At 75.4% G+C, this 56461-nt stretch carries 53 protein-coding genes and 1 tRNA gene (2 of these 54 running past the window's edge); 26 read left to right on the plus strand and 28 right to left on the minus strand.

From position 1 onward, the window contains the following. Positions 1-516, plus strand: the end of a protein-coding gene (locus tag CCE01nite_RS09115; RefSeq protein ID WP_141372219.1) for a serine hydrolase domain-containing protein. Its footprint begins 819 nt before the window's first position; 516 of the gene's 1335 nt are visible here — the last part of the coding sequence; its start codon lies off the left edge, out of view; it ends in the stop codon at positions 514-516. A 115-nt stretch (positions 517-631) separates the two neighbouring features. On the opposite strand, the gene CCE01nite_RS09120 is transcribed toward CCE01nite_RS09115, so the two are convergent. Beyond that, a tRNA-Lys gene (locus tag CCE01nite_RS09120) sits at positions 632-704 on the minus strand. Positions 705-1105: 401 nt separating this feature from the next. Here CCE01nite_RS09120 and CCE01nite_RS09125 point away from each other — a divergent pair. Next, complete coding sequence (locus CCE01nite_RS09125) at positions 1106-2221, plus strand: hypothetical protein (protein WP_141372220.1); 1116 nt, start codon at positions 1106-1108, stop codon at positions 2219-2221. Positions 2222-2396: 175 nt separating this feature from the next. Beyond that, the gene (locus tag CCE01nite_RS09130; RefSeq protein WP_141372221.1) at positions 2397-3215 is read left to right on the plus strand and encodes an SCO4651 family lipoprotein; all 819 of its coding nucleotides are present in this window, start codon (positions 2397-2399) and stop codon (positions 3213-3215) included. Between the two features lie 167 nt (positions 3216-3382). On the opposite strand, the gene CCE01nite_RS21805 is transcribed toward CCE01nite_RS09130, so the two are convergent. From CCE01nite_RS21805 to CCE01nite_RS09145, 3 genes are all read right to left on the minus strand, one after another. Beyond that, positions 3383-3943, minus strand: coding sequence for a DUF2510 domain-containing protein (locus tag CCE01nite_RS21805; protein ID WP_218026461.1), 561 nt, complete (start codon positions 3941-3943; stop codon positions 3383-3385). Between the two features lie 131 nt (positions 3944-4074). Continuing rightward, on the minus strand, positions 4075-5871 hold the full coding sequence (locus tag CCE01nite_RS09140) for an alpha/beta hydrolase (RefSeq protein ID WP_246056382.1): 1797 nt from the start codon (positions 5869-5871) through the stop codon (positions 4075-4077). A gap of 322 nt (positions 5872-6193) precedes the next feature. Further along, positions 6194-8011 carry an alpha/beta hydrolase gene (locus tag CCE01nite_RS09145; RefSeq protein ID WP_141372223.1) on the minus strand — a complete coding sequence of 606 codons (1818 nt, stop codon included), beginning with the start codon at positions 8009-8011 and terminating at the stop codon, positions 6194-6196. A gap of 236 nt (positions 8012-8247) precedes the next feature. Here CCE01nite_RS09145 and CCE01nite_RS09150 point away from each other — a divergent pair, with 236 nt between their 5' ends. The 4 genes from CCE01nite_RS09150 (at position 8248) to CCE01nite_RS21310 (ending at position 11857) form a co-directional block, all read left to right on the plus strand. Beyond that, positions 8248-8715, plus strand: coding sequence for a PPOX class F420-dependent oxidoreductase (locus tag CCE01nite_RS09150; RefSeq protein ID WP_141372224.1), 468 nt, complete (start codon positions 8248-8250; stop codon positions 8713-8715). 118 nt (positions 8716-8833) lie between these two features. Next, entirely contained in the window at positions 8834-10090 is a 1257-nt protein-coding gene (locus CCE01nite_RS09155; protein ID WP_141372225.1) for a ribonuclease E domain-containing protein, read from the plus strand. A gap of 79 nt (positions 10091-10169) precedes the next feature. Continuing rightward, the gene (locus CCE01nite_RS09160) at positions 10170-11597 is read left to right on the plus strand and encodes a hypothetical protein (protein WP_141372226.1); all 1428 of its coding nucleotides are present in this window, start codon (positions 10170-10172) and stop codon (positions 11595-11597) included. Positions 11598-11710: 113 nt separating this feature from the next. Continuing rightward, a complete protein-coding gene (locus CCE01nite_RS21310; RefSeq protein WP_157464200.1) occupies positions 11711-11857 on the plus strand; it encodes a hypothetical protein in 147 nt (48 codons plus the stop codon). A gap of 60 nt (positions 11858-11917) precedes the next feature. Here the strand turns inward: CCE01nite_RS21310 and CCE01nite_RS09165 are convergent, their stop codons facing one another. After that, a complete protein-coding gene (locus tag CCE01nite_RS09165) occupies positions 11918-12988 on the minus strand; it encodes an Rv2578c family radical SAM protein (RefSeq protein ID WP_034631806.1) in 1071 nt (356 codons plus the stop codon). Between the two features lie 238 nt (positions 12989-13226). Between CCE01nite_RS09165 and CCE01nite_RS09170 the strand changes: the two genes are divergently transcribed. Together CCE01nite_RS09170 and CCE01nite_RS09175 are read left to right on the plus strand one after the other, a co-directional pair. After that, a complete protein-coding gene (locus CCE01nite_RS09170; protein ID WP_034631820.1) occupies positions 13227-14615 on the plus strand; it encodes a hemolysin family protein in 1389 nt (462 codons plus the stop codon). After that, positions 14612-15634 (plus strand): hemolysin family protein, encoded by a 1023-nt coding sequence (locus CCE01nite_RS09175; protein ID WP_034631804.1) that lies wholly within the window; start codon positions 14612-14614, stop codon positions 15632-15634. Before CCE01nite_RS09170 ends, CCE01nite_RS09175 begins: the two co-directional genes overlap by 4 nt. A gap of 36 nt (positions 15635-15670) precedes the next feature. Here CCE01nite_RS09175 and CCE01nite_RS21640 read toward each other — a convergent pair whose 3' ends face one another. The 6 genes from CCE01nite_RS21640 to CCE01nite_RS09205 form a co-directional block, all read right to left on the minus strand. Next, complete coding sequence (locus tag CCE01nite_RS21640) at positions 15671-17065, minus strand: hypothetical protein (RefSeq protein ID WP_034631802.1); 1395 nt, start codon at positions 17063-17065, stop codon at positions 15671-15673. Next, positions 17062-17610, minus strand: a complete 549-nt coding sequence (locus tag CCE01nite_RS09185; RefSeq protein WP_034631800.1) for an RNA polymerase sigma factor — start codon at positions 17608-17610, stop codon at positions 17062-17064. The genes CCE01nite_RS21640 and CCE01nite_RS09185 overlap by 4 nt, the downstream gene beginning before the upstream one ends. A 219-nt stretch (positions 17611-17829) precedes the next feature. Further along, a complete protein-coding gene (locus CCE01nite_RS09190; RefSeq protein WP_034631798.1) occupies positions 17830-19389 on the minus strand; it encodes a M20/M25/M40 family metallo-hydrolase in 1560 nt (519 codons plus the stop codon). 154 nt (positions 19390-19543) lie between these two features. Then, complete coding sequence (locus CCE01nite_RS09195) at positions 19544-20266, minus strand: phosphatase PAP2 family protein (protein ID WP_034631796.1); 723 nt, start codon at positions 20264-20266, stop codon at positions 19544-19546. Continuing rightward, positions 20263-21012, minus strand: coding sequence for a phosphatase PAP2 family protein (locus tag CCE01nite_RS09200; RefSeq protein ID WP_084142790.1), 750 nt, complete (start codon positions 21010-21012; stop codon positions 20263-20265). The genes CCE01nite_RS09195 and CCE01nite_RS09200 overlap by 4 nt, the downstream gene beginning before the upstream one ends. A 60-nt stretch (positions 21013-21072) precedes the next feature. Next, entirely contained in the window at positions 21073-21522 is a 450-nt protein-coding gene (locus CCE01nite_RS09205; RefSeq protein ID WP_034631794.1) for a hypothetical protein, read from the minus strand. Between the two features lie 270 nt (positions 21523-21792). Here CCE01nite_RS09205 and CCE01nite_RS09210 point away from each other — a divergent pair, with 270 nt between their 5' ends. Beyond that, positions 21793-23484: a glycosyl hydrolase family 18 protein gene (locus CCE01nite_RS09210; RefSeq protein WP_169744037.1), complete on the plus strand. Its 1692-nt coding sequence runs from the start codon at positions 21793-21795 to the stop codon at positions 23482-23484. Positions 23485-23609: 125 nt separating this feature from the next. On the opposite strand, the gene CCE01nite_RS09215 is transcribed toward CCE01nite_RS09210, so the two are convergent. The 4 genes from CCE01nite_RS09215 to CCE01nite_RS09230 form a co-directional block, all read right to left on the minus strand. Then, complete coding sequence (locus CCE01nite_RS09215) at positions 23610-24077, minus strand: hypothetical protein (protein WP_052104255.1); 468 nt, start codon at positions 24075-24077, stop codon at positions 23610-23612. Between the two features lie 153 nt (positions 24078-24230). Beyond that, a complete protein-coding gene (locus CCE01nite_RS09220) occupies positions 24231-24797 on the minus strand; it encodes a PadR family transcriptional regulator (RefSeq protein WP_034631792.1) in 567 nt (188 codons plus the stop codon). Positions 24798-25079: 282 nt separating this feature from the next. Then, the gene (locus CCE01nite_RS09225; RefSeq protein ID WP_034631790.1) at positions 25080-25886 is read right to left on the minus strand and encodes a hypothetical protein; all 807 of its coding nucleotides are present in this window, start codon (positions 25884-25886) and stop codon (positions 25080-25082) included. A 245-nt stretch (positions 25887-26131) separates the two neighbouring features. Beyond that, on the minus strand, positions 26132-26614 hold the full coding sequence (locus CCE01nite_RS09230; RefSeq protein ID WP_034631788.1) for a hypothetical protein: 483 nt from the start codon (positions 26612-26614) through the stop codon (positions 26132-26134). A 226-nt stretch (positions 26615-26840) separates the two neighbouring features. Between CCE01nite_RS09230 and CCE01nite_RS09235 the strand changes: the two genes are divergently transcribed. Continuing rightward, the gene (locus tag CCE01nite_RS09235; RefSeq protein WP_052104254.1) at positions 26841-28130 is read left to right on the plus strand and encodes a sensor domain-containing phosphodiesterase; all 1290 of its coding nucleotides are present in this window, start codon (positions 26841-26843) and stop codon (positions 28128-28130) included. On the opposite strand, the gene CCE01nite_RS09240 is transcribed toward CCE01nite_RS09235, so the two are convergent. Together CCE01nite_RS09240 and CCE01nite_RS09245 are read right to left on the minus strand one after the other, a co-directional pair. Further along, complete coding sequence (locus tag CCE01nite_RS09240; RefSeq protein ID WP_034631787.1) at positions 28105-28878, minus strand: SDR family NAD(P)-dependent oxidoreductase; 774 nt, start codon at positions 28876-28878, stop codon at positions 28105-28107. The two genes, CCE01nite_RS09235 and CCE01nite_RS09240, sit on opposite strands and share 26 nt — an antisense overlap. A gap of 82 nt (positions 28879-28960) precedes the next feature. Then, the gene (locus CCE01nite_RS09245; RefSeq protein ID WP_052104253.1) at positions 28961-29755 is read right to left on the minus strand and encodes a CPBP family intramembrane glutamic endopeptidase; all 795 of its coding nucleotides are present in this window, start codon (positions 29753-29755) and stop codon (positions 28961-28963) included. 248 nt (positions 29756-30003) lie between these two features. Between CCE01nite_RS09245 and CCE01nite_RS09250 the strand changes: the two genes are divergently transcribed. Next, on the plus strand, positions 30004-32004 hold the full coding sequence (locus tag CCE01nite_RS09250) for an ATP-dependent metallopeptidase FtsH/Yme1/Tma family protein (protein WP_141372227.1): 2001 nt from the start codon (positions 30004-30006) through the stop codon (positions 32002-32004). A gap of 1 nt (position 32005) precedes the next feature. Here CCE01nite_RS09250 and CCE01nite_RS09255 read toward each other — a convergent pair whose 3' ends face one another. From CCE01nite_RS09255 to CCE01nite_RS09280, 6 genes are all read right to left on the minus strand, one after another. Further along, positions 32006-32944 carry a hypothetical protein gene (locus CCE01nite_RS09255; RefSeq protein ID WP_052104438.1) on the minus strand — a complete coding sequence of 313 codons (939 nt, stop codon included), beginning with the start codon at positions 32942-32944 and terminating at the stop codon, positions 32006-32008. Between the two features lie 58 nt (positions 32945-33002). Further along, complete coding sequence (locus CCE01nite_RS09260) at positions 33003-33422, minus strand: ATP-binding protein (protein ID WP_052104437.1); 420 nt, start codon at positions 33420-33422, stop codon at positions 33003-33005. Then, a complete protein-coding gene (locus tag CCE01nite_RS09265) occupies positions 33412-33747 on the minus strand; it encodes an STAS domain-containing protein (protein ID WP_034634475.1) in 336 nt (111 codons plus the stop codon). Before CCE01nite_RS09265 ends, CCE01nite_RS09260 begins: the two co-directional genes overlap by 11 nt. Positions 33748-33752: 5 nt before the next feature. Further along, positions 33753-35756: a glycosyltransferase family 2 protein gene (locus CCE01nite_RS09270; protein ID WP_034634471.1), complete on the minus strand. Its 2004-nt coding sequence runs from the start codon at positions 35754-35756 to the stop codon at positions 33753-33755. Next, positions 35753-37000: a PP2C family protein-serine/threonine phosphatase gene (locus CCE01nite_RS09275; protein WP_052104436.1), complete on the minus strand. Its 1248-nt coding sequence runs from the start codon at positions 36998-37000 to the stop codon at positions 35753-35755. Before CCE01nite_RS09275 ends, CCE01nite_RS09270 begins: the two co-directional genes overlap by 4 nt. Before the next feature lie 330 nt (positions 37001-37330). Continuing rightward, entirely contained in the window at positions 37331-38779 is a 1449-nt protein-coding gene (locus CCE01nite_RS09280) for a family 43 glycosylhydrolase (RefSeq protein ID WP_211254600.1), read from the minus strand. A 490-nt stretch (positions 38780-39269) separates the two neighbouring features. On the opposite strand from CCE01nite_RS09280, the gene CCE01nite_RS09285 reads away from it, so the two are divergent. From CCE01nite_RS09285 to CCE01nite_RS09320, 8 genes are all read left to right on the plus strand, one after another. Further along, complete coding sequence (locus CCE01nite_RS09285; RefSeq protein ID WP_034634470.1) at positions 39270-39551, plus strand: iron-sulfur cluster assembly accessory protein; 282 nt, start codon at positions 39270-39272, stop codon at positions 39549-39551. 326 nt (positions 39552-39877) lie between these two features. Further along, entirely contained in the window at positions 39878-40864 is a 987-nt protein-coding gene (locus CCE01nite_RS09290) for an ABC transporter ATP-binding protein (protein WP_052104435.1), read from the plus strand. Beyond that, positions 40861-41712, plus strand: coding sequence for an ABC transporter permease (locus CCE01nite_RS09295; protein ID WP_034634469.1), 852 nt, complete (start codon positions 40861-40863; stop codon positions 41710-41712). The genes CCE01nite_RS09290 and CCE01nite_RS09295 overlap by 4 nt, the downstream gene beginning before the upstream one ends. Positions 41713-41867: 155 nt before the next feature. Then, on the plus strand, positions 41868-43376 hold the full coding sequence (locus CCE01nite_RS09300; protein ID WP_141372228.1) for a sensor histidine kinase: 1509 nt from the start codon (positions 41868-41870) through the stop codon (positions 43374-43376). Further along, positions 43373-44044 carry a response regulator transcription factor gene (locus CCE01nite_RS09305; protein WP_141372229.1) on the plus strand — a complete coding sequence of 224 codons (672 nt, stop codon included), beginning with the start codon at positions 43373-43375 and terminating at the stop codon, positions 44042-44044. Before CCE01nite_RS09300 ends, CCE01nite_RS09305 begins: the two co-directional genes overlap by 4 nt. 135 nt (positions 44045-44179) lie before the next feature. Beyond that, positions 44180-44548, plus strand: coding sequence for a hypothetical protein (locus tag CCE01nite_RS09310; RefSeq protein WP_141372230.1), 369 nt, complete (start codon positions 44180-44182; stop codon positions 44546-44548). A 175-nt stretch (positions 44549-44723) separates the two neighbouring features. Next, entirely contained in the window at positions 44724-45572 is an 849-nt protein-coding gene (locus CCE01nite_RS09315) for an SAM-dependent methyltransferase (protein ID WP_246056383.1), read from the plus strand. Positions 45573-45678: 106 nt separating this feature from the next. Further along, positions 45679-46482, plus strand: a complete 804-nt coding sequence (locus CCE01nite_RS09320; RefSeq protein WP_170223960.1) for a class I SAM-dependent methyltransferase — start codon at positions 45679-45681, stop codon at positions 46480-46482. Between the two features lie 67 nt (positions 46483-46549). Here CCE01nite_RS09320 and CCE01nite_RS09325 read toward each other — a convergent pair whose 3' ends face one another. After that, entirely contained in the window at positions 46550-47371 is an 822-nt protein-coding gene (locus tag CCE01nite_RS09325) for an endonuclease/exonuclease/phosphatase family protein (RefSeq protein WP_141372233.1), read from the minus strand. Between the two features lie 57 nt (positions 47372-47428). Here CCE01nite_RS09325 and CCE01nite_RS09330 point away from each other — a divergent pair, with 57 nt between their 5' ends. The 3 genes from CCE01nite_RS09330 (at position 47429) to CCE01nite_RS09340 (ending at position 49858) form a co-directional block, all read left to right on the plus strand. After that, positions 47429-47995 carry a nucleotidyltransferase family protein gene (locus CCE01nite_RS09330; RefSeq protein WP_141372234.1) on the plus strand — a complete coding sequence of 189 codons (567 nt, stop codon included), beginning with the start codon at positions 47429-47431 and terminating at the stop codon, positions 47993-47995. 32 nt (positions 47996-48027) lie between these two features. Then, complete coding sequence (locus tag CCE01nite_RS09335; RefSeq protein ID WP_307722736.1) at positions 48028-48570, plus strand: GNAT family N-acetyltransferase; 543 nt, start codon at positions 48028-48030, stop codon at positions 48568-48570. A gap of 124 nt (positions 48571-48694) precedes the next feature. Then, positions 48695-49858, plus strand: a complete 1164-nt coding sequence (locus tag CCE01nite_RS09340) for a PP2C family protein-serine/threonine phosphatase (RefSeq protein WP_246056385.1) — start codon at positions 48695-48697, stop codon at positions 49856-49858. 41 nt (positions 49859-49899) lie between these two features. Here the strand turns inward: CCE01nite_RS09340 and CCE01nite_RS09345 are convergent, their stop codons facing one another. From CCE01nite_RS09345 to CCE01nite_RS09360, 4 genes are all read right to left on the minus strand, one after another. Next, the gene (locus CCE01nite_RS09345; RefSeq protein WP_141372236.1) at positions 49900-50238 is read right to left on the minus strand and encodes a hypothetical protein; all 339 of its coding nucleotides are present in this window, start codon (positions 50236-50238) and stop codon (positions 49900-49902) included. Next, positions 50219-51448, minus strand: coding sequence for a signal peptidase I (locus CCE01nite_RS22090; protein WP_246056387.1), 1230 nt, complete (start codon positions 51446-51448; stop codon positions 50219-50221). Before CCE01nite_RS22090 ends, CCE01nite_RS09345 begins: the two co-directional genes overlap by 20 nt. Next, positions 51445-52143 (minus strand): TasA family protein, encoded by a 699-nt coding sequence (locus CCE01nite_RS09355; RefSeq protein ID WP_034634838.1) that lies wholly within the window; start codon positions 52141-52143, stop codon positions 51445-51447. The genes CCE01nite_RS22090 and CCE01nite_RS09355 overlap by 4 nt, the downstream gene beginning before the upstream one ends. A 189-nt stretch (positions 52144-52332) precedes the next feature. Then, entirely contained in the window at positions 52333-54372 is a 2040-nt protein-coding gene (locus CCE01nite_RS09360; RefSeq protein ID WP_246056389.1) for a putative bifunctional diguanylate cyclase/phosphodiesterase, read from the minus strand. A 316-nt stretch (positions 54373-54688) separates the two neighbouring features. Between CCE01nite_RS09360 and CCE01nite_RS09365 the strand changes: the two genes are divergently transcribed. The 3 genes from CCE01nite_RS09365 to CCE01nite_RS22635 all read left to right on the plus strand — a co-directional run. Beyond that, positions 54689-55336, plus strand: a complete 648-nt coding sequence (locus tag CCE01nite_RS09365; protein ID WP_034634836.1) for a PilZ domain-containing protein — start codon at positions 54689-54691, stop codon at positions 55334-55336. Positions 55337-55409: 73 nt separating this feature from the next. Then, the gene (locus tag CCE01nite_RS09370) at positions 55410-55865 is read left to right on the plus strand and encodes an SRPBCC family protein (protein WP_141372237.1); all 456 of its coding nucleotides are present in this window, start codon (positions 55410-55412) and stop codon (positions 55863-55865) included. A 102-nt stretch (positions 55866-55967) separates the two neighbouring features. Then, positions 55968-56461, plus strand: partial view of a DUF2238 domain-containing protein gene (locus CCE01nite_RS22635; protein WP_487042763.1) — the 5' portion only. Its footprint extends 160 nt past the window's final position; 494 of the gene's 654 nt are visible here — the first part of the coding sequence; its start codon is at positions 55968-55970; the stop codon falls past the right edge of the window.

Here is a 56461-nt window from a genome sequence, read left to right on the forward strand (position 1 = left end):
GACGGCGTCTTCCGTCCCGCGCGGATGCGGCACAGCGACTTCCCCGACGAGCCGCAGACCCGCGGCCCGTTCCTGGTCGGGGCCGCGTACACGGGCGCTGAGGGTGCCGGGTGGTACTCGCTCGACCACTTCGACCCCGACGTCTTCGGTGCGGCCGGCGCGGCGACCAGCACGACGGCGGACCTCCTGTCCTTCACGGACGCGCTGCTCCTCGGCCGCCTGGTCCAGCCCGGGACGGTCGCCGACATGACGACGCCGCGCAGCACCGACGACCTGGAGTACGGCCTCGGGGTGTACCGCGTGCCGGACCCGTGCGCGCCCCCCGAGGAGCCCGCGTACCTGTACGGGCACGACGGCGCGAGCTACGGGACCCTCAGCGTCGCGCTGAGCTCGCCGGACGGGTCGCGCTCGCTCGCGCTCGGCGTGACCGGGCGCAACCTCACCACCGACCCGGCGGCGCTGTACGACCTGAGCGGGCTGCTGGTGCCGATGCTGCTCGCGACCTGCTCGGGCTGAGGGCGGACGGACGGACGGGCGCGGGGCGTGGGTGACGCGCACCGTGCCCGTCCGGCCTCGCCGCGCGGTGACGGCGGAGCGCGCGGCCGACGGTGCGACGGGGTCGCGACGGAGGTGGGCCCCGTGGGGCTCGAACCCACGACCTACGGATTAAAAGTCCGCTGCTCTACCGACTGAGCTAGAGGCCCGGGACGGGCGCGGCTCCCGCTGTCGCTCTCCGGGCTGAGAGGAGGGCGAGAGGGGTCCCGCGGTTCGATCAGGCGAACAGCCCCGCCCGCGAGCCTACCCGGCGGGCCGGGTCGCCGGACGGCCCGCACCGAGGGGCGGTCGACCGAGGTTCTCGCTCCGTCGCTGCGCGCCACGTGGTCGTGGGGCGCAGCCCGCACCGACCCACCGAGCGCTCGGCCGGTCGGGTGAAGCGAGGTCCGGAGACCGCGCCCGGTCGTCCGCGCCCTGGTTCAGTTCCTCTGCGGGGCGCCGGGCGGCGAGCCGGGACGGGGGCAGTCATGCGCAGGTTCAGCACCCTCGTCAGGGGAGTCGCGGCTGAGGTCCCCGGCTCCGGGACGTCCCGTCCGACGGGCCTGGTGCCGTGACCGCCGGTGGCGTGGTCGTCGGGCGTGGGGTGCGCTCGCGCGTGCTCGTCGGCGGCAGCCTGACGTTGCTGATCGCCTCGCCGGAGCCCGCCGCGGCGGAGCGGGGGATCGCGCTCGCGCACGAGCAGCTCGTCGGGCTGAACGCGAGCGACGTCGGGACCGGCGAGGGGCGTGGGCCCTCGTTCGTGGGCCGCCCGGTGCCCGTGCCGGGTGGGCTGCTGTGGTCGCTCGACACGTCGGGCATGCCGCGGCGCGAGCTCGCGAGCCTGCTCGACGTCGTGGTGGGCTCGCTCGTCGAGGCCGGTGCCGGCTCCGCGCTGGTCGGGCTGCCGCGGAAGGCCGACCACGCGCCGTTCCGCGGGCTCGCCCTCACCCCCGGGCTCGCGATGAGCGTCGTGGCGTTCGGCGTGCGGGACTGGTCCGACCCCCGCGGCGCGGCGCGGGCGGAGGCGTGGGCGCCGTTGCTCGACGTGGGGCTCGCGTGGCTCACGGACGGGGGTGGCGCGCCCCCGCTGGCCGCGGTCACCGGAGCCGGCGGTCCGTACGCCCTCGACGTGCCCCCCGGCCGGCTGCACGGTGCGGTCGCGGGTCTTCTCGCCGCCGGCGGTGGGCTCGAGCTGCTGCGCCGAGGGAACGACGGCGCGCGCTACGTGCGGCTCGCGGCGGTGCTGCGTCCCGAGCTCGCGGCGACGTGGCTCCCCGACGTCCAGGCCGTGCCCGGCCTGGCGGCGGTGTCGGCGCTGACCGACGCGCTCGAGGCCGTGGCCGACCGCCTCACGTGGGCTGCCGCGGACGTCCGACCCGGGCGCGGCACGTCGTCCGAGGGGCTCATCGGGTACAACGACGCCCCCACGATCCCCTCGGAGCTCCCGCGCCACGGCCCCCTCGCACCTCTGCGCGAGGACCAGGTCCCGGGCGCCTTCCCGTGGCAGGTGCTGAACGGCGAGCGCCGCGCGCGGCTCGCCGCCGTGGTGCCCGGTGCCGACGAGGGACGGCTCGCGGCCGGCCGCTCGGTGCTGCGGTTCGGTGCGCTCGACGACTGGCTGCCCGGGTCCGGGCGCGCTGCAGTGCGGGACGCGGCGCGTCAGGCGCTGGGGCCGGCGTTCGACTGACCTGACCCGGCCCGACCCCGAGGAGCGATGGCGGAGAAGATCGCGCGCGTGGTGGAGTTCACCCCACGAAGCAGGCACGCAGGGCCGCCCGACCTGAGAGGCTCTTGTCCGGTCGTGCGTGTGCCGCTCGCCGGCCCGACCGTTGTTGTCGCGGCCATCCCCAGGGGGTTCTCCCATGCGCTCGTCCCGTCGTCTGCTCGCCGTGCCCGCGGCCGTCGCCCTGCTGTGGAGCCTCACGGCCTGCAGCGGCTCCACCACCGAGGCGAGCACCGAGCCCACCACGAAGCCGTCGGCCACGGCCGAGGCGACGGAGGAGGCCGTCGAGATCACGCAGGCGAACTTCCTCCAGACGATCGCCGACGCGCAGGCCGAGGCCAGCAGCTACGACTTCACGATGTCGACGACCGCCGAGGGGCAGGCGATGGCGGCCACCGGGTCGGTGCAGGTCGAGGACGGCGGCGCGCAGGCGCTCTCGATGGTCATGGAGCTCCCCGAGATGGGGCAGATGGAGGTCCGCATGGCGGGCGGCCTGACCTACATGAACCTCGGCGAGATGACCGGCGGCAAGTTCCTGCAGATCGACCCCGAGGACGCCTCGAACCCGCTCGCCGCGGGCCTCGGCGACATGACGGGCGAGATCGACCCGACGAAGGCGCTCGCCGGTGCCGAGGCGGCCGTCACGAGCGTGACGAAGAAGGGTGACGCGGAGGACGTCGACGGCGTCCAGGCGACGCCCTACGAGGTCGTCCTCGACCCGTCCAAGCTCCCCGAGGAGCAGCGTGCCGGTCTCGACCAGGCCGCCGCGGCGGGTGTCGCGATCCCGACGACCTTCGTCTACACGTACTGGCTCGACGCCGAGAACCTCGTGCGCAAGATGGCGTTCGACCTCATGGGCTCGAAGACCGAGATGACCTTCTCCAACTGGGGCAGCGCCGCGCCGGTGACCGCGCCGTCGGCGGACCAGATCACGACCGAGAACCCGTTCGCGGGCTGATCGCACGCCGGCCCCGGGCCGGCCGCACGCACCGGAGCCCGGCGTCGTCCCCGTGACGACGCCGGGCTCTCGTGCGTCCGGGGCTCGTGCGTGCGGGCGCGTGCGGGTCGACGGGCGGCCCGGGTGCGACGGGTGGGCGGGCGCCCTCGTGGTCCGCCGCGGGACCGCTACGGCGCCGTCTCCTCCAGCACGCGGTCGACGTCCTCCTGGATCGAGACGTAGGTCGCGACCGGTACGGACAGGAAGATCACGAGCGCCAGCACCACGCCGGCACCCACGACGACCCAGGCGGGGGTGGACAGCGCGGGGGCGCCGCGGAAGACGGCCCGCCGGTAGTCGCGCAGCGCCCGCCCGGCGAGGACGACCGCGACGAGAGCCGTCAGGTACCAGACGTTGTCGGGGCCGCCCATCGCGTGGCCGACGGCGGCGCCGACCAGGAGCACGGCCAGTGCCGCGCCGTAGGCCCAGCCGGCGTTGCGGCGGACGGCGCGCGCCTCGTCGAGCCGGTTGCGCAGGTACTCGGGGCTCTCCGAGACTCGGTCGGCGAGGTTGAGCGACTCGCCGAGCCGGGTGGGCACGCTCGGGCGGAAGCCGCCGGCAGACGGGACCGCGGGGGTCGGGTCCGGGGTCGTGTGCTCGGTCCATGCCGTGCCGTCGAACCAGCGCAGGACGCCCGCGGTCGCACCGTCGGCGTACCAGCCGGCGGGCGGGAGTCGGTCGTCGGTCACGGCGTCGATGGTGGCAGACGGGAGCGGGACGGCCGGGGAGGACGGGGACGGTTCACCCGGGTGCGCGAGCGACCGGCCCCCGCCCGGCGGGGTGCTGGGCGGGGGCCGGTCGGTGCTTCTGGGCTAGCGGGTCAGCTCCGCGGGAGCGCCCCCGGGACCGGCGGGACGACCGGCGGCAGACCGCGCTGCGGGGCGGACCGGGCGCCGGCGTCCGGTGCGTCGAGCGGGGTCGTGAACGGCTGCGCGTCGCCCACGCAGAGCGTGCCCTCGGCGGGCAGCGTGCCGTCGAGCAGGTAGGCGTCGATCGCGTCCGTCGCGCAGGCCGAGGTGCCGTACGCCGTGTGGCCCCAGCTGTCGCTCGACAGCAGGCGGCTCTTCGGCAGGGCCCGGTCGACCTTCACGGCGTTGTCGTAGTTCGTCGCGGGGTCCCAGTAGTTGCCGACGACGAGCACGGGGTTGGCCGTCACCTTGGTGAACGGACCGGTGTAGGCGTCCTCGTCGCGCACGGTCCACGTCCCGTTCGCGCACGGCGAGGAGTTCCAGGTCCACGCCCGGCCGAAGTCGGGCGCGCGCTGGTCGGCGCGGTCGGCGTGCCCGGGCCACGAGCGCGCGTAGACCGGGTTGCGGCCGTCGGTGCACTGGATCGAGAAGAACGCCTCGAGCGAGTTGTCGTACGGGAACGCGAGCCCCAGGGCCTCGTGCTGCTGCGCGGTCGCCGCCTCGGCGGCCTCCACCTGCTCCTGGATCGCACGGGCCTTCTCGACGAGGGCGCGCCGCGCGTCGTCCTGCGCCGCCGCCTCGTCGGTCCCCGGCTCGGCGGGCGCCTGCAGGAGCTGCCAGAAGAGCACCAGGTCCTGGTCGATGATGTCGGCCGCGTCGGCGGCGTACATGTCGACGAGCAGCCACGAGACCATGGTCGCGTAGGTCAGCGAGTAGACGACCTCGCCGGTCTCGGGGTCGGTCAGGTCGACCGGCTGCTCGAGCAGCGACGCCCGGATGTGCGCGTAGTTGTCCTGCGGGTCCCCGTACGCCGCGAACCGGCAGAACTCGGGGCCGGCCTTCTCGCAGCGGAGCAGGATCTCCTCGAACGCCTTCGCGGCGCCCTCCCCCGAGCGGATGCGGGTGAACGTCGGGACGTCGCGGTTGGCGCGGGTGCCGACCCAGTCGGCCGCGTCGACGACGCCGTCGATCACGAGCGCCCGCACGCGGTCGGGGAACATGTTGGCGTAGTAGCTGCCCAGGATGCTGCCGTACGAGAAGCCGAGGTAGGACAGCTTCTCGTCGCCGACCATGCGGCGCAGGACGTCCATGTCGCGGGCGACCTCGGCCGTCGACATCGAGCCGGACAGCGGCCTGCCCGTCGTCGAGCACGCCTGCCCGATGTTCTCGGAGGCGACGACGTAGGCGGCCTCCTCCTCGTCGGTGACGGGGAACGGGATGTTCGCGCCCTCGATCGCGGCGGCCTGCTCGCCCATGTTCTCCCAGCAGCGCACGTTGTCGCTGTAGTTGGTGCCACGGGGGTCCATGCCGATGATGTCGAACCGCTCGAGGACCTCCGGGCCCAGGAACGACACCGCGGCCGCGGCGATCTCGACGCCCGAGCCGCCCGGGCCGCCGGGGTTGAGGAAGAGCGAGCCGATCTTGTTCGCCTGGTCGCTCGCCGGGTGCCGCAGGACGGCGACCGAGGTCGTCGCGCCCCGGGGCTCGTCGTAGTCGAGCGGCAGCTCGACGGTGGTGCACTCGTTGCCCTCGCCGAACGCCGGGCTGCAGTCGAACCAGCTCGGCGTGGGCGTCGGGACGCGGTCGACGCGCTGCGCCTCGATGTCGCCGATCGAGCCTCGGGCCGCGGGTGCTGCGGCGTTCGCGGCGGCAGCCGCTCCCGCGACGGCGGTACACGCGAGGGCGGTGGTCGCCAGGACGCGAGCCACCTCGTGGACGTGCGTGGTCGAGTCATCAGACCCCCTGTGACGTGCCGGGCGGTCGACGCCCCCCTGGCGCCGGCTCACGAGCGGCATGCGCGTCACACTCCCGGCGCGCTCCGCGCAGCGTCAAGGGAACGCACAGGTTCTCCACAAAGCGCGCAAAGTCGACGCCGGGCCGGTGCAGCACCGACGCCGTGCGGCGGGCGCACGGCCGGCCCCCGCCCAGCGGGTGCTGGGCGGGGGCCGGTCGGTGGTGCGGTGGTGCGGTGCCGATCTCGAGCCGGTCAGGCCCGTCGGCGGCGGCCGCCCCGGTGAGGCGCCGGTGCGGTCAGTCCCGCGGCAGCGCCCCGGCGAACGGCGGCACCACGGGCGGCAGCCGGTCGGGCTGGGCCGAGCGGGCGTCGGCCTGCGGGCCCTCGAGCTCCTCGAGCGGGACGGTGAACGGCTGGTCGTCCCCGACGCACAGCGTCCCCGCGGGCGGCGTCGCACGCGTCAGCAGGTACGTGTCGATCGCGTCCGTCGCGCACGCCGACGTGCCGTACGCCGTGTGGCCCCAGCTGTCGCTCGACAGCAGCCGGCTGTTCGGCAGCAGCCGTGCCGCGTTCACTGCGCCGTCGTAGTTCGTCGCCGGGTCCCAGTAGTTGCCGACGACGAGCACGGGGTTGGCCGTCGCCTTCGTGAAGGTCCCGGTGTAGGCGTCCTCGTCGCGCACCGTCCACGTCTGCTGGGCGCAGGGCGCCGAGCCCCACGTCCACAGACGCCCGAAGTCCGGTGCCCGCTGGTCCGCGCGGTCGGCGTGCTCGGGCCACGACCGGGCGTAGACCGGGTTGCGGCTGTCCGTGCAGAGCACCGAGAGGAACGCCTCCGGCGAGTTGTCGTACGGGAACGCGAAGCCCAGAGCCGCCCGCTGCTCGGCCTCCGTCGTCCCCGCCGCCGCCGCCCGCTCCTGCTGCGTGCGGTACTTCTCGAGCAGCCCGTGGCGTGCGGCGTCCTGCTTCTCGGCCGCCTCGGTGCCTGGCTCCGCGGGCTCCTGCAGCAGCTCCCACACGAACGTCAGGTCCATGTCGACCCACTCCGCTCCGATCGGCGCGTACAGGTCGCCGAGCAGGAACGAGACGAGGATCGGGTACGTGAGCGTCAGGTAGACCTCGCCCGTCTCCGGGTCGACGAGGTCGAGCGGCTCCTCGCGCAGCGTGGCCTTGATCTCCGCGTACAGGTCCTGCGGGTCGCCGTACCCGGCCAGCCGGCAGAACTCCGGCCCCGCCTTCTCGCAGCGCAGCAGGATCTCGTCGAGCGCCGCCGCGGCACCCTCGCCCGAGCGGATCCGGGTCGTCACCGGGGTGTTCTGCGTCGCGCGGCTGCCCTGCCAGCCCGTCGGGTCGAGGACGCCGTCGATCGCGACGGCGCGGACCCGGCTCGGGAACATGTTGGCGTACACGTTGCCGAGGTAGCTGCCGTAGGAGAAGCCCAGGTAGGTGAGCTGGGTGTCGCCGACCATGCGGCGCAGCACGTCCATGTCGCGGGCCACCTCGGCCGTCGACATCGAGCCGGACAGCGGCCGGCCCGCCGTCGAGCACGCCTGGCCGGTCCGCTCCGCCGCCGCGACGTACGCCGCCTCCTCGTCGTCCGTGACGGGGAACGGGACGTCGGAGCCCTCGAGGTCGGCGGCCTGCTCGCCCATGTTCTCCCAGCAGCGGACGTTGTCGCTGAAGTTGGTCCCCCGCGGGTCCATGCCGATGATGTCGAACTTCTCGAGCACCTCGGGGCCGAGGAACAGGGCCGCCTGCGCGGCGATGCCCACCCCCGAGCCGCCCGGGCCGCCGGGGTTGAGGAAGAGCGAGCCGAGCTTGTTCGCCTGGTCGGTCGCCGGGTGCCGCAGGACCGCGACGGCCGTCGTCGCGCCCTTCGGCTGGTCGTAGTCGAGCGGGAGGTCCACGGTCGTGCACTCGTTGCCCTCACCGAACGCCGGGCTGCAGTCGAACCAGCGCGGGGTGGGCGTGGGGACGCGGTCGACGCGCTGCGCCTCGACGTCCCCGATCGGTGCGCGTGCGGAGGCCTGGGCCGCGGAGGCGCCGGTGGCGGCGGTGCCGACCAGCGCGAGAGCGGTCAGGACGGAGACGAGACTGGACGTGCGTGGTCGGTTCATCGAGCCCCCTGGGACGTGCCACGCGGTCGGCGCCCCCCTGGCGCCGGCTCGCGGCTGGCATGCGCGCCACCTTCCCGGTGTCCGGTCTGCACCGTCAAGGCCGGGCACAGGTTCTCCACACGCCGTGCAAAGCACCGCCGCGCCGGGGGTGGGTGACGCGCCGCCTGCACGGTGCGAGAGTGGCTGCGACGACCGCCCGCGTGCCCGACGACGGGGCACCGACCGGAGGAGAGCCCGTGGCCCGACGCATCGCCACCGCCGACCGAGTGAGCCGCGACGAGCTGCTCGCGTTCCTGCGCCCGCGCCACCACGCCGTGCTGCTCACCCGCCGCAGGTCCGGCGCGCCGCAGCTCTCGCCCGTGACGTGCGGGGTCGACGACTCCGGGTGCCTCGTCGTCTCGACGTACCCGGACCGCGCCAAGGCGGTCAACGTCCGGCGGGACGCCCAGGTCAGCGCGTGCGTGATGTCGGACGACTTCGACGGGCCGTGGGTCCAGGTCGACGGGACCGCCGAGGTGATCGACCCGCCCGCCTCGGTCGAGCCGCTCGTCGAGTACTACCGCAACATCGCCGGCGAGCACCCCGACTGGGCCGAGTACCGGCAGGCGATGCTCGACCAGGGCAAGTCGCTGATCCGGCTGCACATCGAGAGCTGGGGTCCCGTCGCGACCGGCGGGTTCCCGGCGCGGCTCGCGGACGGCTGAGCACCGTTCACCCGGACGGCGCAGTGCCCGGTCGCTGCGATTGCGCCCGCGTGGGGGCCGCTCCTACGTTCGAGGGGCGCGTCGTCGGAGACGTGCGGACCGTAGGGGGGTCGTGGCGATGAGCGCGGACCGCTGGGCAGCGAGAGCGGGGACGTGGCTCGCCCGCGGCCTGCTCGCGGGTGCCGGCGCCGTGCTGGTCGGTGCGGTCCTCGCGGGACCGGCGCACGCGGCGGGGTCACCGGCCGCGCCGCACGCCACGGGGGCCGACGAGGCGCTGGGTGCCGTCGTGGGCGGGCTGGCCGGCTCCGTGGGGGCCGTGCTGGAGCCCGTCACCGCGGCCGTGCTCGCGCCGGTCACCAAGGCGGTGCTCGTCCCGGTCGTCGAGGTCGTGGCCGCGCCCGTCGCGCCCGTCGCTCCTGTCGTGGAGGCGGTGACCGAGCCGGTCGCGCCTGTCGTGGAGGCGGCGCTCGAGCCGGTCACTCCCGTCGTGCGGGCGGTCACCGAGCCGGTCGCTCCCGTCGTGGAGGCGCTCGCCGAGCCCGTCGCCCACGTGGCTGCGCCCGTCGCGCAGGCCGTGGCGCCGGTCGTGGGCGGCGTCGCGCAGCCGGTCGTCCCCGTCGTCGAGCGCGTCGTGGCCGTCGCCGCGCCGCTCGTTCAGCCGGTGTCCGGCGCGGTCGACGGGCTCCTGCCCGCGCTCGCGCCGGTGATCGCGCCGGTCGACGAGCTGCTCGGTGGGGTCGTCGGTGGGGTCGCGGCGCCGCTGCGGCCCGTGCTCGACGGCGTCGTCGCGCCGGTCGTCGCGCCGCTGACGCCCGTCGTCCGCGCGGTCGAGCCGCTCGTGCCCGGCCTCCCGCTCGTGCCGGCGGTGCTCGAGCCGCTGGTGCCGGGTGTCGACCTGCCGGGTGTCGACCTGCCGGACGTCGACCCGCCGGATCTCGTGCCGCCGCTCGCGGTGCTGCCCGGAGCGTCCGTGCCGGGTGCGGACGGCCCGGCCGTCGCCGCGTCCACCCTCCCGGCGACCGGCGCTCCGGGGCCGGACAGGGCCCGGGACTCCGCCCGTGCACTCCCGCGCGTCGCGGGCCTCGGCTCGGCCGGCGACCGCACGGACGACTCGGCCGGTGCCCTCGCGCCCGCGACCCCGCTCCCGGCGACGGGCGTCCCGCACGCCCCCGGCGTCCCCGGCGCGCCCCCGGCCCCCGCGCTGCCGACCCACGGCGGCGGAACGTCCGGCGGCGCCACCCCGCGCGCGGGCACCGACGCCGCGCTCCCGTCCTTCGCCGTGCCCGGCGGGCTGCGGCTCCTCGTGACCCTCGCCGGAACGGACCTCGGCTGCCCCGGCGGCCCCGCGACGGACATCCCGCACACCCCTGCCTGACCGGACCGCGTCGTCCTCGTGGCGACACGCATCCTCGCGCCCCGCAGCGGGCGTTCCGGTCTCGGCAAGGAGAACACCCATGCACACGTACGTCCATCGAGCGCTGCAGACAGCGCTCGTGAGTGGTGGCCTGCTGGCCGCCGGGGCCGCAGCGGCCCACGCCACGCCCCCCGATGGGGCTCTCGGGGTCGACGTCGTCGTCGGCTCCACCGCAGAACCCCTCGCCGGGCTGAGCCTCGAGCTCGGCGGCGACCCGACGGCCGGCGGCGGTGCCGGTGACGGGTCGCTCGTCTCGCCTCCCGTGTCCGTCCCGGTCGACGTCTCGGGCGTCGCGGTCGCCGTGCTGGGGGACGCGACGGTCGCGTCCGCGCCGTCGGACGGGGGTGGGCCGGCCCCGTCCGCACCTGAGCCGGCGCCGGCCGCGCCGACACCGTCGTCGGAGGGTGCGCTGGTGTCCGCTCCCGTCGAGGTGCCGGTCGATGTCTCGGGCGTCGCGGTCGCCGTGCTGGGGGACGCGACGGTCGCGTCCGCGCCGTCGGACGGGGGCACGTCGACCCCGTCCGCGCCGGGGCCGGCGCCGGTCGCGCAGACAGCGTCGGAGGGGACGCTCGTGTCCGCCCCCGTCGAGGTCCCGGTCGACGTCTCGGACGTGGCCGTGGGTGTTCTCGGTGACGCCACTGTGGTGAGGTCCGGGTCGTCCGCGGAGCCGGCGGCGGGTTCCGGCTCCGGTGAGGCGGACACGTCCGGGGTGGGGGAGCAGGCGGTCGTGTCGGCGCCCGTGACCGTGCCCGTCGAGGTCTCCGGTGTCGCGCTCGGCGTGCTCGGTGACGCGGACGTCGTCCAGGGGCCGGGCTCCGGCGGCGGGACGAGCGAGAGGCTCGACCCGGACGGCTCGGGCGTCACGGACGGGGGCGACGGGTCGCTGCTCGACGCACCGGTCACCGCGCCGGTGACCGTGTCGGGCGTCGCGCTCGGCGTCGTCGGGGACGCGACGGTGGCCCGCGGGACGGAGGGCGCCGGCGGTGGGTCCGGGGCTCACCCCGGCACGCCCGGCACGCCGGGCACGCCCCGTGCACCGGTCGGCGCCTCGGGTCCTGGCGTCCCGGCCCCCGGGGTCGTCACCCCGGTCGACGGCGTGCTCGGCGCGGGCGAGGAGGCGCAGGCCGGACCCGCGGCGGGTCTCGGCTCGGCGGGGGGTCTCGGCGCCTCGGCAGGCGCGGCCGCCGGCGGTGACCTCGTCGCGGTCCGGGCGCACGGGATGACTGCGGCGCTGGTCGGGGCCGGCGACGGGCTGCGCTCGACCACGGCGCTCGCGGCCGGTGCTGCCGCGGCGCAGCCCGTCCCGGTGCTCGCGGCGACGGGCGGCGAGCTCTGGCTCGTGCCGGTCGCGCTGCTGCTCGTGGTCGGCGGTGTCTGGCTCCGGGGTCGCGCGAGCCGGGCCGCGGCCCACCACCCCGGCCGGGTCTCGTTCGTCCCGCACCAGCGGGGCGCGTCCGACAGGTCCTGACGCCGGTCGTTGCGGGGCGGCCGGGAGCCACCGGCCGCCCCGCCACGGTGCGCTCTCGTGCGGTCCTGACCGCTCCTCGGGCGGAGGTGCCCGATGCGGCGCACGATGGCGTCATGAGCGAGAACACGAGCAGCGACGCGAGCACCCCGACCAGTGACGTCCCCAACCCGGAGACGGGCGTGGGGATCGGAGCCGGCGAGCCGTCCGGCTTCGAGCCCGAGGAGGACCCCGAGTCGGTCCCGGACGACGCCCAGGACTGACCCGCCGGCAGCACGGGACGCGGCGCACCCCACGTCCGGGGTGTGCCGTCGCCCCGACGGTCAGAACAGCGTGAGCTGCCCGCCGAGGTCCTGCGGCGCCTCGACCGGCCCGCCGCGTGGTGTCGGGAGCGCCCCGGGCGGGAACCCCTCGACGCCCGGACCGAGACCGGGCTGACGTTCGGCCGCGCCGACGAAGCCGTGTCGTCGCCGCAGCGGGGCGACGCGCTCGCGCAGCCACTGCCGGTAGTCGTCGGGCACGTAGGCGCCGCGCCCGTAGAGCCCGCGGTAACGCGGGACCAGGTGCGGGTGCTCCTGCGCGAGCCACTGCAGGAACCACGGCTTGACCGACCCGCGCAGGTGCAGCGGCATGACCGTCACGCCGCTCGCGCCGACCTTCGCGAGCTCGCCGAGCAGCGCGTCGAGGTGCTCCTCGGAGTCGGTGAGCCACGGCAGGACCGGCGCGACGAGGACGCCGCACGTGAGCCCGGCGTCGCGCACCGCGCGCACGAGGTCGAGGCGCGCTCGCGGTCCGGGCGTGCCGGGCTCGAGCGCGTGCTGCAGGGCCGGGTCGAGCACGGCGAGCGACACGGCGACACCGATCGGCACGTCGTGTGCGGCGGCGGTGAGCTGTGGGAGGTCGCGCTTGAGCAGCGGGCCCTTCGTCAGGATCGACAGCGGCGTGCCCGAGCCGGCGAGCGCGCCGATGATGCCCGGCATGAGCGAGTACCGGCCCTCGGCGCGCTGGTAGGGGTCGGTGTTGGTGCCGAGCGCGACGTGCTCGCGGCGCCAGGACTTCCGGGCGAGCTCGGCGCGCAGCACCTCGACGACGTTGGTCTTCACGACGATCTGCGTCTCGAAGTCCCGGCCGGCGTCGAGGTCGAGGTACTCGTGCGTCGGGCGCGCGAAGCAGTACGTGCACGCGTGCAGGCAGCCGCGCATCGGGTTGACGGTCCACCGGAACGGCATGCGCGAGGCCTCGGGGACCCGGTTGAGCGCACTCTTGGCGGCGACCTCGTGGAACGTCACGCCGCGGAAGTCGGGCGTCTGGACGCTGCGGACGAGCCCCGCGAGCGAGAGCCCAGGCAGGGCGGCGCCGTCGTCCTGGTCGAGCCGCTGGCCTTCCCACCGCATACCGTCATTCGAACACATGTTCGCCTGCGTTTCCAGCATGTGCTGCCCCGAGGCCGGCGGCCTCGTGACCGGCGCGCGGCTCTCGCGTGCGCGGCGCTCATCCGCCCGCCGGGAACCGGCCCCGCCCGGCGCGCGTTGTGCAGGGGACCTGCCGCCCACCCGAGAGAGCCATGGACACCGACAGTACGAACCCCCGCACGTCGCGCCACGAGGAGCCGACGAGGGGGTGCAGGTCCTGATGTGGGTGCTCACGCTGCTGCTCGGCGTGCTCGTCGTGCTGGCGATCACCGCGGTGACGGGCTACTTCGTGGCCCAGGAGTTCGCGTACATGGCCGTGGACCGCTCGCGCCTGAGCTCGCGCGCCGGTGGCGGTGACGTCGCGGCGCAGCGTGCGCTGGCGGTGACCCGGCGCACGTCCTTCATGCTGTCCGGCGCGCAGCTCGGCATCACGGTCACGGGGCTCCTCGTCGGGTACGTCGCCGAGCCCCTGATCGGGGAGTCCCTGGGCGAGGCGCTCGGCGGCGTCGGGGTCCCCACCGGCGTGGGGATCGCGGTCGGCACGGTCCTCGCGCTGCTGTTCTCGACGCTCGTGCAGATGATCGTCGGCGAGCTCTTCCCGAAGAACCTCGCGATCGCCCGCCCCGAGCCGGTGGCCCTGTGGCTGGCCCGCTCGACCACGGTCTACCTGGCGGTGTTCGGGTGGCTGATCCGGGTGTTCGACGCCGCGTCGAACCTCCTGCTGCGCGCGCTGCGGATCGAGCCGGTGCACGACGTCGAGCACTCCGCGACCGTGCGGGACCTCGAGCACATCGTCGAGGACTCGCGCGACAGCGGGGACCTCCCGGCGGAGCTGTCGGTGCTCCTGGACCGGATCATCGACTTCCCGCGCCGCGACGTCGAGCACGCGATGATCCCCCGTGCCCACGTCGACGTCGTCGACGCCGGCGAGACGCTGGCGGAGGTCCGGGCCCGGATGGCCACGGGTCACTCGCGGTACCCCGTGCTGACCGACGACGAGCAGGTCGTCGGCGTCGTCCACCTCGATGACGTGCTCGCGGGCGCCGAGGGCGACCGCACGCCCGCCGCGACGTTTATGCGGTCACCGCTCGTGCTCGCGGCGTCGATGACGCTCCCCGACGCCCTGCGCGAGCTGACCCGGTCGCGGAACCGGATGGCGTGCGTGATCGACGAGTACGGGGGCTTCGCCGGCGTGCTGACCCTCGAGGACCTGGCCGAGGAGCTCGTCGGGGAGATCACCGACGAGCACGACCCCGCCACCCCGACCCTCGCGCCGGTCGCGGACGACGGGATCTGGGTCATGGCGGGCGACGTGCACATCGATGAGGTCGAGCGCGCCGTCGGGCACGACCTGCCGCGCGACGGGTACGAGACCATCGCGGGCCTGGTCATCGCGCAGCACGGCTCGCTGCCCGCGACCGGGGACGTGGTGGATGTCGAGCTGCCCCCGGACCCCGCCGACCTCGCCCATGCCGACGAGCCCGCCCCGGTGTGGATGCGGGTGGAGGTGCTCGAGGTCGAGCGGCACGTGCCGGCCCTCGTGCGCGTCACCGTCCCCGCCGAACCCCCCGCGTCGACGGATGCCCACGCCGAGGAGTCCCACCGATGAGCGACCCCTGGATCGTCACCGGCGTCACGGTCGCCCTGATCGCGCTGAGCGCGTTCTTCGTCGCCGTCGAGTTCGCCCTGCTCGCCGCCAAGCGGCACCGGCTCGAGGACGCCGCCCCCACGAGCCGGTCCGCCCGCGCGGCGCTGCGCAGCTCGACCGAGCTGACCGTCCTGCTCGCCGGGTCCCAGCTCGGGATCACCGCCTGCACCCTGGCCCTCGGCGCGATCACCAAGCCCGCCGTGCACCACTGGCTCACGCCGGTCTTCGAGACGTGGGGGCTCGCGCTGTGGCTGGCCGACGCCGCCGGGTTCGTCCTCGCCCTGCTGGTCGTCACGTTCCTGCACCTCGTCGTCGGGGAGATGGCCCCCAAGTCCTGGGCCATCGCCCACCCCGAGACGTCCGCGACCGTGCTGGCGATCCCGATGCGCGCGTTCATGTGGGCCACCCGCCCGCTGCTCGTCGCCCTGAACGACGTGGCCAACTGGTGCCTGACCAAGGTCGGCGTCGAGCCCGCCGCCCAGGTGGCCGCCGGGCAGAACCCCGACGACCTGCGTCACCTGCTCGAGCACTCCGCGAACGTCGGCGCGCTCGAGCCGGCCTACTTCGCCCAGCTCTCCGGCGCCCTCGAGCTCGAGGACCTCACCGTCCAGGACCTGCTCACGAGCACCTCACGGCCGACGGCCGTCCCGGTCACCGCGACGGCGGCCGACGTCCAGGCGGCCACGCGCGACTCGGGGCACCTGCGCATCCTCGTGGGCAGCACCGGCTCGGCGCAGGGGGTCGTGCACGTGCGCGACACCCTGGTCGAACCCCCGGACCGACCCGTCCGGGAGCTGATGCGCCCGGTCCTCGCGATCGAGGCCGGCACCCCCGTGTACGCCGCGCTGACCTCGATGCGCGAGACCCGCAACCACCTCGCCGTCGTCGTCGACGGCGGGACCCTGCGAGGCGTGATCACCCTGGCCGACGTCCTCGCGCGGCTGTTCCCCCGGGCGTCCACCACCCCGGCCGGGTCCTGACCGCGCGACCCCGGGCACCCGGCGGGGCGGCGGCCGTCACGAGCACTCGTACACGACGCTCGTGGCGTCCGGTCGGATCCGCAGCTGCCACCGGCCGTCCGGCCCCGCGACGGCGTACAGCGCGCGCGCCTCGAGGAACTCGGCGTCCGTCTCGTACGGGTAGTCGGTGTCGGACCCGTACACCATCTCGCCGGCCTCCTCGGAGTACGTGAACGAGTTGTCCTCGTGGGACGCGCGCAGCGCACGCGAGGCCGCGTTGCCGCCCTCGACGGGGATCAGCACCGGCCGGCCCTCCGCGGTGGTCCCGCCCCGGCGCCAGTCCGCCCGCACGTGCGCCTGCTCGACGGAGAAGTGCGCGCCCTCGCACACGGAGCCCGCCGCGGCGAGCGAGCGGGGGTCGTCGCCGTCGGTGGGCGACCGGTCCACGCCGTCGTCCCAGACGATGCTGCCGTAGTCGCCACCGGGGACGTCCTGCGCCTCGAGCGGGAGCACCGAGCCGAACGGCGTGGCCACCGCGTAGGAGTGGGAGGTGAAGCCCTCCACGCTGAACCGGCTCACCGTCTCGACGAGCCGCAGGGCACCGAGCGTCCGGACCACCCGGGCCTTGTCCTCGAAGTCCCGGAACGCGCGCCAGTCCCCGAGGGGCTCATGGCCCGCGTCGGGCTCGGCCACCGTCGCGACCGTCGACACCGACCAGCCCCCGGTGATCTCGATGGTCCTCGGCACGGTCAGCGAGTCGTAGAACGTCGCCTCGTCCGGCACGATCTCGGTGTACTGGTGGCGCTCCTGGCACGGGTCGGTCGTGCGGGCGCTCGGGCAGAGCACGTGCCGGACGCCCGCCGCGTCGATCTCGTACAGCGCTGGGGGGCCGAAGAGGTACGGCGCCATGTCGGACGCCTCCTCGGTGAGCCACTCGTCGATCGTGACGACGATCTCCGCGTCCCCGCGCTGCCCGACCCGGTACACCTGGGGGCCCCCGTACTCGGACGCGAAGAGCGCCTCGTGCTCCGGTGCCCGCACGGGCGTGGTCCACACCTCGCCCGTCCGGGGCGCGCTCAGGCGGGCGACGACCGTGGCGTCGTCGATCTGCTCGGCCCGGACCGGCGGCCCGGTCGGGGTGGGGGTGGGCGTGGGCGTCGGGGTGGGCGTCGGGGTCGGGGTCGGCGTGGCCGTCGGTCCGGCCGACGACGAGACGCTCGGGCTCGGCGTCACCGCGGGCTCCGGCTCGTCCTGACCCAGGCCCGCCCAGGCGCCGACCGCGATCACCGTGGCCGCCGCGACGCCCGCGACCGACTCGCCGGCGTGCCGCACCGTGCGTCGCCGGCGCACCGCGGTGTGCAGCCGGGCGAGCAGCACGTCGTCGGCGGGGGGCGTCGCCGAGGTCAGCTCGTCCTCCGCCCGCACCAGCAGGGCGTTCAGGTCCTCGTTCACCGCGCACCTCCGTCCTTCTGCACGAGCCGGACGTCGCTCGTCGACCGTGGGCCCGTCCTCGTCCCGAGCGCGGCGTCGAGCCGCGCGATCCCGTCCGACGTGTAGCGCTTGACCGCGCCGTGGCTCAGCGCCAGCACGGACGCCGTCTCCTGCACCGAGAGGTCCTCCATCTGACGCAGGACGACGCACGCGCGCTCGCGGGGGCTCAGGGTCGCGAGCGCGCGGACCACGTCCGCTCCCGGGCCGCGTTCCTCGACGACGACCGGGCGCTGCGGCTCCGCGCCGACCCGCCCGACCACCCGCGCCTCGCGGGCGCGCCGCCGCGACTCGTCGATCGAGCGCGACACGATCGCGCGCCGCACGTACGCCTCGGCCTGCGCGATGGACGCGAACCTCGCCCGCCCGGAGAACGCCGCGATGAGCGCCTCCTGCACGAGGTCCTGGGCGTCGCTGCGCGAGCCCGCGACGAGCGTCGCGTGCGCCACGAGCCGCGGGTAGCGCTCGCGCACGAGCTGCTCCAGCGACGTCTCCCACGGTCTGGTCACCTGCCACCTCTCCTCACGTCGTCCTCCTGAAGGGAGAACGACGCTGGTGCCGTCCGCGGTTGGGGTCGGCGTGCCGGTCCACCCGGCCGCGCTCCCGCGGTGGCGTCCCAGGGTGCCCGTCCGAGGGTGCCCGGCGCAGCGACCGACCGGGCCCGGGCACACGCCGAGGGCCGGCGGAACGTCCGCCGGCCCTCGGGTCGTGCTCTGCCGCTGTGCGCGTCAGGCCGCGCGCTCCCAGCCCTCCTGCGTCCCCTGTGGTGCGAGCGTCCCGCCGTGCCGGCCCTTGCCGGGGTGACCCGGGTGGCCGGGGTAGCCGTGGCCGGTGCCCGGGCCGGAGACGCCGTTGATCGCCGACGTGTCCAGCGCGAGCGAGTACGTCGCGAACGCGATGGCCTTGACCATGATCCCGAGCGCCGTCGTGTCGACGTTCGTGATGTCGTCCTCGGGCGAGTGGTAGTTCGGGTCCTGCGGGATGCCCGCCGTGCCGCCGAACAGCGCGACCTCCTCGGCGGTCTTGATGTCGTCGGCCCCCGTGAACAGGCCCGACGCCGGGATGCCGTTGACGATGAACGCCTGGTAGTCGGACCGGCCCGAGAACTCGGTGTCGACCCACGGCTGCCCGATGCTGTCGAAGTAGTCGGTGAAGACGTCCTCGGTCTCGATCGAGCCGGCCGGGACCTCGACGGGCGCCTCGTACGTCGACTGGTCGGCGTCGTACACGCCGATGACGTAGTTCGGGGAGCCGACCATGTCGAAGTTCAGGTAGGTCGCGATGCGGTCGAGCTCACCCTCCTGCGTCGCGAGCTCCTCGACGTACTCGGTCGAGCCGATGAGCCCGAGCTCCTCGGCGCCCCACCACGCGAAACGCACGGTGTTGTTGTGCTTCTTCGACTTGGCGAGCTGGACCGCGACCTCGAGCAGCGCCGCAGAGCCGGTGCCGTTGTCGTTGATGCCGGGGCCGTCCTCGACGCTGTCGAGGTGCGCGCCGAGCATCACGACGTTGTCGTCGCGCCCGCGCTTGGTCTCGGCGATCACGTTGAAGCTCTCGGCCTCCTCGACGTGGCTGCGGATGTCGAGCGTGACGTTCACCGGGCCCGCGGCGAGGTCCTCGAACAGCGCCTGGCCGGTCTCGAGCGTCGTGCCCGCGGCCGGGATCGTGACGCCGCTGTCCTCGCCGAGCGTGCCGAACAGCTCGGTCTCGGGGAGGTTGTTGTAGATGACGACGCCGATCGCGCCGGCCTCCTGGGCGGCGAGCGCCTTCGCGGCGAACGGGCACGCGTTGCCGCGGCTCACGAGCGCGATGGTGCCCGTGGCGTCGACGCCCTCCCACGCGGTGGCGTCGCAGCCGAACGCGTTCGCCGGGACGGAGAGGTCCGCGGTCAGCCCGGTGTCGGGCGTGCTCGACGAGAACTCCATCTGGTCGACGACGAAGCTCGCCGCCTCGGGCGTGTTCTGCAGGAGCACCTCGGCGTCGACGACGTCGAGGTCGAACGTGAAGTAGTCCCGCTCCGTCTTGTACCCGGCGCGCTTGAGCGTGCGCTCGACGTACTGCGCGCTCGCCTCGTACCCGGGGGTCAGGGCGGCGCGGTTGCCGTCGTTGCGGTCCGCGACGTACTGCAGGGCCTGCAGGTGGCGCATGACCGCCTGCGTGGTGACCTTCTCCGCGAAGCGCTCGGGGGTGTTCGGGTTGCCGTGCGCCGAGGCGGGTGCCGCGATCGCGCCGCTGACGAGCAGGGCGCTGGCCGCTGTGAGCGCGGCGAGGGTACGACGTGCTGTCACGGGTGGGACCTCCAGAGGAGTTCGGCGAGCCCGGGTCTGCTGACCCCGCGGTTCGTCCGAGGAGGATCCGCGTCGGCGCGGTTCACAACGTACGCACAGGTATTCCCGGGACGGAAGGGGGCAAACCCTGTGGCCGCGCGTCGGGGCAGCCGGCTCAGCGCGCCGCAGCCGCCCGGGCCCGCCCTCGGCTCGTGCGCGGCTCGCGGCGGCGCAGGTAGTGCCACGCGAGCCCGGCGCACACGACGCCGTTGAGGACGCCGACGAGGACGTCGGTCAGGTGGTGCATGCCGCGGTAGAGCCGCGCGTACGCGACCAGGACCGGGACGAGCAGGCACACGGCGGTCGCGAGCCAGCGCAGCGTCGGGTTGGCGATCCGGCGGCTCAGGAGCGCGAGCGTGAGGTAGAAGGCGGTCGACGCCCCGACGTGGCCGCTCGGGAAGCTCGACGTCGGGGGGGCCTCGTCGAGCTTCTCGACCGACGGGCGCTCGCGGCCGACGACCGCCGCCGCGGTCACGAACACGGCGGCCTGCACGGACACGGCGATGCCCGGGACGACGGCGAGCCACCACTCCTTGGTGCGCCACCACACGAGCGCGATGACGAGCAGGCACGTGACGATGATGAACAGCGTCGCGCCGACGTTCGACCACAGCGCCGTGACCTGGTCCATCGTCGGCGTGCGGTCCGCGGCGAGCTCGGCGTTGAGCGTGTCCTCGGTGGGCAGGTCGTCGAGCGGCCCCCGGATGAGCGTGCCGAGCCCCACGATGACCGCCCACAGCCCGACGGCGGGCGCGAGGGCCCGGCGGGCGAGGTCGCCCCCGGCGCTGCGGAGGGTCGGTCGCGACGTGTCCTGCGCGTACCGGTGGACGAAGCTCACGGGTGGGCCTGCCTGTCATGGTGGGTGTCGGGGTGGTCGGTGTCGGGGCGGGGGAGGTGCGGGGTCCGGCCGACGTAGCCGAGATACGACGCGCCGACCATCGCGGTGCCGAAGAGCGCCCCCGCGACGACGTCGGACGGGTAGTGCACGCCGAGCAGCACGCGGTCGGCGGCGGTCAGGACGACGAGCGCGGCGGCGACGGCCGGCACCGCGACGCGCCCGCGGCGGCCGAGCAGCGGCCAGACGAGGAGCGTCACCGTGAGGCCGGCCGCCGCGGTGTTGGTCGCGTGGCCCGACGGGAAGCTGAAGCCGTCGGCGTGCGCGACGGCGTCCTCGACGACCGGGCGGGCGCGCGCGACGACCTGCTTCATGACCTGCGCGAGCCCCCAGGCGACGAGCAGCGTGACGAACGCCCAGGTCGCGCGCGTGCGCAGGCCGTGCCGTCGCCACGCCCACAGGCACAGGAGCGCGACGAGCGGGTTGACCCACACGCCCCGGAACGCCTCCTGCCACGCGAGCAGGACGCTGCGCAGGCCGGGGGTGTCGCGGGTCAGGTCCGTCGCGGCGGCGATGACCGCCTCGTCGAACGCGACGACGGGCGAGGACTCGGTGCGGACGACGAACGCGAGCGCGGCGACGGGCAGCCCGAGCGCCGCCGCGAACCCGGCGGCGCGCAGCAGGCGGTGCGCACGGCCCGGGTGGTGCGGGGCCTCGGCGTCGCGGGAGTCCGTGCGGCGCGAGGTCATCCGCGAAAGGTAGACGTCCCGGGCCGCGCGCGCTCGTCGAGAGGGCGGTGGGGCCCGGGGTCAGGCCGGCGCCTGGCGCAGCTCCTCGGCGAGCCGGCGCAGGTCCGCGTCGAGCGTGTCGAGCGCGCGGCCGAACGCGTCGGCGGCGTCCTCGCGCGCGGTCTGCAGCGCCTCGCCGGCCTCCTCGACCGAGGCGACGGCCTCGTCGCGCAGGGCCTGGTCGTCGCTGTCCCGGGCGGTCTCGGCCTGGTCGAGCGCGGCCTGCGCCTCGTCGAGCGCGGTCTCGGCCTCCGCGCGCGCGTCGGCCTCGGCGTCGTCGAGACCGGCGCGCAGGTCGTCGATCTGGTCCTGGACGCCGCCGAGGTCGACGACGTCCTCGCCGAGGTCCTCGGGGGCGAGCGTCTCGGGCCCGGAGCGCTCGGCGACGGGGTCGGCGCTCTCGTCGGCGGCGGTGCAGCCGGTCAGCGCGAGGGCTCCGGCAAGGGACAGCGTGACGATGCTGGTGCGCATGGGCGAACCCTTCGGTCGGTGCTGGTGCGCCCAGTCTGGCGACGCCCGCGGGTCCGCGCGCGTCGAGCGGCGGGCGGCCCACCACCCGGACGAGTGGTCTCGCGGATGCCGTGCCGGGCGCGGGTGGGCGCGCACGCGAATGCCGCACGACCGGTCTGTAAGTCAACCGTTGACCGGGTGAACAGCCGACGGCTACTGTCGGAATCGATCCATTAGTACACCATCCTTACATATCTGGCCGCGAGGCCGAGAGGACAGGGGACTGCCACGATGGGCTTCACACACCGCGCCGCCGCGGGGCACAGAACGCTCGCACCGCACCACGAGACGGCCATGGTCGCGCCACGCACGCGCGCCGCCGTCGCACTGGCCGCCCTGGCCGGCCTGCTCGTCACCTTCGTCGCGGCCCTGCCGGCCGCGCCCGCCCACGCCGCCGGGACCTTCACCGCGACCTTCACGTCCGCGGGGGACTGGGGCAACGGCCACCAGGTCAACGTCAAGGTCACCAACGGCAGCACCGCCGCTGCCCCGTTCACCGTCGAGTTCGACCTCCCGGCCGGCACGACGATCAGCAGCTCGTGGGACGCCGACGTCACGCGCAACGGCAACCGTTACACCGCGAAGTCGAAGACCTGGGCCGGTGCGCTCGCGCCGGGCGCCTCCTTCACCTGGGGCTACGTCGCGACCGGCGGCCACAAGGCGCCGTCCGCGTGCACCGTCAACGGCGCGACCTGCTCGGGCGGGACGGTGACGCCGCCGCCCGCGACGCCGACGCCGACCCCGACGACCACCACGACCCCCAAGCCGACGCCGACCCCCACGACGACGACGCCGCCGCCCGGACCGGCCGGCAAGAAGGTCGTCGGCTACTTCACCGAGTGGGGCGTCTACGGCCGCAACTACCACGTGAAGAACATCCAGACGAGCGGCTCGGCGGACAAGCTGACCCACATCGTCTACGCGTTCGGCAACACGACGGGCGGCAGGTGCTCGATCGGTGACTCCTACGCCGACTACGACAAGGCCTACACCGCGGCCGACAGCGTCGACGGCGTCGCCGACACGTGGGACCAGTCGCTGCGCGGCAACTTCAACCAGCTCCGCAAGCTCAAGGCGATGCACCCCGGCCTCAAGGTCGTCTGGTCGTTCGGCGGCTGGACCTGGTCGGGCGGCTTCACGCAGGCCGCGCAGAACCCCGCCGCGTTCGCGGAGTCCTGCTACAACCTCGTCGAGGACCCGCGCTGGGCCGACGTGTTCGACGGCATCGACGTCGACTGGGAGTACCCCAACGCGTGCGGCCTGGTCTGCGACACGAGCGGCCCGCAGGCGTTCGACAAGGTGATCAGCGCCCTGCGCACCAAGTTCGGCAGCAGCGCCCTCGTGACGGCGGCGATCACGGCCGACGGCAGCAACGGCGGCAAGATCGACGCGACGGACTACGCGACGGCCACGCAGAAGCTCGACTGGCTCATGCCGATGACGTACGACTACTTCGGCGCGTTCAACCCGGCGGGCCCGACGGCCCCGCACTCGCCGCTGACGTCCTACGCGGGCATCCCGCAGCAGGGCTTCAACTCCGAGGCCGCGGTCGACAAGCTCCTCGGCAAGGGCATCCCGGCGAACAAGATCCTGCTCGGCGTCGGCTTCTACGGCCGTGGCTGGACCGGGGTCTCGCAGGCCGCACCCGGCGGCTCGGCGACGGGCGCCGCACCCGGCACGTACGAGGCCGGCATCGAGGACTACAAGGTCCTCAAGAACCGCTGCCCCGCGACGGGCACGGTCGGCGGCACGGCGTACGCCAAGTGCGGCAGCGAGTGGTGGAGCTACGACACCCCGCAGACGCTCGCGGGCAAGATGTCGTGGGCCAAGAGCAAGGGCCTCGGCGGCACCTTCTTCTGGGAGCTGTCGGGCGACACCGCGAACGGCGAGCTGATCAGCGCGCTGTCCACCGGGCTGCGGTAGTCGGTCCCGCTCGGCGCCGAGGGCCCGGCGGCTGGTTCCCCCACCAGCTGCCGGGCCCTCGGTCTGCGTGCGTCCGGGCGGTGTGCGCCTGGGCGGTGTGCGTCCGGGCGGTGTGCCCCGCGCGGTCAGGCCGGCACGGCGTCCCGCGGGCCGCGGCGGGCGAGCAGGACGCACAGCACGAGCAGCACGACGACGAACGGCGCCCAGCCGAACCGCTCCCACGGGCTCGACGACGCCGCGTTCATGACCGCGCCGAGCCCGAGCAGCCCCACGAGCGCGCGCACGCCCGTGCGGCCGACGCGGGCGGGCAGCCGGACCCCGACCCCGCCGCGCGCGAGCACCACGAGCGCAGCCAGCAGCCAGACGACGGCCGAGACGCTGCTCGCCACGCGCAGCTCGTCGGGCAGGCGGCCGGGGTGCGCGCCGCTCCAGGCTGCGACGCCGAGCGGTGCGCCGGCGGCGAGCGCGACCTGGAAGGCGGTCACGAGCGCGAAGCCCGACGCCGCGGCGACCGCGAGGCGGCGGTCGCGCGATCGGGCGGCGGCGGGGTCGACGCCAGTGGCAGCGGGGAAGGGGGTGGTCTTCGTGGGCATCGGGGGCTCCGGGGTGTGCGCGGGTGAGCGGTGGTGGCGACGCGCGGTGCGGGGTGCGCGGCGCGTGCGGGCGGCGGTGTGCCGCGGGGACGTGGTTCGTGGCGGGCGGCGGTGTGCCGCGCGGGGACGTGGTGCCGTGCCGTGCGGTGGGTGTCAGTCGTCGGACGGTGCCGGCCCGGCCTCTCCCGCCGTGAGGGCGCCGAGCGTCGTGAGCGCCTCGTCGGCCCATGCGAGGGTCGCGCGGGCCGCGTGCTCGCCCGCCGCGATCGTGAGCAGCCAGTAGGGGCTGTCCTCGACGTGCTCGACGTGGTCGTGGTCGGCCCGCGCGGCGGCCAGCGCCGTGAGCTGCTGCTCCGCGCGATCGCGCGCGTCCCGGACGAGCTCGGCGCAGGCATCCGGGCCGAGCATCCGCCCGAAGAACAGCCGGAGCAGGACGCCGTTGCGCGGTGCGCCGGGCTGCGGCGGCTCCGCGAGCAGCGCGCGGAGCTCGGTGCGCCCGGCCGCCGTGAGCGCGAACGCCGACGAGCCGGTCCGCGCCCCGCCCTGCCGCTCGACGAGGCCGTCGCGCTCGAGCTCGGCGAGCGTGGGGTAGATCTGCCCGAAGCTCTCGCTCCAGAAGTGCCCGAGCGTCCCGCGGATGGCCTCGCGGACGGCGTAGCCGGTCATGGGCTCGATGCTCAGGGCGCCGAGCACGGCGGTGCGGGTCTGGCTGCTGCGCATGGCGCTCCTTGTCTCTTGGAGATATGTCTAGCAGATATGTGTCGCAGAGGACAGGGCGCAGCGGTGCCGGGCCGCACCGGGCGGCACGGGGCGGCACCGCGCGGTGCGGGTCGTCCGGGGAGGGCGCGCGACCGTCCCCCCGACCCCGGTGCGGTCAGAGTCACCGCGGCCGACGAGACGAAGCTCGCGATCAGCGTCGAGGGTGCGCCCTGCCTCGGCGCGTACCGACGGCCCGGGGTCGATCGAGCAGGAGTCGTCCCTGCGGTCACCGGGGCCGCTCGGTCAGGGTCGGCACTGGCCGACGGCGATGCCGAAGAGCCAGACCTCGCGCAGGCCGGTGATGCCGCGCGGGCCGGTGTTGCCGGTGCAGACCAGGTCGCCGTCGATGAACAGCGGGCCGAGGTCGATCGAGTGCGGGTTGTCCTCGAGGATCACCGAGCCCCGGATCTCCGAGCGGCAGAACTGCCTGCCCTCGACCCCGAGCCGCGCGTAGTCCGTGAGCGCCTCGACGCGCAGGTCGCCCAGCACGGCGGCCCGGCAGACGAGCACGTCGCCGTTGCCGATCGAGTGGAGCGTCCCCAGGAACGTGGAGTCGTGCACGACGAGGCGGCCGCCGCGTGACGTGGTGCTCCCCGCGACCGTCGTGGACTGCAGGCGGGCGATGTCGGACGTCGTGACGTCGTAGTCGCCGCTGACGCGCGCGTACCTCAGGCTCACGATGCCGGCCCGGCCCACGACCGAGCCGCGGACGGTCGACGACTCGGCCGAGAGGTTCGCCGGCGGGTCCAGCGACACCCAGCCGACCACGGTGTCGCGCAGCTGCGCGTCGCCCCGCAGGTACAGGCCCTCATGGACCCGCACGCGCTCGGAGGTCAGCGTGGCGCCCTCGTAGGAGTAGACGGTCCCCCGGACCACGACGTCGGTCAGGTGGCAGTCGACGTCGACCCACAGGTGCGAGCCGAGGTCGATCCCCTCGACCCGGCCGTCGGCCGCGAGCTCGCTGCACCGGGTGATCGCCGGCGGCGCAGCGCCCGCCGGCGCGGCGACCGCCCACGCGAGCACCGTCCCCAGGACTGCGGCGATCCCCACGCCGGCTGCACGACGAACGCCAGTTCTCACGGTTGCCCCCCCGAGCCCGAGTCGTCCCCCGATCGTGCGTCGCGCACCGCCCCCGGGGCGAGCGTCGCGCCCGGCTGCCACCCGATCGGCTCAGTGCGACGCCGGGGCGTCTCCGGCCGGACCGTGAGGTCGTCCCCAGTCAGCCGGCGCTGCGGGCTGGTGACATGGGAAGGCCCCGCTGCGGTTCTCCGCAGCGGGGCCTTCCGAGCACGAGGTCAGTGCGTGCGGTGCGCGTCGTGCGCGTCGTCGTCGCCCTCGATCTCCTTCGCGAGCAGGTAGGACCCGACGGCCCACACCGCTGCGCCGAGGAAGCCGACCCAGACGCCCAGGTCGGTGCCCAGCTCGTCACCGCGCTCGAGGCCGCCCATGGGGTTGAGCGCGAAGGCCAGGCACTGGATCGCTGCGGCGATGCCGACGGCCATCGACACGAGCGTCAGACCACGGTGCTGCCCGCGGCGGGCGCGCTTGCCGGCGTAGATCAGCGCGGCGAGGAGGCCGAGGCCGAGGTAGGCGATGAACGGGACGAGGGAGTCCGTCTCGTAGCCCGTGCGGGGGTCGGCGCTGTCGGCCGGGTTCACCCAGTTCAGCAGCGGGGAGATGTTGAACACCACGATGCCGGCGGCGGCGACCGTGAGGCCGGTGGTCTTCGCGCGGCGGGTGGTGCCGTGCGTGGTGGTGGTGCTCGAGGATGTGGCCATGGGAGAGATCTCCGTCGTGAGGGGGTGTGGCCTGCCCATTGCCTGGACCGGGCCGTCGGCAACCGTCGCACCGTCCTGGGGGTACCGCCATCCGGGGGACTGTGACGTTCGCGCTCACGCGTCCGCGGGGGACGAGGAGTCGGGCGGTGCGCGACCGTTCATGACCTGGCCCCGCCCGCCGATGGGCACCCACGGGCGGCGTGCGCCCACGACGGGAGCCGGTGGCATGGGCAGGACGCGGTCGGACGCGGAGCAGCAGGTCGCGGAGCTGCTGCGCACCGCCAAGGAGGCGCTCGGGCTCAGCGTCGCGTTCCTCACGCGCATGGACGGGCAGACCCAGCACCTCGAGGTCGTCGACTCCTCGATCCCGTTCCTCTTCCCCGAGGGCGCGAAGCTCAAGCAGGAGACGACGTTCTGCCAGCAGATCCTCGACGGGCGACTGCCTGCGGTCATCCCCGACGTCCGGGCGCACCCGCTCGCCATGACGCTGCCCGCCGCGAGGTTCCCGCGGCTGCGCAGCTACGTGTCCGTGCCCGTGACGCTGAGCGACGGCAGCTTCTACGGCACGTTCTGCGCGGCGGGGCTCACGACCGACAAGGGGCTGACGGTCCGCGACAAGGCGCTCCTCGGGGTCCTGGCGTCGGCGGCCGCGGTCATCATCGAGCCGGGCGTCGTCGAGCGCGGGCGGCGCGACGACATCACCGCGCGCCTCCTGCCGGTGCTCGACGGCGCGGGACCGACGGTGCTGCTGCAGCCGATCGTCGACCTGCCCACCGGCCGCCGCGTCGGCGCCGAGGCGCTGAGCCGGTTCCCCGCGACGTGGGGCATGACGCCCGACGTCGTGTTCGAGCAGGCGCACAGCGTCGACCTGGGGCACCGGCTCGAGCTGCAGGCCCTCGAGCTCGCCGCGGCGCACCTCGACGCGGTCGGCGGATACGTCGCGATGAACGTCTCGCCGCAGACCCTCGTGACCCGCGAGTGCGCCGAGCTCCTCGCGCGCCTGCCCGCGTCGCGCGTGCTGCTCGAGCTGTCCGAGCACGACCCGGTCGACGACTACGGCGCGCTGCGCGAGGTCCTGACCGGCCCGCGCGCCGCCGGGATGCGCCTCGCGATCGACGACGTCGGCGCCGGGTTCTCCTCTCTGCGGCACATCGTGCTGTGCGCCCCGGACGTCATCAAGCTCGACCGCAGCATCGTCGACGGCGTGTCCGCCGACCCGGTGCTCTCGACGCTCGTGGGCGCGCTCGTCGAGTTCGCGCACGGCAACGGCACGACCGTCGTCGCCGAGGGCGTCGAGACCGCTGCGGACGTCGAGACCCTGCGCGGGCTGCACGTCGACCTCGCGCAGGGCTGGTTCTTCGGCCGGCCCGGACCCGCGGAGCAGCTCGAGCCGGTCGAGGCGGCGGTGCCCGACGACGTGCCGGCGCTCCCGACGCAGCGCACCGCGAGCGTCGTCCCGCAGCCCGGTGCGGTCCCGCCGGCGGCGGCCGTCAGCGGGGCAGCTCGACCCCGGTGAGCTCCGCGAGGCGGGCCAGCAGGCCCTCCTGGAGCTCGACGTCGGACGCCTCGGGGTTCGCGACCTGGATCTCGTGGCGCTTGACGTACTCCCCGGTCACGCGCGCGCCGTCGTCGTCGGACGTCGCGAGCCAGACCTGCGTCGCGGCGCCCTCGTCGACCTCGTCCCACGCGTCCGGCCCGCCGAGCTTGGTCTTGATCCAGCCCGGGTCGACCGCCGTGACGAGCACGTCCGGCCACCGGCGCGCGACGGCGAACGCGAGCGTGACGTCGAGCAGCTTGGAGTCCGAGTAGGCCTGCATCCCGTCCCACGGGCGGGCCTCGAACTGCAGGTCGTCGAGGTGCGTGCGGCCCTGCGACTCGAGCCCCGACGTCAGGTAGACGAGCCGCTGCGGCCGCGGCATGAGCGCCGTGAGCAGGTACGGCGCGACGGTGTTGACGTGGAAGATGCGCTCGAGGCCGTCCGCCGTGACGGTCCGCTCGGGCACGCCGCCGCCGATGCCGGCGTTGTGGATCACGGCGTCGAACGGCCCGGCGGCGGTCGCGGCCTCGGCCAGCGCGCGCGTCTCGGCGAGCGAGGCGAGGTCGCCGACGACGACGTCGGCGAGGCGCGGCTCGGCGGCGCGCAGGTCGGCGGCGCGCTCGGCGTTGCGTGCGTGGCCGACGACGTCGTGCCCTGCGGCGAGGAGCTGGCGCGCGGTCTCGAGGCCGATGCCGTCGCTCGAGCCGGTGACGAGGATGCGGGACACGGGTACTCCTTCGGGCCGGTGGAGGTCCATCGTCGCGCAGTCGGCGGCGGCGGTCGAATCGATCCGAGGAAGGACTCGGCGGTCAGCCGCGGGACGTCGCCGAGACCGGGGCGGCGGCCACACCGGCGTAGGGTCGCCGCGCGCGGGCGACCGCGAGCACCAGTCCCGTCGTCACCACCATCGCGACCGCGTTGACCACGACGGCGGCCAGCTCGCCGGTGCGCTCGCCGGCGACGACGAGCAGCGCGAGGTTGACGAGCCAGTGCGCGAGGGTCGCGACGACGACGCGCTGCACCACCGAGCCCGACCCGAGGGAGGCGAGCAGCACCGCGAACGCGAGGGTGGCGACGACGAACGCCACCGCGACGCCCGCCCCGGCGGCGAACGCCTGGACGTGCCACACCGCCCAGACGGCCCCGGTGAGGAGCGCCGCGCGCAGGCGGGAGGTGCGCCGCTCCAGCAGCGGCTGCAGCAGCCCGCGCCAGCCCGTCTCCTCGCCCGCGGCCCCGAGCAGCTGCGCGAGCGCGACGACCGCGAAGGGGACGGACCCGACCGCGACGGCGCCGCTGACCGGCGCCCCGGTCGCGAGCGTCAGGCCCAGGACGAGGACGGCGTAGAGCAGGCACGCGCCCGCGGCGAGGGCCGTCCGCGTGCCGAGCTCGCGGGGGCTGACCGGCGCCGGGAGCAGCGTCCGGAGCCGTGCGCGGTGGACGAGCCACGTGACGAGCGCACCGACCGCCGGCGCCAGCTGGACGTGGGACTGCACCGCGGGGTCGACGCCCGTCGCGCCCTGCACCGCGAGGAGGAGGCCCGAGGCCACCAGGGTGGCGACCACGAAGACGACGACAGGTCCGGTCACGCGCGCGGGCTGGTCCATGCGGCGGACCCTAGCGAGCGGAGCGGCCGGGCCCGCGACGGTCTCGGCGACGGGGTCGAACGGCGACCGCCCGGTCGGCCTGCGGCGCCGCGGGGGAGCCGGCGGACGGTCCTGGACGCCCGTCCGCCATGCACAGCGCCCCCGCCGTCGCCACCCGACGGCCGGGTCGGAACGGGTGAAACAGCGACGTCTCACGCCTCGGACGAAGGTCCCCTCACGTGTCCCCGCGGCCCGCCGATGACGGGGGAATGACGCCCGACGAGCGCATCCCCGCAGCCTCCGCGACCTCCCTGCCCGCCACGGCCGCGCCCGAGGCGGCGCCCACGGCGAGCCCCAGCACGACCGCCGACCGCTCGACTGCCCCGGCCGGCACGAGCTCCGCCGCCGGCCGCGGCGCCGGTGCGGCCGGCACGGCAGGGCCCGACGACGAGCGCCCGCTCCTGTCGTCGCTGCGGCGCTGGTCGCGCCGCCGGACCGTGCTCGCGGTGACCGCGGGCGTGCTCGTCCTCGGGGGTGCGGGCGCTGCCGTCGCGGCGTCGTCCGCCGGCTCCGCGGTCGAGCCGCGCGAGGTCCCGCTCACCGCCGCGCTCGCGAGCATCACCGCGGGTGACGTCACGGCCGCGACGCTCGACGACGGCACGAGCACGGTGACGCTCGACCTCGCGGGCGGGGCCGCGACGCAGACCCGGTTCCCCGCCGACTACGCCGACGAGCTGACGCAGACCCTCGTCGACGCGGACGTCGCCCTCGACACGACCGACGGCACCTCCCAGGGGCCCGTCGCGGAGGCCGCGCTCCGCGTGTTCCCCGTCGTGCTCGTCCTCGGCCTGCTCTTCCTGCTCGTGCGCGTCCTCAACCCGGGGATGCTCGGCGCGACCAAGAAGAAGGCGCTCACGTCCGGCGAGGTCCCGACGGTGACGTTCGCCGACGTCGCGGGCGCCGACGAGGCCGTCGACCAGCTCCGCGAGATGGTCCAGTTCCTGCGCGACCCCGCCCGCTTCGAGGCCGTCGGTGCGACCCGGCCGCGCGGCGCGCTGCTCGTCGGCCCGCCCGGGACCGGCAAGACGCTGCTCGCGCGCGCCGTCGCCGGCGAGGCCGGGGTCCCCTTCTTCGCGCTCGCGGGCTCGGACTTCGTCGAGACGTACGTGGGCGTCGGTGCGCGGCGCGTGCGCGACCTGTTCGCCGAGGCCCGCAAGGCCGAGCGCGCGATCATCTTCATCGACGAGATCGACGCCGTCGGCCGCGCCCGCAGCGGCAAGGGCAGCAACGGCAACGACGGCGAGCGGGAGAACACCCTGATCTCGCTGCTCAACGAGATGGACGGCTTCGGCGGCTCGCAGATCGTCGTGCTCGCGGCCACGAACCGCGCCGACATCCTCGACGCGGCGCTGACCCGCCCGGGCCGGCTCGACCGCGAGGTGCACGTGCCCAACCCCGACCGCCGCGGGCGCACGCTGATCCTCGAGGTGCACGGCCGCACGCGCCCGCTCGCGGGTGACGTCGACCTCGTCCAGGTCGCCCGGCAGACGCCCGGCATGTCCGGCGCGGACCTCGCGCAGGTCGTCAACGAGGCCTGCATGGAGGCCGCCCGCCGCGGTCAGCCGCTCGTGGACGCCGCCTGCTTCCAGGCCGCGATCGCGACCGTCGCGCTCGGCCGGGCGCGCACGTCCGCGCTGGTCACCGAGTTCGACCGTCGTATCACCGCGTGGCACGAGGCCGGCCACACGATCGCCGCGGCGCTCCTGCCCGACGCCGACGACCCGGTGTCCGTCACGATCGTGCCCCGCGGTCCCGCCGGCGGAGTCACGTGGATGAGCGGCAGCGACGACATCTTCCTGCCCCGCAAGAAGGCCCTCGCGCAGCTCGTCGTCGCGATGGCCGGGCGGGCCGCCGAGGAGCGGCTGCTCGACGGCGAGTTCACGCAGGGCGCGTCGGGCGACCTGCAGAGCGCGACGAGCCTCGCGACGTCGATGGTCACGCAATACGGCATGACCGGCTTCGGGTACGCCCAGCTCGACGCGGACACGCTGCGGGTCGGGGGAGAGGTCGCCGCCCGGGCGCACGCGCACGTCGACGCGCTGCTCCAGGACGCGCACGCCACCGCGACCGCGCTGCTCGCCGAGCACGCCGAGCTGCTCGAGGCCGTCGCGGACGCGCTGCTGCTCGACGAGACGCTCGACGGGCCGCAGGTGTTCGCGCTCGTCGCCGAGCACTCGACCCCGCCGCAGGGCGCGGTCACCGCCGCCTGAGTCAGGAGTCCAGCCGCGTCCGGATGACCCCGTCGGCGTCGGGCAGCCACGCCTCGAGCAGCGGCGGGTCGTTCGTCCGCCCGCGCCAGGCCGCCCGCGTCGCCCCCGCGAGGAGCGTGCGCAGGTCCGGCGGCGCGTCGCCCTCGACCCAGCGCTGACGGGCGCGCCCGTCGGCGGCGACCCACACGAGGCTCTCGACGCGCTCGGGCGCCGGCGGCGAGGCCAGCACCGCACCGACGCCGTCGGGCAGGTCCGGCCACACGAACACGTGCGCGCGCGGCCGCAGGGTGACCCGCGGCTGCTCGGCGGTGAGCCGGTGCCAGCGCGGCCACGGGCCCCACTCCTCGACCATCACCGCGCCGTACGCCTCGAGGAGCGCGTCGACCTCGGCCCAGAACGCGGGGTCGACGGCGCGGCGGTCCTCCCACGGGGAGACGTCGGTCGGCGCGGGGTCGTTCGGCGACTGGGCGACCTCCTCGCAGTCGAGCCCGGCGGCGAGCGCGCGGGTCAGCGAGCGCGGGCACGGAGATCCCGCCCCCAGGTACACCGACTCGTACCAGACGTGCACGAACGCGCCGGCGGCCTCGAGCCGGCACCACGCGCCGGCGCGGCGCAGCATCACGCGCACGAGGACCTGGGCGCCCGCGACGTCGACGAGCGCGCCGTCGTGGTAGCCCTCGAGCCGCGGCCCGAACAGCCGGGCGAGCGGGTGGTCGGCGGGCAGCGGCGTCTCGTCGGGGTCGAGGCCCTCGCTCATCGGGTCGCGGACCTCGAGGTGCGTCACGCCGAGCTCGTCGAGGAACCACGCGACCGCCTCGACGTGCGCGGCCTCGACCGGCCCCTCGTCGCTCGTCCACGCGGCGTCGCCCGAGTACCGGCCCGCGGCGTCCCAGTCGCGCGGGTCGTACTGCGTCACGCGGTAGGTGTACGGCAGCTGCACGTGGTTCCCCCCTCCGCGGCTCCCCGGCGACGCCGGGTCCCCTCCCCGCGGTCCTGGGTCAACCCTGCCAGTGCCGCACGAGGCGCCAGTGGTTGCGCCCCTCGCCGCGCCGGTAGGAGATCTCGTGCACCGCGCGGCGGGCGAGCGGGATGCCGCGGCCGTTCGTCGCGAGGTCGTCCTCGGGGAGGTCGACGTCGAGGTCGATGTCGACGAACGCGCCGGTGTCGGTCAGCTCGCCGACGAGCGAGCCGTCCTCGACGCGCAGCACCACGTGCGCGTCGAAGTCGTCGCCGCGCTCGGCGTGCTCGATCACGTTGGCGGTGACCTCGATCACCGCGGTCTCGAACATCATGCGGTCGAGGTCGGGGACGTCGGGCGCCTGCTCCCACAGGGCGGCGAGCGCGTGGTGCACGCGCTCGATGCAGCCCGGCAGGACGCAGTGCTCGACCCGCGTCTCGACCGGTCGGTCAGCCGGCACCGACGGCGTCCTCGACGCTCGCGTGGGGCCGCAGCACCCGGTCCATCGTGGTGAGCTCGAGCACCGTGCGCACCTGCGTGGACGGCCGCGCGATGCGCAGGTCCCCGCCGGCGGCGCGGGCCGAGCGCAGGCCCCCGACGAGGGCGCCGAGCCCGGACGAGTCCATGAACTCCGTCTCGTGCAGGTCCACCACCACGACGGTGTGCCCCTGCGCGACGACGTCGTCGACCACGGCCTTGAGGTCGCTCGCGGCGACCATCGTGAGCCTCCCGCGCGGCCGGAGCACCGCGATCCCGTCGGGTCGGACGTCCCTGTCGAGCTGCATGCGCGTCACTGCCCTTCCTTGCTGCTGGAGCTGGTGGAGCCGACGGCGGGGGTGCCGGTCGGGCTGCCGGGGGTCGTGCCGTCGGTCGGGCCGGCGTAGCCGCGGTAGCGCAGCGCCTCCACGATGACGCTGAGCACCACGAGGTCGTAGGCGACCCACGCGAGGTTGACGAACGTGCCCATCCAGGGCGCGTAGCCGAGCCCGAAGCGCACGAGGCCGATGAGCGCGGCGACCACGAGCGCGCCCATCGCGACGAGCTGCGGCAGGACGAGCCGCCACGACCCGCCGCCGTCCTGGCGCACCTTGGGCGTCACCGCGAAGCCGAGCGGCCGGCCGAACCAGACGTTGGCGGTCGCGGTCACCGTCGCCTTGATCCACACGGGGAACAGCGCGAGCGAGTACTGCTGCCCGCGCCACGTCTTCACGCCGTGCGCGGCGACGACGAACAGCAGCTGGCTCGCGAGCTGGAACGGGATGAACCGCGCGAAGAAGTCGACGGTCCACGCGGTCACCGGCAGGACGCCGAAGCACAGGAAGATGATCGGCGCCGCGAGGTACACGACCGCCGCGAAGCCCGACAGGTAGCTCCACATCGTCGAGAAGTACATGACCCGCTGGCTCCAGCGCAGCCCGCGCATCGTCAGCGGGCTCTCCTTGAGCATGACCTGGAGGGTGCCCTGCGCCCACCGCAGCCGCTGCGTGATCATCGTCCCGAGGTCCTCGGGCGCGAGCCCGTCCGCGAGCCGCTCGTGGTGGTAGACGGTGCGCCAGCCGAGCGCGTGCAGGCGCATCGCGGTCGCCATGTCCTCGGTCACCGAGACCGTCGCGACCGACATCACGGCCTGCGCCTCGTCGGAGCGGTCGACGTCGACGGCGGCGACGAGCGCGCGGACCGACTCGATCGCCCCGAGGGGGGACCACTCGCGCGAGGACAGCCGGCGCAGGGCCGCGTCGTCGACCGTGAGCGTGGTCTCCTCGACGTGGCGCCCGGAGCTCATCGCCGAGATCGCCGCGAGGTCCGCACGCATCGCGTCGACGTCCGCGGTGACCATCGACGCGGACACCTCGCCGACCCGCCGCTGGAAGTCGAACGTGACCTCCGAGATGGGGTCCTGCGCGTGCAGGCGCCGCTGCGCGTCCCGGACGGCCGCCTCGACCTCGTCGAGCGCCGCGAGCACGCGCGGGTCGCGCTCCTGCCGGCGGCTGCGCGCGAGCACCGTCGCGCCGGCCTTGAGCGCCTCGCGCACGGTCCGCTCGGTCTCCCGGACGTAGCCGACGAGGCCGAGCTGCATGAGCGCGTCGCGCCGCAGCACCGCGTTGGACCCGCAGAAGAACGCGGCGTTCCAGCCGTCCTTGCCCTGCTGGATCGGGCCGTAGAACAGCGGGGCCTGGCTGCCGAGCGGGTCGGCGTCGGGCACGTTCGTGAAGTACTGCGGGGTCTGCACGAGCGCGACGCGGTCGTCGGTGAAGTAGCCGAGCGTGCGCTCGAGGATCGCGGGGTCGGGGATCTGGTCCGCGTCGAGGATGAGGATGAACTCGCCGTCGGTCGTGAGCATCGCGTTGTTCAGGTTGCCGGCCTTGGCGTGCCGTGGGCGGTCGGCCCAGTCGGCGGTGCGCACGATGTACCCGATGCCCGCGGCGTCGGCGGCGGCGCGGAGCTCGGGGCGCGCGCCGTCGTCGAGCACGTACGTCTGGTGCGGGTAGCGGATGTCGCGGGCCGCCAGGGCGGTCGTCATGACCATCTCGACGGGCTCGTCGTACGTCGTGATGAACACGTCGGCCGTCGCGCCCTCGGAGGGCGGCGGCGGGGTCTCGCGGTCCTTGGCCCGCCACATCGTCATCCCGAAGAACGCGACGTCGATGAAGCTGTAGGTCTCGGCGATCACGAGCGGCACGGCGATCCACCACGCCGACCAGTTCACCGACTCGAGCCAGCGCCACACCGTGTAGTTGAGGCCGAGCGTCACCGCGAGCAGGACGGCGATGCGCAGCGCGAGCTGGCGCCTCATGCGTCGTCCTTCCCCTCGGACGAGGCGTGCCCGGGCGCGCCGGCGGGCGCACCGGACCGCCGGAGCGCGAGCACCGTGAGGTCGTCGGGCCGCTCGACGCCCGCGGGGGCGAGCGCGAGGACGCGGTCGACGGCGTCCTGCGCCGACGTCGCGCCGCGCACGGCGTCGCCGACCCGGTCGACCGACGCGAGCGTGCCGTCGAGCACGTCGAGGACCCCGTCGCTGAACGTCACGAGCAGGTCGCCCGGCGCGAGGGCCAGGCGCGTGACGAGCCGCTCGCCGACGTACTCCGGGATGCCGAGCGGCGGCCCGGTCGACGTGAGCCGCCGCACCCCGCCGCCGTCGGCCGGCACCAGGAGGCTCAGGCCGTGCCCGGCGTCGACGTAGGACAGCTCGTGCGCCGTGGTGTCGAGCCGCGCGTGGAACGCCGTCACGAAGCTCCCCGAGCCCAGCAGGTCGGGCTCGACGGCGGCCTGGGTGTCGGCGAGCGCGCCGTCGACGCCGCGCGCCCGGCTGCTCGCGCGCAGCACCGCCCGGACCGTCGCGGCGATGATCGCGGCGCCCATGCCCTTGCCCATGACGTCCGCGAGCGTGACCGTGACGCCGCCGGGGACGACGTCCCAGTCGTAGAAGTCGCCGCCGACCGCGCGCGCGGGCAGGCACGCGCCGGCGACGTCGTAGCCGTCGAGCACCGGGGGAGCGGCGGGCAGCAGCCCGGCCTGCACCGACGCCGCGCGCTCGAGCTCGGCCTCGACGATGAGCTCCTTCTCGACCCACCGCGCGAGGTCGCCGAGCAGCGCGCGGTCGGCGGCTGAGAACTCCCGCGGCCGGTCGTCCGCGACGCACAGGGTCCCGACGCGGTGGCCGCCGGGCGCGACGAGCGGCTGGCCGGCGTAGAACCGCAGGCGCGGGTCGCCCGCGACGTACGGGTTCGCGCTGTACCGCGGGTCGGCGCTCGCGTCCTCGACGACGAACGTCGCGGGCTCCGCGATCGCCATCGAGCAGAACGAGTGCCGGCGCGGGATCTGCGTGACCGCGGTGCCGATGTGCGCCTTGTAGAACAGCCGGTCGGCGTCGACCAGCGAGACCATCGCGTTGGGCACGTGGAAGAGCTGCTGCGCGAGCCGCGCGACGCGGTCGAACCGCTCCTCGGGCTCCGTGTCGAGCACCCCGAGACGGCGCACGGCGGCGACGCGCTCGTGCTCCGCGACCCGGTCGCTCTGCCCCTGCTGCGCTCCCCCCATGCGCCGACGGTAACCAGCGGATCGGGCTGCTGCGCGACCAGTCCCACCCCGCGCGCGCCGCGGTGCCGGGTTCCTCCCGGTGCGGTCCGATTGGTCCCCCCGAACTGGTCGGACGCCCACCTCCGGGAGCCGGGAACACCGGCAGGGCTGCGTCTGTTGGGACAGGTGCGCACCGGTTCATGACCCCCGGGCTCACCCATCGCCGCCACGAGCGGCCCCGCGCCGTGAGGCGTCTGCCGGTGCGCACCCACGTCCGACGGGCGGCAGCCGAGGTGGCTGCCGCCCGTCGCCGTTCGCGGGTGCGTCGGGTCGCGTCGCGCCCGGGGTCCCTCAGTACACGTACGGCCAGCCGGCGGCGTCCCAGCCGAGGAGGTTGACCCCGAGCTGGGGTGCCCCCGAGTCCGTGTAGTAGTGGTAGAAGAGCACGTCGCCGTCGGTGTCGGCGAGCACCGCGGAGTGGCCCGGTCCGTGGATCGACCCGCGGCCCGCGAGCACCTCGGTGCCGCCGCCGCTCGTCATCCGCGTGCCGTTGCGGTCGACGTACGGCCCCGTGATCGAGGTCGAGCGGCCGACGGCGATCCGGTACGTGCTCTGGGCGCCCTTGCAGCACGCGTCGAACGACACGAACTGGTAGTAGTACCCGCCGCGGTGGATGATGTCGGGCGCCTCGATGCCGGCGCTGCGCGACGCGATCGAGTGCATCGCGGTGCCGGACCGCAGGCCCGTCGCCGGGTTGATCTCGATGAGCTTGATGCCCGACCAGAACGACCCGAAGCTCATCCACACGCGGCCCTGCGCGTCGGTCACGATGTCGGGGTCGATCGCGTTGTAGTTGCTCGACGCGGTCGTGCTGACGACCAGACCGCGGTTGGTCCACGTCCCGGCGTCGCCGCTGGGGCTCGTCGCGAGGTAGATGCCCGAGCTGCTCGTCCCGAAGGACGACGCCGAGTAGTACAGCCAGTACTGCCCGTTGCGGTAGGTCAGGTCGGGGGCCCAGACGTCGCCCGTGGTGTGCTGCGAGGTCCACGGCGTGCCGTTCGGGAACGCGGAGCCGGCGGCGGACCAGGAGGTGCGGTCGCGCGAGGTCTTCAGCGGGATCCCGCGACCGGTCGTCGCGACGAGGTAGGTGCCGTCGGGGCGCTTGACGACCGTCGGGTCGTGCGCGCCGATGTTGCCCGTGACGGCGCCCGGCCCGGGGTAGGCGGCGGGCGGCGTGCCGGTGCCGCCCGTGGGGGTGGGCGTGGGGGTCGTGCCGCCCGCGGTCCACTGCTGGTTGGTCCGGCCGTTGCAGGTCCACAGCGCGACAGCGGTGCCGTTGGCCGTGCGCGCGCTGGTGACGTCGAGGCACAGCCCCGAGCGCGGGTGCACGAGCGAGCGGTTCGCGCCCCACGCGAACCGCTGGTTCTCGCTGCCGGTGCAGCTCCACGAGATGAGCGCGGTGCCGGCCGTGGTGCCCCACTCGAACGCGTCGAGGCAGCGGGTGCCGTCGTGCGTGCGGAGCTCTCCGGCGGACGTCAGCGTCCAGCCCTGCCCGGCGACGCCGTTGCAGTCCCAGATCTGGATCGCGGCGCCGGCGGTCGTGCTGTTGTCGCGCACCTCGAGGCACCGGCCCGACTGCACGCCGACGAGCGTGGGCGGGGCGGCCTGCGCGGCCGGGGCCATCGTGAGGAGCGCGCCCGCGGCGAGCGCGGCGGTCGCGACGGTGGCGGCGAGGCGCCGCAGGGAACGGGTCGGGGTGGGGCGGTGGTCGGTGGTCGGGCGGGAAGGACTGCCGGGCATGAGGGCTCCTGCACGTCGGGGACGCCGCGGGGGCGGCGTCCGGTCCGGGTCGGCGACGTCGGTGTCGCGGACGTCCACGCCGGGCGCTGCGTGATCGTGCGAGGGCGCCCGGTCGGTCGGATGTGACCGCTAACATAGGGACTCGGAAAGTTTCGGTCAACGATGTAAACGGTTCGTGGGGAGATTCTCATCAGGCCCCCGCGTCGCCTCGGCCGGAGGGCCGCGGGGCGTGCGCCGCGGGCTCCCCGGGACAGGCGCGGCGACCGTCCGCACCTGCGCAGGAGCATGTTCTGGCGCTGCGCGGCGGCACTCGGTGCACCAGCGCCGCGGCCTCCGTCGGGCCGCTGCCGCGGGGGTCTCGCTGCGTGGACCCCCGGTTGCAGGCCTCATCGGGCCTTGTGACGGTGGACGGGACCGAAGGCGTCGACCGCGCGGCCCGAGAGGGCTGTGGCCGGCCGGCGTCCTCACCGGCAACGAGAGGAGAGCACCCGTGCTCACCCTGACCGACAACGCCCGCAGCGCCGTCGAGGACCTGGCCACCCAGGCCGGCCTCCCCGACACCGGGGGCCTCCGCATCGCGGAGTCCACCGAGCGCGCGGGCTCCCTCGAGCTCGCCCTGGTCGCGGCGCCCACGCCCGGCGACGACGTCGTGACCGCGGGCCGCGCGACCGTGTACGTGGCCCCGGAGACGACCGACGCGCTGGCGGACCAGCAGCTCGACGCGGAGGGCACCGACGCGGGGGCCGGCTTCCGGCTCGCGCCGCAGGAGTAGCAGCAGACGACCCGGCTCGCGCCGGGGTGGACGAGGGGTGGCGCCGGGTACGGCGCCACCCCTCGCCGCGTCGGTGGCCCGGCCGGTGCGGGACGGGCGGCCGCGCCGGAGCGTCGCCGCGTCGCCGCGTCGCTGCGTCGCCGCGTCGCCGGGCCGCCGTGCTGGCGCCCGTCCGACACGCTCCCCTCCCGCCGACGCGCAGCCGCACGGGGTACGCCGTCATCCTCACGGCGTACCGCGCGGGCCCCCCGACTTGGTCCCCGCGGGCCTCCCGGAGCCCCCGGACCCGCTCCTACGTTCGAAGCACACCGAACGCAGGAGGACGCATGATCGAGGCCACAGGGCTCACGAAGAGGTACGGGGACAAGACCGCCGTCGACGGGCTGACCTTCACGGTCCGGCCCGGGCGGGTCACCGGGTTCCTCGGACCCAACGGTGCGGGCAAGTCCACGACGATGCGGATGATCGTCGGGCTCGACCGGCCCACCGGGGGAACCGTGACCGTCAACGGCAAGCCGTACGCGCAGCACCGCGCGCCGCTCGGGGAGGTCGGCACGCTGCTCGAGGCCAAGGCCGTGCACACCGGCCGGTCCGCCCGCAGCCACCTGCTCGCGCAGGCCACGACCCACGGGATCGACCCGCGCCGGGTCGACGAGGTCATCGAGGCGACGGGGCTCGCGTCCGTGGCGAAGAAGCGCGCCGGGACGTTCTCGCTCGGCATGGGCCAGCGGCTCGGCATCGCGTCGGCGCTGCTCGGCGACCCGCAGACGCTCATCCTCGACGAGCCGGTCAACGGGCTCGACCCCGAGGGCGTGCTGTGGGTGCGCCACCTGCTCCGCGGGCTCGCCGCCGAGGGCCGGACGGTCTTCCTCTCCTCGCACCTCATGAGCGAGATGGCGCTGACCGCCGACCACCTGATCGTGGTCGGGCGGGGGCGGCTCGTCGCGGACGCACCGGTCCAGGAGATCGTCGCCCGCGCGAGCTCGACGACCGTCCGGGTGCGCACGCCGTCCGCCGCCGAGCTGGAGGCGGTGCTCGCGCGGCAGCCCGGGACCGGGGTGACGTCCGTCGCGCACGACCTGATCGAGGTCACCGGCAGCTCCGCACCGCAGATCGCCGCGGTCGCCGCGCACGCGGGCCTGGTCCTGCACGAGCTCACGCCCGTGCAGAGCTCGCTCGAGGACGCCTACATGCAGCTCACCGCCTCCGAGGTCGAGTACCGCTCGACCACGGCCGACACCCCCGCCCCCGACGCGACCGTCCTCGCCCGGCCCGCCGGGTCCACCCGTCCCACCTCAGGAGCCCACCGATGACCGCCCTCGTCGTCCCCGGCGCCGCGGCGCCCGCCCGCCGCCGCGTGACCGTGCACCCCTCGACCTTTCCCCGGCTCGTCGCCGCCGAGTGGGTCAAGCTCCGCTCGCTGCGCTCGACCTGGTGGACGCTCGTGCTCGGCGCCCTCGTCGTCCCGGCGTTCGCCGCCTCCCGCATGTCGAGCATCTCCGCCGTGCCGGAGGCGGTGGGCAGCCCCTACCTCGTGGGCGCGGTCTACGTCACGTCCGGGGTGGCGCTCGCCCAGCTCGTGTTCTGCACGCTCGGGGTGCTGTCGGTCGCCGGCGAGTACGGCACCGGGCAGATCCGCTCGACGCTCGCCGCGGCGCCCACCCGGGTCCCCGCACTGGCCGCCAAGCTGCTCGTCGCCGTGCTCGCGGTCATGGCGGCGTCGCTCGTCGCCGTGCTCGCGGCCTGGGCCGCGAGCGCGCCGTGGTTCGAGGCCACCGGCATGTCGGTCGACCTCACGCGCGGACAGGACCTGCGGATCGTCCTGGGCGTGCCGCTCTACCTGGGTGCCGTGACGGCACTCGCGTTCGGGATCGGCGCGATCGTGCGCAGCTCCGCCGCGGGCATCGCCGCGGTGCTGGGCCTGCTGCTCGTCGTCGAGAACGCGCTCGCGTCGATCCCGTGGACGCCGATCCAGACGCTCGCCGCGCACCTCCCGGCGAGCGCGGGCAGCCGGCTCCTGCAGGCCGACGAGGTCGGCTCGGTCATCACGGTGTCGAGCACGACGGACCTGACGCCGTGGCAGGGCTACGGCGTGCTGCTCGCCTGGGTCGCCGCGGTGCTCGTGGTCGCGGGCGTGCTGCTCCGCCGGCGCGACGCGTGAGCATGGTCCTCGGCGCGGGGGCGGGCGGCCCGGTGGCGGCCCGCCCCGCTGCGGCGCCCGGTGCGGCGCCCGGCGCGGGCGGCCGCCTCGCTGCGCCGTCCGACGTCACCCGCCGCCTCGCTGCGGCCCCCGGACCGACCTGGGAGAGTGCTCCGGTGGAGGCAGCCGGCGGTCAGGGCGGGGCGCGTGCGGGGCGGGCGACGCCGGCGCCGGTGTTCACCGAGCAGTCCGCGCGCCGCCGCGGGCCCGTGCGCCGGTTCCTCGTCCGGCACCCCGCCGTGACGGACGCGCTGCTCGCGCTGGTCTTCCTCGGCTGGGCCGGGCTCATCGGCCTCGGCGCCGACTCGATGTACGCGCTGTCCGCGTACCTCGGCGGCGAGCGCGTCCTGCAGATGCAGACCGTGCTCCTCGCGCTCATGGTCGTGGGCGCCGCGGCGCTGATGTGGCGCCGCCGCCGGCCCGTGGTGGTCGCCGGGGTCATGGGCGTGCTCGCCGTGGCCGCGCTGGCCGCAGCCGGTGCGACGTCGGGGTTCGAGCTCGGGCTCGCCCTCGCGCTCTACACCGTCGCCGCCGCGTCGTCGCCCCGCATCACATGGGTGACCGCCGCGGCGACCGTGAGCGCCTGCCTCGTCGCGGCGCGCGTCCTCGACCTCCCGGCCACGGTCGGTGCCATCGCGATGGGCGTCGACCCCGCGATCGGGACCGACCTGGAGGCGGCGACCCGGCAGGCCCAGGCCGGCGGCTTCCTGCAGAGCGCCGTCTGGTACCAGACCGCGGCGCCCGTCCTCGTGCTCGCGCTGCTGGCGGTCGCCGTGGGGACGAGCGCGCGCAACCAGCGCCTGCACCTCGCCGCGTTCGTCGAGCAGGCCAACGCGCTCGCGCGCGAGCAGGAGCAGCGCGCGCTCGTCGCCCAGGCGGCCGAGCGCGCCCGCATCGCCCGCGAGATGCACGACGTCGTCGCGCACAGCATCTCGGTGATGATCGCCCTCGGCGGCGGTGCCCGGGCGGCGGTCGACTGGGCGCCGGACCGGTCCCGCGAGGCGCTCGACGAGCTCGTCGCCACCGGCCGGGCCGCGCTCGGGGACGTCCGGCGCGTGCTCGGCGTGCTGCACGACGACGGCCCCCGCCCGCCGGCGCTCACGGCGCGGCCCGGGGACGACGCCGGTCCGGCGGACGGCCGCCCCGACAACCCACGCGCCGGGGACGTGCGCACGGGCAGCACCGACGCGGTGCACGGCGACGACCCGACGCCGTTCGAGCCGCAGCCGAGCAGCGTCGACCTCGGCGCGCTCGTCGAGCGGTTCCGGTCCGCGGGCCTGCCGGTCCGGACCACCGGGCTCGCGGACACGGGGCTCACCGAGCTCGACGCGAACCGCCAGCTCGCGGTCTACCGGGTCGTGCAGGAGGCGCTGACGAACGTGCTGCGCCACGCGCCCGGCACGCCGGCCGTCGACGTCGCGGTGCGCCGCGACGCCGGGACGGTCGAGGTCGTGGTGACCGACGGGGGCCCGACCCTGCCGGTCGACGCGAGCCCCGGCTCCCAGCGCGGGCTCGTCGGGATGTGCGAGCGCGTCGCGGCGTTCGGCGGCGAGGTCGAGACCGGGCCGTACGGTCGGGGGTGGCGCGTGCGCGCGCTGCTGCCGTCGGACGAGGGAGACGCATGACGAGGGTCCTGCTGGTGGACGACCAGGCGCTCGTGCGCATGGGCTTCCGGCTCGTGCTCGAGAGCGCGGGGGACATCGACGTCGTCGGCGAGGCGGGCGACGGGAAGGCCGCGTTCGAGCAGGTCGGGCCGCTGCGGCCCGAGGTCGTCGTGATGGACGTGCGCATGCCGCGCGTCAACGGCATCGAGGCCACCCGGAGCATCGTCGCGACGTACCCGGACGTGCGCGTGCTCATCCTCACGACGTTCGACCTCGACGAGTACGCGTTCGCGGCGCTGCGGGCCGGGGCCAGCGGGTTCCTGCTCAAGGACGCCGCGCCCGACGACCTCGTGACCGCCGTCCGCACGATCGCGTCGGGCGACGCCGTCGTGTCCCCGCGCGTCACGCGCCGCATGCTCGAGATGTTCGCCGACCGGATGCCCGAGGCGGGGGACGACCCCGACGCCGTGCACCCGCGCCTCGCGGACCTCACGCCGCGCGAGATCGAGGTGCTGCGCTGCGTCGCGGACGGCGACTCCAACGCCGAGATCGCCGAGCGGCTGTTCCTCTCCGAGGCCACCGTGAAGACGCACATCGGGCGCATCCTCGCCAAGCTCGCGGTGCGGGACCGGGTGCAGGCCGTCGTGCTCGCCTACGAGACGGGGCTCGTGCGCGCCGGGACGGGCTGAGGCGCGGCGGCCCGGTGCCCGATCGGGACGCCCGCGTGCGCGAACGCGCGCCCTCGCGGTCCTTGCCCGCAGGTGAGCCCGCGAGCAGCGTGGGCGACGGGGGGAGCCGCCCTCCACGGACCCGGGGAGGCCGCGATGCACCGGCTCGCTGCGAAGAACAAGTACATCGGATTCCTCTTCATGAAGATCAGCCCCGAGTACTTCGCGCTCGGGCGCAAGGGGATCCACGAGGTGTCCAAGAGCCACGCGGACAGCCTCGAGAAGTTCTCCGACCTGCTCACCCACGTCGTGACGAGCGGTCTGACGACCAAGTACGACCAGGTGACGATCGTCGAGGCCGACACGCTCGAGCAGATCCACGCGGCGGCGACCGAGTTCCGCATGGGCGCCAAGGCGCAGTACATCGAGATCGTCGACATGGTGGTCGGCATCAAGGCACCGCCGCGCAGCCACGGGGTGCGGCTCGCGCAGGCCGAGCAGCTCGAGGCGGAGTCGACGGAGTAGCGCTGCCCGACGGAGTGGCGCGCGACGGAGTGGCGCGCGCTCGTTGGAGTGCGCGTGGCCGCGTCGCCAGGGTCACCGCGCCGCGGCCGGGGTCTCGGCGGTGCAGGCGGTCGCAATGCCAGCGGCACGGCAATCGGCTTGCCGGTGCGTCCGCGTCGGTGGTTCGTTGGGCCGCGTGAGCCACCCCGAGACCACCGACGACGCCCTCGCCGCGCTCGTGCGCCCCGACCGCTACCCGCTCTCCTCGGCGTACGACCCCCGCTGGCTCGTCGGGCTCGACATGGGCCCGAACCCGCTGTGGCTGCTCGAGGACCTGTGCCACGACCTCGACCTGCGCCCGGGGATGCGCGTGCTCGACCTCGGCGCCGGCCGGGGCGCGACGTCGGTCTTCCTCGCGCGCGAGCTCGGCGTCGAGGTCGTCGCCGCGGACCTGTGGGTCGACCCGGCGGACGTGACGGCCGTGCTCGACGCCGCCGGGGTCGCCGACCGCGTCCGGGCGGTCCGCGCCGAGGCGCACTCCCTGCCGTTCGAGCCCGCGAGCTTCGACGCCGTCGTGTGCATCGACGCGTTCGAGTACTTCGGGACGTCCGAGCACTACCTGCCCCACCTCACGCGCCTGCTCGTGCCCGGCGGCCGGCTCGGCGTCGCCACGCCCGCGCTGCGCCGCGAGGTGCGCGACCTCGGCGCCGTCCCGCCGCACGTCGCGGCGTGCGTCGGGTGGGAGGCCCTCGCGTGGCACACGCCGGAGTGGTGGCGGTTCCACTGGGAGGTGACCGGGCTGGTCACCGACGTCGTCGCGCGCCTGAAGCACGGCGGGTGGGACGACTGGCTGCGGTGGCAGCGAGCGGTCGCGGCGCTCGGTCCCGTGGGGGCGGATGCCGACCGGGAGGCGGCGCACGCGTCGGAGGCCGCTGCCGCGGTCGTGCCCGACGGAGCCGGTGCCGACGCGGTCCTGACGATGCTCGAGGCCGACGGTGGCGAGCTCCTCTCCTTCACGCTCCTCTCGGCGCGCACCCCGGTCTGACCTCGCCCCGGCCGACTCCGTTCCGTGGTGGCCCGACGTCGTCGCTCGGACCGGCCTCGTTCCCCGCACCTGGCGGCCACCCCGTCCGGGTCTACCGTCGGACGTCGTGACCGCTGACGCGTTCGGACGACCCGACCCCGCCGGAGCACCTCCGGCCGTCCCCGCGCTCGACCCCCGCCGCGCCGGTGCGTTCGGGTCGTACGCCGAGGAGTACGACCGGTGGCGCGCGCACTACCCCGACGCCGCGGTCGACTGGCTCGTGCCGCCGGGGGCGGTGCGGGTCGCCGACGTCGGTGCCGGGACGGGCAGGCTGACCGGCCCGCTGCTGGCGCGCGGGCTCGACGTCGTCGCGGTCGAGCCGGCCGCGGCGATGCTCGACGTGCTGCGGCGGCGGCATCCCGCGGCGGAGGCGCACGTCGCCGGCGCGGAGCACCTGCCGCTGGGGGACGAGAGCGTCGACGCGGTGCTCGTCGCGACGGCGTGGCACTGGTTCCGCCACGACGCCGCGATCGCCGAGGTCCGGCGCGTGCTGCGCGCGGGCGGCCGGCTCGGGCTGGTGTGGAACGGGCCGCGCCCGCGCGAGGGCTGGACCGCGGCGCTCGCGGAGCTCGACCCGGACGGCGGACGCACCGAGTTCCGCGACCCCGTGCGCCGCGCGGTCGGCGTGCCCCCGGACGAGGTCGAGACCCTCGACGTGCTGTGGGACTGGCACGTGACGCCCGACGAGGTCCGTGGGCTGCTCGGGACGCACTCGGGGATCGCCGTGCTCGCGCCCGCCGAGCGTGAGCGCGTGCTCGATTCGGCCTGGGCGATCGTCGAGGCCGAGCGCCGGCGGCTCGGGACGGCGACGGTCGCGTGGCCGCAGGCCGCGGAGTGCGTCCGCTGGCGTCCCCGACCGGGCGCCACCTGACGGAGCGGGCGGGCCGCCGTCCACAGCGCGTGCGCGGCGGCCGCAGCCGACCGCCCGGCGCGCCGGCTCAGAGGTGCCGGCTCGCGGGGACGCTGTGCTCCGGCTCGCGGGCGAGCGCCACGTCGACGACGAGCGCCCGGTGGTCCGAGAGGCCCGTGTCGAGCGCCCGCCCGAGCGAGGTGGCCTCGATCGGCCCGTCGGCCAGGACATGGTCGAGCTGACGGTTCGGGTTCTCGAGCGGGAACGTGTTGGTGCTGGTCAGGGGGCGCCACCGGCTCACGCGCGCGGCCCTGTCGCCCTCGAGGTTGAGGTCGCCCATGAGCACGACCGGCCGCGGGACACCGCGCAGGTCGCGCACGAGGTGGCGCAGCTGCCGGGAGTTCCAGCCGGGGATGAAGCTCAGGTGCGTCGAGACGACCGTCATGGCGACGGGCCGACCCCCGTCGTCCGCGGGCACCTCGATCACGGCGGCGAGCGCCGCGCGCGGCTCGTCCTGCACCATCGACGGCACCCGCTGCCCGGGGAACACCACGGGGACCTTGCGGGTGAGCGCCGGCAGGGCCAGCGCGTGCCACGACAGCACCGGGTGCCGGCTCAGCAGGGCGATCCCGTAGCTCGCGGTGTTGGGCTGGAGCTCTCCGTCCGCGGCCGACCACAGGTCCGGCGTCCCGGCGAGCGTCGCGACGAACCGGTGCTCGGGCGCGTCCATCGCCTCGGCGGCGACCGCCGTGAGGTCGGCGCCGTGCGAGCGGGGCTGGTCGCGGTCGACCTCCTGCAGCGCGAGCACGTCCGCGTCGAGCCGGGCGACGGCCGCCCCGAAGCGGTCGAGGTCCACCTCGCCGTCCGTGAGCGACCTCCCGTGCAGGATGTTGAAGGTCGCGAGTCGCATCGCACCGATTGTTGCCCTCGCACTGCGAGCCCGCACGCGGTCGTGTAGACCCGTGGCATGCCCATCGACGATCGCGAGGCGATGCACGACGGCCTGCGGCTCACGGCCGTGGCGCTCGGCCAGGCCGACATCCCGTACGCCCTGTGCGGCGGGTACGCCGCGTGGGCCCGTGGCGCGCCGGAGCCCGACCACGACGCCGACTTCCTCATCCGCGAGGAGGACGTCGACGTGGCGCGCGCGGCCCTCGAGGAGGCGGGTCTCGAGGTCCTCGACCCCGCCGAGGACTGGCTGTTCAAGGCGTTCCACAAGGGCGAGCTCATCGACATCCTCTTCCGCATGACGGGCGAGCCCGTCGACGAGGGGCTGTTCGAGCGGTCCGACCGCATCGAGGTGCTCGCGGTGCGGATGCCGGTGCTCAGCGCGACCGACGTGCTGTCGAGCAAGCTGCGCGTGCTCGGCGAGCACTACTGCGACTTCTCGCGGCTCCTGCCGGTCGCACGGGCGCTGCGCGAGCAGATCGACTGGGAGGTCGTGCGCCGCGAGGTCGGCGACAACCCGTACGCGCGCGCGTTCCTGTTCCTGCTCGACGACCTGCGCGTCACCCCGTCGGGCGACGCGGACTGAGCCCGTCGCCGGGCGGGTGCGACGATGTCGCGGTGCCCCCCGACACCCCGCCGAGCAGCGCCTTCGTGCCCGACGCACCCGCACCGGTGCGCGTCGTCCCCGTGACGGCGGACCACGCGCGCGGGGTGCTCGCCGTGTTCGACGAGGGCATGCGCGCGGGGAACGCGACGTTCGAGACGCGCGTCCCGGCGTGGGACGAGTGGGACGCGCGGCACAGCGCGGAGCACCGGTTCGTCGCGCTCGACGACGACGGCGACGTGCTCGGCTGGGCGGCGGTCGGTCCGGTGAGCACCCGGGCCGCGTACGCGGGGGTCGTCGAGCTCTCGGTCTACGTGGCCGGGCGGGCACAGGGCCGGGGCGTGGGCGGCGCGCTCGTCCGCGCGGTCGTCGCGAGCACCGAGGCCGCCGGCATCTGGACCGTGCAGTCGGGCGTCTTCCGGGAGAACAGCGCCTCGCTCGCGCTGCACGAGCGCCACGGCTTCCGGGTCGTCGGGGTGCGCGAGCGCATCGGGCGGCGCGACGGCCGCTGGCGCGACGTCGTCCTGCTCGAGCGGCGCAGCCCGGTCGTGGACTGACCCCGTTGTGGACTGACCCCGTCGTGGACTGATCCCGTCCCGGGCTCACCCGGACTCCTCATGTCCCGCGCGCACCGGCCGATGGGGGAGCCGGTGGTCCGTCGGACGAGAGGTGAGGGTCGGGGTGCAGGCGAGCGAGACTGAGCGGGTCGAGGCGCTGCACCGGCTGGGGGTGCTCGACTCCGGCCCGGACCGGCGCTTCGACGACGTCGTCCGCCTCGCGCGGCGGCTCTTCGAGGTGCCGACGGCGCTCGTGACGCTGGTCGACCGCACTCGGACCGTGCACAAGGCCGGCGACCCCGGCGGGGTGCTGCCCCGCGAGCAGACGTTCTGCTCGACCACGGTCGCCGAGGACCGCACGCTCGTCGTGCCCGACGCGACCCTGGACCCCCGGTTCGCTGGCCTGCCGCGCGTCGCGGGCGAGGAGCACGTGCGCTTCTACGCCGGCCAGCCGCTCCGGGCGCCCGGCGGTCACCGGGTCGGGGTGCTGTGCCTCGTCGACGTCCGTCCGCGCGAGTTCGGCCCCGAGCAGCAGGCCCTGCTGCGAGACCTGGCGCACTGGGTCGAGGCGCAGATGGCCGTCGAGCTCGAGCTCGAGCGCGCCGCCCAGATCCAGGCCGGGCTCCTGCCGCGCGAGGCGCCGCTCGTCCCGGGCTACGGCGTCGCGGGGGCGTGCGTCGCCGCGGGCATCGGCGGGGACTTCTTCGACTGGTCGCCGACCCCGGCCGGGCTGACGCTGAGCATCGTCGACGTCCTCGGCACCGGCCCGGCCGCGAGCATCATGGCGGCGTCCGTGCGCGCGGTCCTGCGCGTCGCGTCCCGCCAGGCGGGGGTCGCCGGCGCGCTCGAGGAGGCCGGCGCCGTCCTGCACACGGACCTGCACGCGACCGGCTTTCTCGCGACGAGCTTCCACGCGCACCTCGACCGGGCGACCGGCGACGTGACCTACGCCGACGCGGGCCACGGGCTGACCCTCGTCGTGCACCCCGACGGGACGAGCACCCGGCTCGCCGCGTCAGGCCTGCCGCTCGGGGTCCTGCCCACGCCCGTCACGGCGGAGCGCACGGTCCACCTCGACCCCGGCGACCTGCTCGTGACGTTCAGCGACGGGCTCGTCGAGCGGTTCACGAACAGCGCCGACTGCCTGCCCGCGGTGCACGACGCGCTGCGCGGGGCGGCGAGCGCGCAGGCGGCGGTCGACGCGGTCCTGGCGCTCGCGGCGCAGGGGCGCGCGGGGGCCGCGGACGTGACCGTGCTCGCGGTGCGACGGGACGACGCCGGCGTCTGACCCGGGCGCCGGATGCTTCACGCCGACCGGGCCGGTCGGGGTCAGCGGCCGCGGCCCTCGCGCGGCGCTCGGGGGTCGTCGCGCGGCTCGGGGGGCGCCGGCGTGGGCGTGGCCGTGGCGGCCGGCGTGGACAGCAGCGCGGCGACGGGCCGCGGTGCGGTGAGCTCGGGGACCGCGGGGGCGCTGAAGTCGGGGACCGTCCGGACCGTCGCCACCAGCGTCTCGGTGTCGGTGAACACCGCGGACGTCGCGTCGGGTGCGGTCGCCGACGCGCCGAGCAGCCCGCCGGCGGCGACGAGCGCGGCCGCGACGAGGCGCAGCGTGCGACCGCGGGCGGCGGCGGCGGTCCCGGGCCGGGGCTCAGCCGAGGAGCAGGTCATCGGCCCTCCCGCGGTGCCGCGGCGGGCGGGGGGCGCGCCGGCTGTCGAGCAGCGACTGGACCTCCATGACGGCGAGCGCGACGAGCGGCGGCACGAGCATCGCGAACCGGCCCTCGGCGGACCGGGCCCACGCGAGCACCCACCCCCAGCCCGGGTAGACGTCGAGCACCACGCCGCGCACGCGCGAGAGCGGCGTCGCGTCAGGGTCGGGCGCGGGGTTCGCGTCGCCCTTCGTCACGATGAACGGGCGCTCGACGAGCTCGCCCGTGACCGGGTCGCGCGTCGGGAGCATGCGGCCCGTGGCCTCGTCCTGGCGCAGCACCGGCAGGTAGTGCAGCGCGACGATCCGGTGCGTCACGAGCGTGTCGGAGCCCGGCGGCCAGAACGACACGACCTGACCGACGCGCAGCTGGGACGGGTCCGTGATGCGCCGCATGATGACGGCGTCGCCGGCGTCGAAGCCGCCCGCCTCCGTCCCGGACATCGAGCCGGACGTCACGATGAGCACGCGCTGGTCGTGCAGCTGGAACCACAGCGGCACGAGCAGCGAGATCGCGTACGCCGTCACGCACACCACGACCACGAGCCACGCGACCGCCGTGACGAGGCGCCGGCGCCAGGTCCGCGGGACGCGCGCGAGGCTCGCCGGGGTCCACTGCGCGCGGTGCGGTGCGGGGCCCCGCGCGGTGCGGGGCCGACCGACGGCGCGCACCGCGCGGGTGAACGTGGGGAACCAGCGCGCCGCCGTGCCGGGCCGGGCCGCGCCCGTGACCCACGAGCCGCCGCGCAGCTCCTGGTCGCGTGCCGCCGACGCGACCGCCTCGAGCCCGATCGCGGGCGTCGAGCCCGTCGGCAGGCCGTGGTTGTCGGGCCGAGCCGACCGCGGCGCGGCGGGCGTCGCGGCCCGGACGAACCGTGGCGGGAGCCCGGGCTGGCGCGGCCGTGCGTGCCCGGGCGGACGCGGTCCGCGTGGGGCGGGCCGCGGCGCAGGTGCGGGCGGCCGGATCACCGAGGACGGCGACGGCGACGGGGCCCGCGCCGGCGAGGGCGCGGCGGGTCGTGCGGCGTCCGGTGCGGCACCCGGCGCCGACGTGAGCCGCGCGGTCGGGACCGACGGCGGACCGACCCGGGGCACGGCGACGCCCCGCGTCCCGCCGACGGGTTCGTCGGCGGGCGCGGTCGTTCCGTACGGCCGGGTCGTCGTGCTCACGAGTTGTTGGTCGTCTGCTCCGCGTCGAACCGCAGCGAGATCGAGCTGGACGTGTCCTGGTACTCGTTGCCCGCGTCCTGCGCGAGGTCGAGGCGCACGCACAGCGTCTCCGACTCCTGCGAGGGCAGGTCCCGGTCGCCGGGCTGCGCGAGGCTCGTCGGGTCGCCCAGGAGGCGGGTCCACCCGTCGGTCGCGAGCGCCCCGGCACCGTCGACGCGGCCGGCGCGGGCAAGCGGCTCGGCGCCGTCCGTCCCGGCGCGCGTGCACGTGACCCCGGCGTAGAGGCGGAGCTGGAGCTGCGCGGTCAGGCGGGCGTCCGTGGCCTCGGCGTCGGGCGCGTGGTCGGCGGTGCCGGACGACGTGTCGACGTCCGTCGCCTGGTAGCGGACGGCGTAGCGGTAGCGCAGCGAGCCGCCGTTGCGGACGGTGACCTCGGCGAGCACCGCGTCCCCCGGCGCGAGCCCCCCGCTCGGCACCACGAAGTCGGGCGCGGACGCGGCGAGGTCGATCGTGCCGGTCGTGATGCCGTTCCCGGCGACCGCCTCGTTGTCGGTGAACAGGGCGGCGGTCGTCAGCGCGGTCACGCCGACGCCGGCGAGGCCGAGGATCACGACGGTCGAGACGAGCCGTCGGCGTCGGGCGGCGTCGTGGCGCTGCGGGCGGGGGTCGACCATCTCCATGAGGAGCTCGTCCATCGGTCTCGGGGTGCCTTTCATCGAGGTGGGGCCGCGCGCGGGGCGGGGCCCCGGTGGGGGTCGGGTGCGTCATCGGCAGGGCGCCCGGGCGACTTGAGCGTTTCTGCACGACTTCGTGCGTGGATCGGGGGGTCTGGGCCGGTGCGGCCCGTCCTGGGCCGGTGTGCGCCGGTTCGAGGAGCTCTCGGGCTACACGGACGCCACCGGTCGCGCGGGGCGGGGGACCTCCGTGACGGCGCTCGACACCGATGTCGACGCGGGGTCGGGGAGCTCGTCGGCGGGCAGCGCCTGCGCGTAGTGGTAGCCCTGCGCCTGGTCGACGTCGAGGCTCCGCAGCATGTCGGCGGTCGCGGCGTCCTCGACGCCCTCGGCCACGACGGTCAGGCCGAACGAGTGCGCGAGGTCGACCATGGCCTTGACGACGACGCCCGACCCGCGCCCGCTCGACGCGAGGCTCGTCGCGGTCAGCCCGGTCACGAAGCGGCGGTCGATCTTGAGCTGGTCGACGGGCAGGTCGAGGAGCTGGGAGATCGAGGTGTTGCCGATCCCGAAGTCGTCGATCGCGACCTGCACGCCGAGCGCGGACAGGCGCTCGAGCACCGGGACGATGCGCGACGGCTCCGTGACCAGCGCGGTCTCGGTGATCTCGACCTCGAGCAGCGCGGCGGGGACGTCGTGCTCGAGCAGCAGGTCCTCGATGAGCAGGACGACCGTAGGGGACGTGACGTCGTGCGCCGAGAGGTTGACGGCGACCGGCGTCGTGCGGCCCTGGCCCTGCCACTGCGCGAGCTGGGCGACGACGGTCGTGAGCGCGAAGCGGGTGAGCTCGTGGATGAGGCCCGACTGCTCGGCGAGCGGCACGAAGAGGTCCGGCGGGAGCAGCCCGCGCGTGGGGTGGCGCCAGCGGATCAGCGCCTCGTAGCCGGCGGTGCGGCCGGTCCGCAGGTCGACCTTCGGCTGGTAGTGCAGCTCGAGCTCGGCGGGCCCGTCGACCACGTCGCCGCCGGTGCCCCCACCCCCGGACGCCGGCGCCCCGCGCACGCCCCCACGCCCTGTGCTGCGGGCCCCGAGCGCGCGGTGCAGGTCCCCGAGCAGCACGAGCCGCGCGGGGGAGGAGTCGTCCTCGTCGGGGGAGTACACGGCGACGCCCAGGCGGTGCGCCTTGGCGGTGTACATCGCGACGTCGGCCATCCGCATGAGCGACGTCGCGTCGTCCGCGTGGTCCGGCAGGCACGCGACGCCGATCGACGTCTCGACGTGCAGCGGCAGCTCGCCGAGCACGAACGGCGCCGCGAACACCCCGCGCACGCGCTGCGCCAGGCGCTCCGCGTCCTCGACGCTGTGCACCTCGGGCAGCAGGACCGCGAACTCGTCGCCGCCCAGGCGCGCCACGAGGTCCTCGTCGCGCAGCACGTCGCGCAGCCGGGCCGCGACCTGCTCGAGCAGCTCGTCGCCGCGGTCGTGGCCCAGCGAGTCGTTGATGTCCTTGAACCGGTCGACGTCGAGCAGCACGAGGCCCACGCGCGTGCCCTCCTCGTGCGCGCGCTCGATGGACCGGGCGAGCCGGTCGGCGAGGAGCCGGCGGTTGGGCAGGCCGGTGAGCGAGTCGAGCAGCGCGAGGCGCGCGTTGTCGAGCGCGGAGGTCTGCAGCCGGCGGGACGCGGTCAGCACGGTGCGGAACAGCAGCAGCCACAGGATCACGAGCCCCGCGGCGACGACGACGGTGACGGTGCGGCTGCCGTCGCGCAGGGCCGCGGTCGTCGCCGTGTGGTCGAGCACGACCTCGGCGGCCCCGACGATCTGGCCGTCGACGGACATCGGCGTGTAGACCGACAGCACCTCGCGCTGCGTGCCGCCGAGGGTGCCGCCCCGGACGTCGGTGACCACGCGCGCGTCGGGCGTGGCCCGGCGGGTCGCGGCGTCGAGCCGGTCGCCGTCCGCGAACCCGGTCGAGGCGCTCTCGGAGTCGTAGAGCAGGTTGCCGTCGAACGTCCACAGGCGCAGCGAGACGAGCCGACCCTCGTAGCCCGCGAGCTCGTCCTCGAGGCGCGCGCGCTGCGCCGGGTCGAGCAGCGCGAGCGTGAAGGACTCGGCGTCGACCGCGCGCCCGGCGTAGACGGCGACGGTCTGGGCGGCGTCGACGCCGTCGCGCAGGGCCTGGCGCTGCAGGACGCCGGAGATGGTCACCACGAGGGTCGCCCCGAGCGTGAGCATGGCGAGCACGCTCACGACGGCGAAGTACCGGGTCAGGGACCAGCGGCGACGGGCGGGAGGCAGGGTGACCTCGCGGGGGCGGGACGGGGCGGCGGGGGACGCGCGAGCCCGGGGAGGCGGGGCTCGTGCCACACAGTAGGGGAGTGGAAGGGACAATTGTGAGATTCTCCTCATGGGACGCGCCGTTCTCTGGACGGACGTCCGAGTTCACCCCGCGCCCCCGGCGGCATTCACCCGCGCGGCGGCATCCGACACCCTGCCGCGCCGGTAGCGTCGGACCGAGGAACAGCCTCACTGCGGCCCCCGGGCCGCGTCCATGGACGGACACCCGATGCACGAGCTCTCCCCCTGCACGGTCCGCGCGGCGGACGACGACGTGACCGTCGTCGGCTTCGTGCGCGCGTTCGAGGGCGACACGCTGACCATCGGCTCGGAGGACCTCGTGCGCGGGCTCGCCACCGGCGGGGACGTCACCGTCCAGGTCCTCGACGAGGTCCGCGGCGAGTGCCTGTACGCCGGCTTCGTCTCGCGCGTCGCGGGCGACCAGGTCGAGATCGCCGACGTCGATCTCGTGGCGACCCTGCAGAAGCGCGAGGTCGCCCGCGTGCGCACCTCCGTGCCGTGCCGCGGCGTCGTGACGCGCCCCGCCGAGGTGTTCCTCGAGGCGCTCGACGACGGCCAGGTGCCGCACCCCGGCGGCGAGCACGACCTCGACTTCACCGTCCTCGACATCAGCGCGCACGGCATGCGCGTCCTCGCGCGCGACACCGTGCCCGTCGGCAGCGTCATCCGCTTCGAGTTCCCCGAGCTCGACGCGCCGTTCCTGCTCGCCGCCGTCGTCGTGCGCGGCCAGGAGTCCCGCACCGGCATGCACTACGGCTGCCGCTTCGAGGGGACGACGGACCGCGAGGCCGACGCGCTGTTCGCCTACGTGATGCGCACCCAGGGCGCCCAGCGCCGCGAGCGCCTGCGCATCTGACGTCCGTCGCCCCGAGCGGCCGGCAGCGGCAGCTCCGCCGCGCGCCGCACGCCGCGTCGGGCGACGATCAGGCATGCGCCCCGGCCTCCTCGCCCGCACCGCCCGCCTGCTCGACGGTTCCCTGACGCTGCGCGCCCACGGCGGGGTCGACGCGGCGACCGCGTGGCGCCGCTACGACGAGCTCGCGCTGTGGCCGCGGTGGGCGCCTCACCTGCGCCGGGTCGACTCCGACGCCGCCACGCTGACCGCGGGCGGGCGGGGCCGCGTCCGGGGGCCGTTCGGGGTCACCGCGCGGTTCGCGGTCGTCGCCGTCGACCACGACCGGCGACGGTGGACGTGGCGCGTGCGGTCCGGGCCGCTCGCGGTCGTCCTCGAGCACGGCGTCGACCGCGGCCCGGACGGCGCGGGCTCGCGCACGTGGCTCACGATGCGGGGCCCGTACCCCGCGCTGCTCGGCTACGCCCCGCTCGCGTGGTGGGCGCTGCACCGGCTCGTGAGCCGCCCCCGGCTGCCCGGGACGGCGGCGTGAGCACACCCCGCCGGACCCCCGCACGGGCGGCGTGAGCACGCCCCGCCGGATCCCCGCACGCCGCAGGTGCCGAGGCGCACGGCCGGACCTACAGTGACCCGGGTGCAGCCCACCCCGCCGCCGGCCCTCGCGCCGCAGCCCCGCTGGGTCCCCGCCGACGCCGTCCGCGTCGCCGGCGTGCTCAGCGTGCTCGTGGCGCTCACGTTCGACGCGGTCGCGGTCGCCCTCATGCTGCTCGTGCTCGGCGGGCTCGTCGTCCCGCGCGTGCTGCGCGTCCCCGGCGCGCTCGACGTCGCGTACGGCGCGGGGCTGCTCGTCGCCGCGTGGAGCGGGATCCTCGACGTGTACGAGGCGATCGCCTGGTGGGACCTCGTCGTGCACCTCGTCGTCACCGGGCTCGTCGCGGCCGTCGCCTACCTCGCGGTCGTCCGCCTCGGCGCGGCGCTGCACCCCCGCGACGCCACGACGCGCGGGCAGCGGGCCGGCGTCGTCCTGCTGACCGTCGGCCTCGGGCTCGCGCTCGGGGTGCAGTGGGAGATCAGCGAGTGGCTCGGCCACACGTACCTCGACGAGTCGATCTACGTGAGCGAGGCCGA

Source organism: Cellulomonas cellasea, from assembly GCF_006538745.1.
Lineage (GTDB): Bacteria > Actinomycetota > Actinomycetes > Actinomycetales > Cellulomonadaceae > Cellulomonas_A > Cellulomonas_A cellasea.

Excerpts from the sequence above, each read along its gene's own strand:
- CCE01nite_RS09130 (WP_141372221.1), top strand. The coding sequence starts at position 2,397 with ATGCGCTCGTCCCGTCGTCTGCTCGCCGTGCCCGCGGCCGTCGCCCTG.
- CCE01nite_RS09145 (WP_141372223.1), bottom strand. The coding sequence starts at position 8,011 with ATGAACCGACCACGCACGTCCAGTCTCGTCTCCGTCCTGACCGCTCTC.
- CCE01nite_RS09155 (WP_141372225.1), top strand. The coding sequence starts at position 8,834 with ATGAGCGCGGACCGCTGGGCAGCGAGAGCGGGGACGTGGCTCGCCCGC.
- CCE01nite_RS09160 (WP_141372226.1), top strand. The coding sequence starts at position 10,170 with ATGCACACGTACGTCCATCGAGCGCTGCAGACAGCGCTCGTGAGTGGT.
- CCE01nite_RS21310 (WP_157464200.1), top strand. The coding sequence starts at position 11,711 with ATGAGCGAGAACACGAGCAGCGACGCGAGCACCCCGACCAGTGACGTC.
- CCE01nite_RS09165 (WP_034631806.1), bottom strand. The coding sequence starts at position 12,988 with ATGCGGTGGGAAGGCCAGCGGCTCGACCAGGACGACGGCGCCGCCCTG.
- CCE01nite_RS09170 (WP_034631820.1), top strand. The coding sequence starts at position 13,227 with ATGTGGGTGCTCACGCTGCTGCTCGGCGTGCTCGTCGTGCTGGCGATC.
- CCE01nite_RS09175 (WP_034631804.1), top strand. The coding sequence starts at position 14,612 with ATGAGCGACCCCTGGATCGTCACCGGCGTCACGGTCGCCCTGATCGCG.
- CCE01nite_RS09200 (WP_084142790.1), bottom strand. The coding sequence starts at position 21,012 with ATGACCTCGCGCCGCACGGACTCCCGCGACGCCGAGGCCCCGCACCAC.
- CCE01nite_RS09205 (WP_034631794.1), bottom strand. The coding sequence starts at position 21,522 with ATGCGCACCAGCATCGTCACGCTGTCCCTTGCCGGAGCCCTCGCGCTG.
- CCE01nite_RS09210 (WP_169744037.1), top strand. The coding sequence starts at position 21,793 with ATGGGCTTCACACACCGCGCCGCCGCGGGGCACAGAACGCTCGCACCG.
- CCE01nite_RS09215 (WP_052104255.1), bottom strand. The coding sequence starts at position 24,077 with ATGCCCACGAAGACCACCCCCTTCCCCGCTGCCACTGGCGTCGACCCC.
- CCE01nite_RS09220 (WP_034631792.1), bottom strand. The coding sequence starts at position 24,797 with ATGCGCAGCAGCCAGACCCGCACCGCCGTGCTCGGCGCCCTGAGCATC.
- CCE01nite_RS09230 (WP_034631788.1), bottom strand. The coding sequence starts at position 26,614 with ATGGCCACATCCTCGAGCACCACCACCACGCACGGCACCACCCGCCGC.
- CCE01nite_RS09235 (WP_052104254.1), top strand. The coding sequence starts at position 26,841 with ATGGGCAGGACGCGGTCGGACGCGGAGCAGCAGGTCGCGGAGCTGCTG.
- CCE01nite_RS09245 (WP_052104253.1), bottom strand. The coding sequence starts at position 29,755 with ATGGACCAGCCCGCGCGCGTGACCGGACCTGTCGTCGTCTTCGTGGTC.
- CCE01nite_RS09250 (WP_141372227.1), top strand. The coding sequence starts at position 30,004 with ATGACGCCCGACGAGCGCATCCCCGCAGCCTCCGCGACCTCCCTGCCC.
- CCE01nite_RS09265 (WP_034634475.1), bottom strand. The coding sequence starts at position 33,747 with ATGCAGCTCGACAGGGACGTCCGACCCGACGGGATCGCGGTGCTCCGG.
- CCE01nite_RS09270 (WP_034634471.1), bottom strand. The coding sequence starts at position 35,756 with ATGAGGCGCCAGCTCGCGCTGCGCATCGCCGTCCTGCTCGCGGTGACG.
- CCE01nite_RS09275 (WP_052104436.1), bottom strand. The coding sequence starts at position 37,000 with ATGGGGGGAGCGCAGCAGGGGCAGAGCGACCGGGTCGCGGAGCACGAG.
- CCE01nite_RS09280 (WP_211254600.1), bottom strand. The coding sequence starts at position 38,779 with ATGCCCGGCAGTCCTTCCCGCCCGACCACCGACCACCGCCCCACCCCG.
- CCE01nite_RS09290 (WP_052104435.1), top strand. The coding sequence starts at position 39,878 with ATGATCGAGGCCACAGGGCTCACGAAGAGGTACGGGGACAAGACCGCC.
- CCE01nite_RS09295 (WP_034634469.1), top strand. The coding sequence starts at position 40,861 with ATGACCGCCCTCGTCGTCCCCGGCGCCGCGGCGCCCGCCCGCCGCCGC.
- CCE01nite_RS09305 (WP_141372229.1), top strand. The coding sequence starts at position 43,373 with ATGACGAGGGTCCTGCTGGTGGACGACCAGGCGCTCGTGCGCATGGGC.
- CCE01nite_RS09310 (WP_141372230.1), top strand. The coding sequence starts at position 44,180 with ATGCACCGGCTCGCTGCGAAGAACAAGTACATCGGATTCCTCTTCATG.
- CCE01nite_RS09325 (WP_141372233.1), bottom strand. The coding sequence starts at position 47,371 with ATGCGACTCGCGACCTTCAACATCCTGCACGGGAGGTCGCTCACGGAC.
- CCE01nite_RS09330 (WP_141372234.1), top strand. The coding sequence starts at position 47,429 with ATGCCCATCGACGATCGCGAGGCGATGCACGACGGCCTGCGGCTCACG.
- CCE01nite_RS09345 (WP_141372236.1), bottom strand. The coding sequence starts at position 50,238 with ATGACCTGCTCCTCGGCTGAGCCCCGGCCCGGGACCGCCGCCGCCGCC.
- CCE01nite_RS09355 (WP_034634838.1), bottom strand. The coding sequence starts at position 52,143 with ATGGACGAGCTCCTCATGGAGATGGTCGACCCCCGCCCGCAGCGCCAC.
- CCE01nite_RS09365 (WP_034634836.1), top strand. The coding sequence starts at position 54,689 with ATGCACGAGCTCTCCCCCTGCACGGTCCGCGCGGCGGACGACGACGTG.
- CCE01nite_RS09370 (WP_141372237.1), top strand. The coding sequence starts at position 55,410 with ATGCGCCCCGGCCTCCTCGCCCGCACCGCCCGCCTGCTCGACGGTTCC.